Origin of the sequence: Pseudomonas sp. NFIX10 (assembly GCF_900111955.1) — a bacterium.
Taxonomy (GTDB): Bacteria; Pseudomonadota; Gammaproteobacteria; order Pseudomonadales; family Pseudomonadaceae; genus Aquipseudomonas; species Aquipseudomonas fluorescens_AA.
In genome coordinates, this window is the sequence record NZ_FOKH01000015.1 from 1 (window position 1) to 57,671 (window position 57,671).

General features: G+C 60.9%; 47 protein-coding genes and 1 pseudogene (1 of these 48 running past the window's edge). 25 read left to right on the plus strand and 23 right to left on the minus strand.

Annotation, left to right across the window (positions count from 1 at the left end; genetic code table 11):
• Positions 1-353: 353 nt before the first annotated feature.
• On the minus strand, positions 354-770 hold the full coding sequence (locus tag BM321_RS15260; RefSeq protein ID WP_092443039.1) for a DUF3010 family protein: 417 nt from the start codon (positions 768-770) through the stop codon (positions 354-356).
• Positions 771-802: 32 nt separating this feature from the next.
• Positions 803-1,204, minus strand: a complete 402-nt coding sequence (locus BM321_RS15265; protein ID WP_092333355.1) for a lysozyme inhibitor LprI family protein — start codon at positions 1,202-1,204, stop codon at positions 803-805.
• 235 nt (positions 1,205-1,439) lie between these two features.
• Here BM321_RS15265 and BM321_RS15275 point away from each other — a divergent pair, with 235 nt between their 5' ends.
• The 10 genes from BM321_RS15275 (at position 1,440) to BM321_RS15320 (ending at position 17,951) form a co-directional block, all read left to right on the plus strand.
• Positions 1,440-2,417: a dipeptidase gene (locus tag BM321_RS15275; protein ID WP_030139307.1), complete on the plus strand. Its 978-nt coding sequence runs from the start codon at positions 1,440-1,442 to the stop codon at positions 2,415-2,417.
• Between the two features lie 79 nt (positions 2,418-2,496).
• On the plus strand, positions 2,497-3,027 hold the full coding sequence (locus BM321_RS15280; protein ID WP_030139308.1) for a DUF5943 domain-containing protein: 531 nt from the start codon (positions 2,497-2,499) through the stop codon (positions 3,025-3,027).
• A gap of 15 nt (positions 3,028-3,042) precedes the next feature.
• Complete coding sequence (dgcA, locus tag BM321_RS15285; protein ID WP_045157161.1) at positions 3,043-5,103, plus strand: dimethylglycine demethylation protein DgcA; 2,061 nt, start codon at positions 3,043-3,045, stop codon at positions 5,101-5,103.
• A 169-nt stretch (positions 5,104-5,272) separates the two neighbouring features.
• On the plus strand, positions 5,273-7,222 hold the full coding sequence (dgcB, locus tag BM321_RS15290; RefSeq protein ID WP_092443041.1) for a dimethylglycine demethylation protein DgcB: 1,950 nt from the start codon (positions 5,273-5,275) through the stop codon (positions 7,220-7,222).
• Entirely contained in the window at positions 7,222-8,442 is a 1,221-nt protein-coding gene (locus tag BM321_RS15295; protein ID WP_092443043.1) for an electron transfer flavoprotein subunit alpha, read from the plus strand. The genes dgcB and BM321_RS15295 overlap by 1 nt, the downstream gene beginning before the upstream one ends.
• Before the next feature lie 13 nt (positions 8,443-8,455).
• On the plus strand, positions 8,456-9,226 hold the full coding sequence (locus BM321_RS15300; protein ID WP_092443046.1) for an electron transfer flavoprotein subunit beta: 771 nt from the start codon (positions 8,456-8,458) through the stop codon (positions 9,224-9,226).
• A gap of 317 nt (positions 9,227-9,543) precedes the next feature.
• Positions 9,544-10,110, plus strand: a complete 567-nt coding sequence (locus BM321_RS15305; RefSeq protein WP_092443049.1) for a GNAT family N-acetyltransferase — start codon at positions 9,544-9,546, stop codon at positions 10,108-10,110.
• Between the two features lie 1,126 nt (positions 10,111-11,236).
• A complete protein-coding gene (locus tag BM321_RS15310; RefSeq protein ID WP_092443051.1) occupies positions 11,237-14,689 on the plus strand; it encodes a GMC oxidoreductase in 3,453 nt (1,150 codons plus the stop codon).
• Between the two features lie 121 nt (positions 14,690-14,810).
• Complete coding sequence (locus BM321_RS15315) at positions 14,811-16,679, plus strand: c-type cytochrome (RefSeq protein WP_092443053.1); 1,869 nt, start codon at positions 14,811-14,813, stop codon at positions 16,677-16,679.
• A 27-nt stretch (positions 16,680-16,706) separates the two neighbouring features.
• Positions 16,707-17,951, plus strand: coding sequence for a metallophosphoesterase family protein (locus tag BM321_RS15320; protein ID WP_092443055.1), 1,245 nt, complete (start codon positions 16,707-16,709; stop codon positions 17,949-17,951).
• A 133-nt stretch (positions 17,952-18,084) separates the two neighbouring features.
• On the opposite strand, the gene gbcA is transcribed toward BM321_RS15320, so the two are convergent.
• Positions 18,085-19,377, minus strand: a complete 1,293-nt coding sequence (gene gbcA, locus BM321_RS15325) for a glycine-betaine demethylase subunit GbcA (RefSeq protein ID WP_092333342.1) — start codon at positions 19,375-19,377, stop codon at positions 18,085-18,087.
• 284 nt (positions 19,378-19,661) lie between these two features.
• Here gbcA and gbcB point away from each other — a divergent pair, with 284 nt between their 5' ends.
• On the plus strand, positions 19,662-20,762 hold the full coding sequence (gene gbcB / locus BM321_RS15335; RefSeq protein ID WP_092443057.1) for a glycine-betaine demethylase subunit GbcB: 1,101 nt from the start codon (positions 19,662-19,664) through the stop codon (positions 20,760-20,762).
• A 166-nt stretch (positions 20,763-20,928) separates the two neighbouring features.
• On the opposite strand, the gene BM321_RS15340 is transcribed toward gbcB, so the two are convergent.
• The gene (locus tag BM321_RS15340) at positions 20,929-21,969 is read right to left on the minus strand and encodes a threonine aldolase family protein (RefSeq protein WP_092443060.1); all 1,041 of its coding nucleotides are present in this window, start codon (positions 21,967-21,969) and stop codon (positions 20,929-20,931) included.
• 195 nt (positions 21,970-22,164) lie between these two features.
• Here BM321_RS15340 and BM321_RS15345 point away from each other — a divergent pair, with 195 nt between their 5' ends.
• The 8 genes from BM321_RS15345 (at position 22,165) to fdhA (ending at position 32,404) form a co-directional block, all read left to right on the plus strand.
• Positions 22,165-22,869 (plus strand): TraX family protein, encoded by a 705-nt coding sequence (locus BM321_RS15345; RefSeq protein WP_092443062.1) that lies wholly within the window; start codon positions 22,165-22,167, stop codon positions 22,867-22,869.
• Between the two features lie 300 nt (positions 22,870-23,169).
• A complete protein-coding gene (gene glyA / locus BM321_RS15355) occupies positions 23,170-24,423 on the plus strand; it encodes a serine hydroxymethyltransferase (RefSeq protein WP_003206308.1) in 1,254 nt (417 codons plus the stop codon).
• A gap of 21 nt (positions 24,424-24,444) precedes the next feature.
• Positions 24,445-25,695, plus strand: coding sequence for a sarcosine oxidase subunit beta (locus BM321_RS15360; protein ID WP_003206307.1), 1,251 nt, complete (start codon positions 24,445-24,447; stop codon positions 25,693-25,695).
• A gap of 155 nt (positions 25,696-25,850) precedes the next feature.
• On the plus strand, positions 25,851-26,180 hold the full coding sequence (locus BM321_RS15365; RefSeq protein WP_014340581.1) for a sarcosine oxidase subunit delta: 330 nt from the start codon (positions 25,851-25,853) through the stop codon (positions 26,178-26,180).
• A complete protein-coding gene (locus BM321_RS15370; RefSeq protein ID WP_092443064.1) occupies positions 26,177-29,194 on the plus strand; it encodes a sarcosine oxidase subunit alpha in 3,018 nt (1,005 codons plus the stop codon). Before BM321_RS15365 ends, BM321_RS15370 begins: the two co-directional genes overlap by 4 nt.
• Before the next feature lie 135 nt (positions 29,195-29,329).
• A complete protein-coding gene (locus BM321_RS15375) occupies positions 29,330-29,962 on the plus strand; it encodes a sarcosine oxidase subunit gamma (protein ID WP_072405821.1) in 633 nt (210 codons plus the stop codon).
• 159 nt (positions 29,963-30,121) lie between these two features.
• The gene (purU, locus tag BM321_RS15380) at positions 30,122-30,979 is read left to right on the plus strand and encodes a formyltetrahydrofolate deformylase (RefSeq protein WP_092333332.1); all 858 of its coding nucleotides are present in this window, start codon (positions 30,122-30,124) and stop codon (positions 30,977-30,979) included.
• A gap of 225 nt (positions 30,980-31,204) precedes the next feature.
• Entirely contained in the window at positions 31,205-32,404 is a 1,200-nt protein-coding gene (fdhA, locus tag BM321_RS15385) for a formaldehyde dehydrogenase, glutathione-independent (RefSeq protein ID WP_092443066.1), read from the plus strand.
• Positions 32,405-32,472: 68 nt separating this feature from the next.
• Here fdhA and BM321_RS30530 read toward each other — a convergent pair whose 3' ends face one another.
• The 8 genes and pseudogenes from BM321_RS30530 to BM321_RS15420 all read right to left on the minus strand — a co-directional run bounded on the left by BM321_RS30530 (position 32,473) and on the right by BM321_RS15420 (position 38,521).
• Positions 32,473-33,453, minus strand: coding sequence for an RHS repeat-associated core domain-containing protein (locus tag BM321_RS30530; RefSeq protein ID WP_092443068.1), 981 nt, complete (start codon positions 33,451-33,453; stop codon positions 32,473-32,475).
• 19 nt (positions 33,454-33,472) lie between these two features.
• Positions 33,473-34,522, minus strand: coding sequence for an RHS repeat-associated core domain-containing protein (locus BM321_RS15395; protein WP_092443070.1), 1,050 nt, complete (start codon positions 34,520-34,522; stop codon positions 33,473-33,475).
• 169 nt (positions 34,523-34,691) lie between these two features.
• Positions 34,692-35,684, minus strand: coding sequence for an RHS repeat-associated core domain-containing protein (locus BM321_RS15400; protein ID WP_092443072.1), 993 nt, complete (start codon positions 35,682-35,684; stop codon positions 34,692-34,694).
• A 29-nt stretch (positions 35,685-35,713) separates the two neighbouring features.
• Positions 35,714-36,529, minus strand: a complete 816-nt coding sequence (locus tag BM321_RS29895; protein WP_139230494.1) for a hypothetical protein — start codon at positions 36,527-36,529, stop codon at positions 35,714-35,716.
• 80 nt (positions 36,530-36,609) lie between these two features.
• Positions 36,610-36,822, minus strand: a complete 213-nt coding sequence (locus tag BM321_RS15405; RefSeq protein ID WP_092443075.1) for a cold-shock protein — start codon at positions 36,820-36,822, stop codon at positions 36,610-36,612.
• A 179-nt stretch (positions 36,823-37,001) separates the two neighbouring features.
• Positions 37,002-37,196 (minus strand): annotated as a pseudogene (locus BM321_RS15410) (hypothetical protein); the annotation flags it as partial.
• Between the two features lie 236 nt (positions 37,197-37,432).
• On the minus strand, positions 37,433-38,008 hold the full coding sequence (locus tag BM321_RS15415) for a hypothetical protein (RefSeq protein ID WP_092443079.1): 576 nt from the start codon (positions 38,006-38,008) through the stop codon (positions 37,433-37,435).
• A gap of 105 nt (positions 38,009-38,113) precedes the next feature.
• Positions 38,114-38,521 (minus strand): DUF3757 domain-containing protein, encoded by a 408-nt coding sequence (locus BM321_RS15420; RefSeq protein ID WP_092443081.1) that lies wholly within the window; start codon positions 38,519-38,521, stop codon positions 38,114-38,116.
• A gap of 310 nt (positions 38,522-38,831) precedes the next feature.
• Here BM321_RS15420 and BM321_RS15425 point away from each other — a divergent pair, with 310 nt between their 5' ends.
• The gene (locus tag BM321_RS15425) at positions 38,832-39,401 is read left to right on the plus strand and encodes a DUF2780 domain-containing protein (protein ID WP_092443083.1); all 570 of its coding nucleotides are present in this window, start codon (positions 38,832-38,834) and stop codon (positions 39,399-39,401) included.
• 86 nt (positions 39,402-39,487) lie between these two features.
• On the opposite strand, the gene BM321_RS30935 is transcribed toward BM321_RS15425, so the two are convergent.
• On the minus strand, positions 39,488-40,528 hold the full coding sequence (locus BM321_RS30935) for an RHS repeat-associated core domain-containing protein (RefSeq protein WP_256573436.1): 1,041 nt from the start codon (positions 40,526-40,528) through the stop codon (positions 39,488-39,490).
• Positions 40,529-40,608: 80 nt separating this feature from the next.
• Positions 40,609-41,502: an acyltransferase gene (locus tag BM321_RS15435; protein ID WP_092443085.1), complete on the minus strand. Its 894-nt coding sequence runs from the start codon at positions 41,500-41,502 to the stop codon at positions 40,609-40,611.
• A gap of 344 nt (positions 41,503-41,846) precedes the next feature.
• Between BM321_RS15435 and BM321_RS15440 the strand changes: the two genes are divergently transcribed.
• From BM321_RS15440 to creD, 4 genes are all read left to right on the plus strand, one after another.
• Positions 41,847-42,353 carry a retropepsin-like aspartic peptidase RloA2 gene (locus tag BM321_RS15440; RefSeq protein ID WP_072405814.1) on the plus strand — a complete coding sequence of 169 codons (507 nt, stop codon included), beginning with the start codon at positions 41,847-41,849 and terminating at the stop codon, positions 42,351-42,353.
• 69 nt (positions 42,354-42,422) lie between these two features.
• Positions 42,423-43,103, plus strand: coding sequence for a two-component system response regulator CreB (gene creB, locus BM321_RS15445; RefSeq protein ID WP_092443088.1), 681 nt, complete (start codon positions 42,423-42,425; stop codon positions 43,101-43,103).
• Positions 43,103-44,521 carry a two-component system sensor histidine kinase CreC gene (gene creC / locus BM321_RS15450; RefSeq protein ID WP_092443090.1) on the plus strand — a complete coding sequence of 473 codons (1,419 nt, stop codon included), beginning with the start codon at positions 43,103-43,105 and terminating at the stop codon, positions 44,519-44,521. Before creB ends, creC begins: the two co-directional genes overlap by 1 nt.
• 219 nt (positions 44,522-44,740) lie before the next feature.
• Complete coding sequence (creD, locus tag BM321_RS15455; RefSeq protein ID WP_092443092.1) at positions 44,741-46,114, plus strand: cell envelope integrity protein CreD; 1,374 nt, start codon at positions 44,741-44,743, stop codon at positions 46,112-46,114.
• A gap of 197 nt (positions 46,115-46,311) precedes the next feature.
• Here creD and BM321_RS15465 read toward each other — a convergent pair whose 3' ends face one another.
• The 8 genes from BM321_RS15465 to BM321_RS15500 all read right to left on the minus strand — a co-directional run bounded on the left by BM321_RS15465 (position 46,312) and on the right by BM321_RS15500 (position 55,703).
• On the minus strand, positions 46,312-46,941 hold the full coding sequence (locus tag BM321_RS15465; RefSeq protein WP_092443094.1) for a glutathione S-transferase: 630 nt from the start codon (positions 46,939-46,941) through the stop codon (positions 46,312-46,314).
• A 194-nt stretch (positions 46,942-47,135) separates the two neighbouring features.
• A complete protein-coding gene (locus tag BM321_RS15470; protein ID WP_072405808.1) occupies positions 47,136-47,315 on the minus strand; it encodes a hypothetical protein in 180 nt (59 codons plus the stop codon).
• A complete protein-coding gene (locus BM321_RS15475; RefSeq protein ID WP_092443096.1) occupies positions 47,312-48,442 on the minus strand; it encodes a PepSY-associated TM helix domain-containing protein in 1,131 nt (376 codons plus the stop codon). Before BM321_RS15475 ends, BM321_RS15470 begins: the two co-directional genes overlap by 4 nt.
• Before the next feature lie 218 nt (positions 48,443-48,660).
• The gene (locus tag BM321_RS15480) at positions 48,661-51,099 is read right to left on the minus strand and encodes a TonB-dependent siderophore receptor (RefSeq protein WP_092443098.1); all 2,439 of its coding nucleotides are present in this window, start codon (positions 51,097-51,099) and stop codon (positions 48,661-48,663) included.
• Between the two features lie 245 nt (positions 51,100-51,344).
• Entirely contained in the window at positions 51,345-52,319 is a 975-nt protein-coding gene (locus BM321_RS15485; RefSeq protein ID WP_092443100.1) for a FecR domain-containing protein, read from the minus strand.
• Positions 52,316-52,840 carry an RNA polymerase sigma factor gene (locus BM321_RS15490; RefSeq protein ID WP_092443103.1) on the minus strand — a complete coding sequence of 175 codons (525 nt, stop codon included), beginning with the start codon at positions 52,838-52,840 and terminating at the stop codon, positions 52,316-52,318. The genes BM321_RS15485 and BM321_RS15490 overlap by 4 nt, the downstream gene beginning before the upstream one ends.
• Before the next feature lie 224 nt (positions 52,841-53,064).
• The gene (locus BM321_RS15495) at positions 53,065-53,772 is read right to left on the minus strand and encodes a 3'-5' exonuclease (protein WP_092443105.1); all 708 of its coding nucleotides are present in this window, start codon (positions 53,770-53,772) and stop codon (positions 53,065-53,067) included.
• Positions 53,769-55,703 carry a putative nucleotidyltransferase substrate binding domain-containing protein gene (locus BM321_RS15500; RefSeq protein WP_305882070.1) on the minus strand — a complete coding sequence of 645 codons (1,935 nt, stop codon included), beginning with the start codon at positions 55,701-55,703 and terminating at the stop codon, positions 53,769-53,771. Before BM321_RS15500 ends, BM321_RS15495 begins: the two co-directional genes overlap by 4 nt.
• 259 nt (positions 55,704-55,962) lie before the next feature.
• On the opposite strand from BM321_RS15500, the gene BM321_RS15505 reads away from it, so the two are divergent.
• Positions 55,963-56,409, plus strand: coding sequence for a response regulator (locus tag BM321_RS15505; protein ID WP_092443109.1), 447 nt, complete (start codon positions 55,963-55,965; stop codon positions 56,407-56,409).
• A 181-nt stretch (positions 56,410-56,590) separates the two neighbouring features.
• Here BM321_RS15505 and BM321_RS15510 read toward each other — a convergent pair whose 3' ends face one another.
• A protein-coding gene (locus BM321_RS15510) for a malate synthase G (protein WP_092443111.1) crosses the window boundary here: on the minus strand, positions 56,591-57,671 show its end. The gene runs 1,097 nt beyond the window's last position; 1,081 of the gene's 2,178 nt are visible here — the last part of the coding sequence; the start codon falls outside the window, past its right edge; the stop codon is at positions 56,591-56,593.

The window sequence follows — 57,671 nt, forward strand, 5'->3', positions numbered from 1 at the left end:
GACCCAATGCTCACGGCTTCCCACGTCAATACCGGCACAGTGATGATGGATAATCTCAAAACGCTTTTGGTTCTTGCGCGCCATGACAATTCCTCGCAGGATTGAATGACGCGCGCGGGGTACACGGTGGCGAAAGGATTCACTCTCTTATACGAGGTCACGGCCTGGCCGTGCCATCAACGACTCCACGCCGATACCGTGCAGGCCACTCTCCCTCTCGGGTGCTGTCACACCAGTGCTGGTTACGGCCTTTGCCCCGCGCGCGTTCTTCAACTGTAGAGGGATCCCTGTTTGCTGCGCGACAGCGCAGCGTCGAAGACGCGGCGGGATCTCCCTCGCCACAGGGAACGGCTTTATTTTTTCATCAGCGCCGAGCACGCCGCCTTGTACGCCTCGTGCTGATACTTGTTCAGCGTCGCCGGCAAGGCGAAGTCGTATTTCTTGTGCTGTGCGTTGAGGGTCTGCGGTGACAGCAGTGTCACCTCGCAGCCTTCCAGCAACTGGAAAACCCCTTCAATCTTGAACGTGGTCGGTCCGCCGGCGAACTCGCCTTTCTTGCTGCGCTTCTTGATGGCGATGCGTTCGATGCCATTCTCGACCACGAACGCCCGTACCTGGGCGGCAAACGCCTTGACGTTGGCGGCTTCGTCATCGTCGTCCAGGGCGATTTTCTTGGTATTGAGGGCGATGTGGGTCAGCGTCTGCTGATCCAGCGAGGCAACGGCGATGATCGCTTCGCTGCCTTTGATTTCGATACCGCAGGTTTTCATGGGGATCTCTTTGCTCGAGGGGGGCGTGCAGCTTACTCCTGCCCAATCGACTCCAAAAACTCCGACCGATCATCGCTCACCTGGGCCATGCAGTCGTTTTCGGCGATTTTGTAGGCTTCGCTGCCGGGTTTGGCCGGGAAGGCGGCGATGGCGCAATCGGCGTCGCGTTGTTTGAGCCACAGTTGTTGGGCGGCCTTGACCTTGGCGGTGATGTCGTTGAGCTGGGCCTTGTCGCTGGCGTAGCGGGTTTGCAGGCGCTCAAAGAGGCTCTGCAGGTTTTCGTTGAGCAATTGTTCGGCGGCGGTCTTGCCATAGGCCGAGCAGGCCAGGGTCTGGACGTCGTTTTCAACTTCGTCGCAGGGGTTGGGCTCGGTGTCTTCGGTTGCGTGTGCCAGGGTGCTGATCAGTGCCAAAGCCAGGAAGATTGATTTCATCGCGTTGCCGCTCAAGTCCAGTGAAAACCAGTGATGCGACGGATTCTGGCGCAACCGTCGGGTAAAGAACAGACGGGCAGGGCGGGCCTGTCGTAGCCCATTGTCGTGGATTGACGCTTTCGGCAATTCCCCTGTCGTTTTTGCACCGGGTCGCGACGGCCCTCAGGCATATGCTGGCCCCAAAGCGCCGGCACACGATTCGGCGCATGAATCGCTGACAAAAGGGGACTGCCTGATGAGCCCAGCCGAATTGCACGCCGACAGCATCGTTATCGACGGGCTGATCATTGCCAAGTGGAACCGCGACCTGTTCGAAGACATGCGCAAGGGCGGCCTGACCGCAGCCAACTGCACCGTGTCGGTGTGGGAAGGTTTCCAGGCCACCATCAACAACATCGTCGCCAGCCAGAAGCTGATCCGCGAGAACAGCGACCTGGTGATTCCGGTGAAAACCACCGCCGACATCCGTCGCGCCAAGGAACAGGGCAAGACCGGCATCATCTTCGGCTTCCAGAACGCCCACGCCTTCGAAGACCAGCTCGGCTACGTCGAGATCTTCAAGCAACTGGGCGTCGGTGTGGTGCAGATGTGCTACAACACCCAGAACCTGGTCGGCACCGGTTGCTACGAGCGCGACGGCGGCCTGTCGGGCTTCGGTCGCGAGATCGTCGCCGAGATGAACCGCGTCGGCATCATGTGCGACCTGTCCCACGTCGGTTCCAAGACCTCCGAAGAAGTCATCCTCGAATCGAAGAAGCCGGTGTGCTACTCCCACTGCCTGCCGTCCGGCCTGAAAGAACACCCGCGCAACAAATCCGATGAAGAGCTGAAGTTCATCGCCGACCACGGCGGTTTCGTCGGCGTGACCATGTTCGCGCCGTTCCTGGCCAAGGGCATCGATTCGACCATCGACGACTACGCCGAAGCCATTGAATACACCATGAACATCGTTGGCGAGGACGCCATCGGCATCGGTACCGACTTCACCCAGGGCCACGGCCAGGATTTCTTCGAAATGCTGACCCACGACAAGGGCTATGCCCGTCGTCTGACCAGCTTCGGCAAGATCATCAACCCCCTGGGCATCCGCACCGTGGGCGAGTTCCCGAACCTCACCGAGACGCTGCTCAAGCGCGGCCATCCTGAGCGGGTGGTGCGCAAGATCATGGGCGAGAACTGGGTCAACGTGCTGAAAGACGTCTGGGGCGAATAACCGCCGCCGCATCGCTAATCCTCTACCTGCGGCCCTCCGCGCCGCAGGCAATACCACGAATTTCCGGAGTCAAGTTTTCATGGCCAAGATCGCCCCGCAACTGCCTATCGAAGTCGACAGCGAAACCGGTGTCTGGACGTCCGACGCCCTGCCGATGCTGTACGTACCGCGTCACTTCTTCGTCAACAACCACATGGGCATCGAAGAAGTGCTGGGCGCCGACGCCTACGCCGAGATTCTCTACAAGGCCGGCTACAAATCCGCCTGGCACTGGTGTGAAAAAGAAGCCGAATGCCACGGCCTGGAAGGCGTCGCGGTGTTCGAACACTACATGAAGCGCCTGTCCCAGCGTGGCTGGGGCCTGTTCAAGATCCAGGACATCGACCTGGATAAAGGCACCGCCAGCGTCAAGCTCGAACACTCGGCGTTCGTCTATGTGTACGGCAAGGTCGGGCGCAAGGTCGACTACATGTTCACCGGCTGGTTCGCCGGCGCCATGGACCAGATCCTCGCCGCTCGTGGCAGTTCGATCCGCACCGTGGCCGAGCAGGTCTATGGCGGTTCCGAAGAAGGCCACGACGACGGCCTGTTCATCGTCAAGCCGTTGTAAGTCGAGGATCGCGCCATGGCTTTTGAAGCAATGTTCCAGCCGATCCAGATCGGTAAACTGACCATCCGCAACCGCGTGCTCAGCACCGCGCACGCCGAGGTCTACGCCACCGACGGCGGCATGACCACCGACCGGTACGTGAAGTATTACGAAGAAAAGGCCAAGGGCGGCATCGGCCTGGCGATCTGTGGTGGCTCGTCGGTGGTTGCCATCGACAGCCCGCAGGAATGGTGGAGCTCGGTGAACCTGTCCACCGACCGCATCATCCCGCACTTCCAGAACCTGGCCGACGCCATGCACAAGCATGGCGCCAAGATCATGATCCAGATTACCCACATGGGCCGTCGCTCGCGTTGGGACGGTTTCAACTGGCCGACCCTGATGTCGCCGTCCGGCGTGCGTGAGCCGGTGCACCGTGCCACGTGCAAGACCATCGAGCCGGAAGAAATCTGGCGGGTGATCGGCAACTACGCCCAGGCGGCACGGCGTGCCAAGGCCGGTGGCCTGGACGGCGTCGAGCTGTCCGCCGTGCACCAGCACATGATCGACCAGTTCTGGAGCCCGAGGGTCAACAAGCGTACCGACGAATGGGGCGGCAGCTTCGAAGGCCGCATGAAGTTCGGCCTGGAAGTGCTGAAGGCCGTGCGCGCCGAAGTGGGCGACGATTTCTGCGTGGGCATGCGCCTGTGCGGCGACGAGTTCCACCCGGACGGCTTGTCCCACGAGGACATGAAGCAGATCGCCAAGTACTACGACGACACCGGCATGCTGGATTTCATCGGCGTGGTGGGCTCGGGTTGCGACACCCACAACACCCTGGCCAACGTCATTCCGAACATGAGTTATCCACCGGAGCCGTTCCTGCACCTGGCCGCCGGTATCAAGGAAGTGGTCAAGGTTCCGGTGCTGCACGCGCAGAACATCAAGGACCCGAACCAGGCCACGCGGATCCTGGAAGGCGGTTACGTCGACATGGTCGGCATGACCCGTGCCCACATCGCCGACCCGCACCTGATCGCCAAGATCAAGATGGGCCAGATCGACCAGATCAAGCAGTGCGTGGGCGCCAACTACTGCATCGACCGCCAGTACCAGGGGCTGGACGTGCTGTGCATCCAGAACGCCGCGACCTCCCGTGAATACATGGGCGTGCCGCACATCATCGAGAAGTCCACCGGGCCCAAACGCAAGGTGGTGGTCGTCGGTGCCGGCCCGGCCGGGATGGAAGCGGCGCGTGTCGCTGCCGAGCGTGGGCACGACGTGACCCTGTTCGAGAAGAAAGAATTCATCGGCGGGCAGATCACCACCGCCTCGAAAGCCCCGCAACGGGACCAGATCGCCGGCATCACCCGCTGGTTCCAGCTAGAGCTGGCACGCTTGAAAGTCGATCTGCGCCTGGGCGTGGCGGCAGATGCGGCGACCATCATGGACCTGCGTCCGGACGTGGTGGTGCTGGCCGTCGGCGGGCATCCGAACCTGGAACAGAACGAACACTGGGGCGCCGCCGAAGGGCTGGTGGTCAGCAGCTGGGACGTGCTCGACGGCAAGGTCGCGCCGGGCAAGAACGTGCTGGTCTACGACACCATTTGCGAGTTCACCGGCATGTCGGTGGCCGACTTCCTCGCCGACAAAGGCAGCCAGGTCGAGATCGTCACCGACGACATCAAGCCGGGCGTGGCCATTGGCGGGACTTCGTTCCCCACGTACTACCGCAGCATGTACCCCAAGGAAGTGATCATGACCGGGGACATGATGCTGGAGAAGGTCTACCGCGAAGGCGACAAGCTGGTGGCGGTGCTGGAGAACGAATACACCGGTGCCAAGGAAGAACGCGTGGTGGACCAGGTGGTGGTGGAAAACGGCGTGCGGCCGGACGAAGAAATCTACTACGCGCTCAAGGAAGGTTCGCGCAACAAGGGCCAGATCGACGTCGAAGCCTTGTTCGCGATCAAGCCCCAGCCGTGCCTGGAGCAGAGCGGCGATGGCTACCTGCTGTTCCGCATCGGTGACTGCGTGGCCCAGCGGAACACCCACGCGGCCATCTACGACGCCCTGCGGTTGTGCAAGGATTTCTAACGGCTTGTGGATAACCCTGTAGGAGCGAGCTTGCTCGCGATAGCGGTGGATCAGTCGACATTATGTTGGATCTGAGTCCGTCTTCGCGAGCAAGCCCGCTCCCACAGGGATCGAGCAAGACATCCAGGTTTCTGTGCCTGCAAGACCTGAGGTCTTTGGGAGCTTCACCATGCTGAACACCCTTCTTCCAATCCTGCTGTTCGCAGCCCTGGGCCTCGCGGTCCTCGGCGCCTTGCGGCGGGTGAACATGTGGCGCCGGGGACGACCGGCCAAGGTCGACCTGATCGGCGGTCTCTTTGCCATGCCCAAGCGCTACATGGTGGATTTGCACCACGTAGTGGCGCGGGACAAATACATCGCCAACACCCACGTGGCCACGGCCGGTGGTGCGGTGGCGTCGGTGGTGCTGGCGATCCTGGTCCACGGGTTCGGCCTGCATAACCGTTTCCTCGGCTATGCGTTGCTGTTGATGTCGGCCGTGATGTTCGTCGGTGCGATCTTCGTCTACCTGCGTCGGCGCAATCCGCCCGCCCGTTTGTCCAAGGGCCCCTGGATGCGCCTGCCGAAAAGCCTGCTGGCGTTTTCGGCGTCGTTCTTCCTGGTGACCCTGCCGGTGGCCGGCATCCTGCCGGAGAACTTCGGCGGTTGGCTGGTGGCGGCGGTCCTGGGTGTCGGTGTGCTGTGGGGCGTGTCGGAATTGTTCTTCGGCATGACCTGGGGCGGGCCGATGAAGCACGCCTTCGCCGGTGCCCTGCACCTGGCCTGGCATCGCCGTGCCGAGCGCTTTGGCGGCGGCCGTTCCACCGGTCTCAAGCCGCTGGACCTGAACGACCCCGCCGCGCCACTGGGTGTGGAAAAACCCAAGGACTTCACCTGGAACCAACTGCTGGGCTTCGACGCCTGCGTGCAGTGCGGCAAGTGCGAGGCTGCCTGCCCGGCGTTCGCGGCCGGCCAGCCGCTGAACCCGAAAAAACTCATCCAGGACATGGTCGTCGGCCTGGCCGGCGGCACCGATGCGAAATTCGCTGGCAGCCCATACCCGGGCAAACCTGTGGGCGAGCATGCTGGCAATCCCCATCAGCCGATCGTCAATGGCCTGGTAGACGCCGAGACCCTGTGGTCCTGCACCACCTGCCGGGCCTGCGTCGAGGAGTGCCCGATGATGATCGAGCACGTCGATGCCATCGTCGACATGCGTCGCCACCTGACCCTGGAAAAAGGCGCCACGCCGAACAAAGGTGCCGAGGTCCTGGAAAACCTCATCGCCACCGACAACCCTGGTGGCTTTGCCCCGGGCGGGCGGATGAACTGGGCGGCGGACCTGAACCTGGACCTGCTCAGCGAGAAGAAATCCACCGACGTGCTGTTCTGGGTCGGCGACGGTGCCTTCGACATGCGCAACCAGCGCACCCTGCGCGCCTTCGTCAAAGTGCTGAAGGCGGCGAAAATCGACTTTGCCGTGCTCGGCCTCGAGGAACGCGACAGTGGCGACGTGGCCCGGCGCCTGGGTGATGAAGCGACGTTCCAGCTGTTGGCCAAACGCAACATCCAGACCCTGGCCAAATACAGCTTCAACCGCATCGTCACCTGCGACCCCCACAGCTTCCACGTGCTGAAAAACGAATACGGCGCCTTCGATGGCAACTACCGTGTGCAGCACCACAGCACCTACCTGGCGGAAATCATCGACGCCGGCGCCCTGAACCTCGGCCAGCACAAGGGCGACAGCGTGACCTATCACGATCCGTGCTACCTGGGCCGCTACAACGGCGAATACGAGGCGCCGCGCCAGGTGCTGCGTGCGCTGGGTATCGAGGTCAAGGAGATGCAGCGTTCCGGTTTCCGCTCGCGTTGCTGCGGCGGCGGTGGCGGTGCGCCGATCACCGACATCCCAGGCAAGCAGCGGATTCCTGACATGCGCATGGACGACATTCGCGAAACCGGCGCTGAGTTGGTGGCGGTGGGTTGTCCACAGTGCACCGCGATGCTCGAAGGCGTGGTCGAACCGCGGCCAATGATCAAGGACATTGCCGAACTGGTGGCTGACGCGCTGCTGGAAGACGCAGCTCCGAGCAAGCCCGTGGCCCCAGCCAAACGTGAACCTGCGGAGGTGCATTAATGAGCGACATCATCCGCCGCGACCCTCGCGCCGAGTGGATCGCCCGCAACCGCCTGCACCCGCTGCACGCGGCCATGCAACCGGTGCAGCACAGCTGGATGGGGCCCAACGGGGTCATCCGCAAGAACGTCCATGGCATCGGTTTCATTGGCCCCAACGGCATCAAGCGTATCGACCGCAGCGGCGCCCAGCAGGGTGGCGCGACCAAGCGTACCGCCGCGGCCGAAGTGCAATTGCCGCTGCATCAAGTAGCGCAACCGGCGTTCTACATCAGCGTGGTGCCGGACATGGTCGGTGGTCGCCTCAGCAGCCACGACCGCGATCTGCTGGGCCTGGCCCATCAGCTTGCGGGGGCGGACGGCGCGGTGCTGGCCGTGGTCTTCGGCGAGCACAAGGAAAACGCCTTCGCCACGGCCGGTGTCGACCGCTTGCTGGTACTGGAAGGTGAGGCCTTCAGCGGTTATGCACCGGAACAACGGGTGCAGGGGCTGCGGGCTGTGGATAACCAATTCAACCCACGCCATTGGCTGCTGCCCGACAGCCGCACCGGTGGCGGTGAACTGGGCCGGCGTTTTGCCGCAGCCCTGGGCGAGCGTCCGGCCACGCGGGTCTGGCAGGTCAAGGGCGAGGAGTGCATTGGCCGCGCCGGTGCGGGCCTGCAAGACTTGGCCCGGCCGTTGGCACGCTTGATCCTGGCCGCGGCCGAATGCGCCGAACCGGTCAGCGAAACCCGCCACGAAGCCTTGCCGGTGGAGTTATCCACAAGCGTGGCCCGCAGCTTGTCGCGTATCGAAGATCTGGGTGCGGTGGCGGTGGACCCGGGCGCGATCCCGATGGCCGAGGCCGAATTCATTTTCTCTGGCGGCAACGGGGTCAAGGACTGGGCGCTGTTCCACCAGACCGCCGCGGCCCTGGGCGCCACCGAAGGCGCTTCGCGGGTGGCAGTGGACGACGGTTTCATGGCCCGCGATCGCCAGGTCGGCGCGTCGGGGACCTGGGTCACGGCACGGGTCTACGTGGCCGTGGGGATTTCCGGGGCGATCCAGCATCTGCAGGGCATTGGCGCCTGCGACAAGGTGGTGGCGATCAACCTCGACCCGGGCTGCGACATGATCAAACGGGCAGACCTGTCGGTGATCGGTGACAGCGCGGCGATTCTCCAGGCCTTGATCGCGGCGGTAGAGGCTTACCGCAACGAAGCCAAGCGCGATGCGGCTTAAGAAGGATAAGTTGATGAGTACCCAAGTGATCAGCCTCGTGTCCATCGGCGCCCACCCCACTTCCGGTCGGCCCCGGCGCGCCGAACAGGATGCCCGGGCCGTGGAACTGGGCCTGCAACTGGCCGGCAACGACCTGCAAGTGCTGCATGCCGGTGACGTGGCCGAACCGGCCCTGCGCGCCTACCTGGGCATGGGCCTGGATGAACTCCACGTCCTGGAAAATCCCGACGGGGCCGACGCCCTGCCGGCCCTGACCGACTATCTGCGTGACGCTGGTGCCCAAGTGGTGCTCACCGGCAGCCAGGCGGAAACCGGTGAAGGCTCGGGCATGCTTCCCTTTCTACTGGCGGAAAACCTCGGTTGGCCGTTGGTGGTGGGACTGGCCCAGGTCGAGTCCATCGACGGCGGCGTGGCGCTGGTGCTGCAAGCCTTGCCCCGCGGCCAACGACGCCGTCTCAAAGTGCGCCTGCCATTCCTGGCCACTGTGGATAACGCCGCGCCAAAACCTCGGCAAAGCGCCTACGGCCCGGCGCGGCGTGGGGCATTGCATGCCGAGGAAGTCGAAGTGATCGACGACACCTTGCTGGCGGTGGCGACCCTGCAACCGGCCAAGCCACGCCCCAAGCGCTTGAAAGTGATCAAGGCCAAGAGCGGCGCCGACCGCATGAAAGCCGCCACGGCCAAGGCCAGCGGCGGAGGCGGGCAAGTGCTCAAGGGCGTGAGCCCGGAGGCGGGGGCCGAGGCCATTCTCAAGTTGTTGATTGAGGAAGGGGTTGTTCGCTAAACCCAGGAATGCCTGAATCCCTTTGTGGGAGCGAGCTTGCTCGCGATGGCGGTATGTCAGGCTGCATCTTCTTTGCTGACACGCCGCTATCGCGAGCAAGCTCGCTCCCACAGGGGGGATGTGTTTGCCCATCCTTGCTGTGTGTGCCTCTGTGGATAACCTGCTTGGCCCCGCCGTAAACCAGGCCATCCAGGCCTGCGCTCAAAACACCCGCCTGACCTGTGCAACATCCGGTCATAAACCGCTGGCCTGGCGGGTTGCCGCGTCTCAAGCCTGTGGGTGAAAAAGGTCGTTTCATCGCCAATGGAGTCCTATCAATGGAAGTAGAAATTCGTCCGGCCTTGCCCACGGATACGCGGGAGATCGCTCGTTTGTTCCGGATCTCCTCGGAGGGGGCGTCGGATTACATCTGGAGCCAGCTGGCGGAGCCAGGCCAGGATCTGCTTGACGTGGGCGCTGCGCGTTATGCCCGGGAAGGTGTCGATTTTTCCTACCAGAACTGCCTTGTCGCCCAGGCCAACGGACAGGTCATCGGCATGATGCACGCTTATGTCACGCGTCATGATCCACAGGCGGCCCCAGTCACAGACCCGATCCTGGCGCCCTACGCCGACATGGAAGTGCCCGAGACCCTCTATATCTCAAGCTTGGCCCTGCATGAAGGCTGGCGTAACAAGGGGCTGGGCGTTCGCTTCCTCGACCTGGCGCAACAGCGTGCCGATCAACTGGCACTCAAGGGCCTGAGCCTGATCGACTACGCTGCGAATACCGGCGCCCGGCGTTTTTATGAGCGCCATGGCTTTGGCATCGTCAAAACCTGTCAGGTCGTCCCGCATCCGTTGATTCAAGTAACGGGCGCGGCCTACCTCATGCATCGGCCTTAGCCGGCACAGCGGCAACCCTGGCGCGGGGCACAGGTTGGCCCAAATCCCTGTGGGAGCGAGCTTGCTCGCGAAAGCGGTATTTCAGGCTACATGTTCGTCGCTGACACACCGCATTCGCGAGCAAGCTCGCTCCCACAGGGCATGTGTTTACCCACAATCCTTGTGCATCCGCCTGTGGATAACCTGTTCGCCCCTCGCTGCACCCCATGCAAATCGGGCCCTGCCAGCCTGCGATCAAAAAGTAGTCAGCCTAACCCACGGTTTTTATTGGATTTTTGTTGTGAATAACGACTCCTCTCAGGCGAAACTTGCCCCCAATCTCTGTTGGCGCTTCTGTGGATAAGATGTTCGCTCAACGCTGCAAGCCATACAGGCCGGGGGGTTCATTGTTTTGATCAAAAAACGATCGATTGGCGATTTTTATCAGGAAAACCTCCGGAAAACCGCGATTTACAAGCCGCTCAGAGGGTTTTCCACAGAATCGTCAAAATTACCCCCAAACGCTGTTGGCGCTTCTGTGGATAAGATGTTTGCTCACCGCCACAGCCCATGCTTAGCGGGGCTTACGGGGATTTGGTCAAAAAACAACCGATAGGCCAGTAAAACCGTCATTTTCCATAAATCACGGTTTTTATTCACTTTGCCACGGAGAAAATGGCCCACCTACGCACACTTGTCCCCATTTGCTGTGGGTGGCCATGTGGATAACTTGTTCGCCAAACGCTGCAGGCCACGGCCCGCATAGCGCAAATTGCGATAGATCAAATTTCATACAGTTCTAAGGCCCGACCTTGACGCAGGTCTGTCGGCTGTCTTCACTTCCATGGCACAAGGACATCGCACTTTATCCACATCAGGTTCAGGGAGAACACATGATGGATAGCAAGCACCCCCGCTCGCACCCGCTCCCCCTGTTGACCTGCGTCCCGGCACCGCCTGCTTCGCTGCATAAACGCATCCACCGTCGCGCCGCCAATCAGCGTGCACGTCTATAGCGTCCGGTTTTTCCCCCTGTAGCACCGTTGACTGCCGCTGGCCCTTGCACGGGACAGTGGCCAGGCGTTCGTGCGCCTGTCGATTTGCAGGCAACCGCAGAGTTGCCCCTTCTGTCTGAGAGGACTTGAACATGACACGGATCTCAACCCCCATCAGTGATATCCAGGAGCACTACGACGTGATCGTCATCGGTTCCGGCTACGGTGGCGGCATTGCTGCCTCGCGTCTGTCCCGGGCCGGACGCAAGGTGTGTCTGCTGGAGCGTGGCCGGGAGATCCAGCCCGGCGAATACCCCAACACCCTGCTCGCGGCCACCGAGGAACTGCAGGTCCATGACCCCGATGGCCACATCGGCTCGCGCACCGGACTGTTCGACCTGCACGTCAACGCCCAGCAGAACGTGGTGGTCGGCTGCGGCCTGGGCGGCACGTCGCTGATCAATGCCAACGTTGCGCTGGCGCCTGAGCCTGGCGTATTCGACGACCCGCGCTGGCCCCTGGCGGTACGGGAGCACCGCGACACGCTGCTCAAGGACGGCTACGCCCGGGCCCGGGAGATGCTCAAGCCCAACCCTTACCCGGCTTCAGAACCGAACCTGCCCAAGCTCGATGCCCACAAGAAGTCAGCCGATTACCTCAAGCAAGGCGCGCATTTCTACAAGCCGCCGATCAATGTGACCTTCGACAAGCTGCCCAACAACCTCAACCACGTCGGCGTCGAACAGTTGCCCTGCAATGGCTGTGGCGATTGCGTCTCGGGCTGTAACAACAAGGCCAAGAACACCACGCTGATGAATTACCTGCCGGATGCCTGGAACCACGGCGCGGAGATTTTCTGCCAGGCCGAGGTGCGGCACCTGGAGCGCGACGGCGACGGCTGGATCGTGCACTTCCAATACCTGGACAGCGGCCGCGAGCTGTTCTCGGCGCCCACGTTGTTCGTGCGGGCCGATGTCGTGGTGGTGTCCGCCGGCACCCTGGGCTCCACCGAAATCATGTTGCGCTCGCGGGACAAGGGCCTGGCCATGTCCGGCCAACTGGGCGAGCACATGAGTGGCAACGGCGACATCCTCGGCTTCGGCCACAACTGCGACCAGGTCATCAACGGCGTCGGTTTCGGTGCCCATCCGGCCAAGGAACTGGAGCCGGTGGGGCCGTGCATCACCTCAGTCATCGACATGCGCACCGAAGGCGACTGGCGCAGCCGCATGGTCATCGAGGAAGGTTCGATTCCCGGCGCCCTCGGCCGGGCCATGGTGCCGAGCATGGCGGCGTTTGCCGAAATGATCGGTGTGCCCACCGACACCGGTTTCGGTGCCAGCCTCAAGTACAAGGGCCGGGAGACCGAGAGCTTCCTGCGCGGGCCGTATTACGGCGCGCTGCACAACATGCAGACCTACTTGATCATGAGCCATGACAACGCCAAGGGCCGCATGCTGCTCGACAACAAGGACCAGTTGCGCATCGACTGGCCCGGCGTCGGCGATCAGGAGAACGTCACCCTCGGCAACGAGCGGCTGCACCAGAGCACCAAGGCCCTGGGCGGGATCTGGGTCGAGAACCCGATCTGGACCAAGCTGCTCAAGCACAGCATCGTTTCGGTCCACCCCCTGGGCGGTTGCGTGATGGGCGAGGACGCCACGCAAGGGGTGGTCAACCACAAGGGCCAGGTGTTCAGTGGCGCCAGCGGCACCGATGTCTACCCGGGCCTGTACGTGACTGACGGTGCGGTGATCCCCACGTCCCTGGCGGTCAATCCGCTGCTGACCATCTCGGCGGTAAGTGAGCGCAACATGGGGCTGCTGGCGGCCGACCGTGGCTGGATCATCGACTACACGCTGCCCTCGGCCCCGCGCAAAGCGGTGGCGCCACCGACCCTCGGCGTGCAATTCACCGAAACCATGAAGGGCTACTTCTCCACGGCCTTCACCCAGGCCCAGGGCACCGATCTGAGCCTGTACGCAGCGGCGGCCAAGCGCGGCAAGGCCGACAACTCGCCCATCGAGTTCACCCTGACCATCACCGCCGCCGACCTCAACCGTCTGATCAAGGAGCCGGAACACGCCGCAACCCTGGTGGGCACCCTCAATGCGCCGCTGCTCTCACCGCAACCGCTGGTGGCCAGCAATGGGGTGTTCAACCTGTTCGAGCAGTACCAGGAACAGGTTGGTGTACGGCACATGAACTACGACATGAAGCTGACCGCCGAGGACGGCAGCGACTACTACTTCAGTGCCTTCAAGACCGTGCCCGAGGACAACGGCGTGCTGAACATCTGGCACGACACCAGCACCCTCTATGTCACGCTTTATCGCGGGCCGGACAAGACCGGCGCAGTGATTGGCTGCGGCGTGATGCACATCCTGCCGGCCGACTTCGCCAAGCAGATGACCACCATGAAAGTGCTCAACGCACGCAACGAGCGTGAGCGCGTGGAGGCATTGGCGCGATTCGGCAAGTTCTTTGCCGGGATCCTGTGGGAGAGCTACGGCGGTGTCTTCGCCGGCGATGTCTATTTCAACCCGGACGCGCCGCCCCGGTTGAAACGGCCATTGGATGCGCCGGCGCCGGTCGTGCATTTCTTCCAGACCGAAGACAACGTCGAGCTGCGCCTGACCCGGTACGAGGCCGGCACCAAAGGCCCGGTGATGTTGGTCCATGGCTTGGGCGTGGGCTCGAACATCTTCTCCACCGACACCATCCACACCAACTTGCTGGAGTATCTGTGCAAGCACGAATACGACGTCTGGCTCCTGGACTTGCGGGTGAGTATCCTGCTGCCGGCCAGCAAGCACGAATGGAACGGCGACCAGGTGGCCCAGTACGATTTCAAGGCCGCCATCGAGCAGATCCAGCAAGCGACCCTGGCTCGTGACGTGCAGTGCGTGGTGCATTGCTACGGCGCGACGACGTTCTTCATGTCGATGCTGGCGGGGCTGCAGGGCGTGCGCTCGGTGGTCTGCTCGCAGATCGCCGCCGACACGGTGGTCGCCACCGCCACCGGTCTGAAGGCCGGTCTGCACTTGCCGGGGATGCTCGATGCCATCGGCATCAAGTCCCTCACGGCCTACGCCGACACCAAGGAAAGCTGGTTCAACAAACTCTACGACAAGGCCCTCAACGGCTATGCCCGGATCGAGGCCCAGGGCTATTGCACCAACCCGGTCTGCCATCGCATCACGTTCATGTATGCATCGCTGTACCGCCACGACACCCTCAACGAAACCCTGCACGACAACCTGCATGAGTTGTTCGGCGAGTCGAACATCCAGACCTTCGAGCACCTGGCGCTGATCGTGCGCAAGGGGCACCTGGTGGACTTCAAGGGCAACGACGTCTACATGCCGCATTTCGATCGGTTGAAGTTGCCGATCTGCTTCATCAGCGGTGCCGACAACCAATGCTACCTGCCGCAAAGCACCCTCAAGACCTACGAGCGACTGTGCGAGATGCATGGCCCGCAGTTGTTCAGCCGCCACGAAGTGCCGGGGTACGGTCACATCGACTGCATGTTCGGCAAGGATGCGGTGGTGGATGTGTATCCGATCATTCTCGGGCACTTGGAGAAGACTGCCCTCGGTTAGCTGATCGTTCCCACGCTCCGCGTGGGAATGCCGCCATGGACGCTCTGCGTCCGCTGTTGTGACGCAGAGCGTCACGGGATGCATGCCCACGCAGAGCGTGGGAACGAGCTGGGGAAATGCCATGAACACTTACATCCGCTGGTTCCAACGCATCATCTGGGTCGGGATCGTCATGAACATGGTGTTCGCGATTCCGGCACTGTTCGCGCCGGCGTTGCTGACGTCCATGATCGGCCTGCCACCGGTATTGTCCGATCCCTGGCTGGAGAACGCCGGCATGTTGCTGGTGGGAATCAGCTTGTTCTACATGCCCTCGGGGTTCAACGCGCCGCGTTTCGTGGTGCATTCGTGGTTGTGCGTACTGTCGCGGCTAGTGGCGGTGGTGTTCTGGATCTACCTGATCAACACCAATGACCAGGGCCAATTGTTTGTGCCGATGTTGATGGGCGACCTGAGCATGTTCCTGATCCTGGGCGTGCTGCTGTACCTGGGCAGCCCGGTGGCCAATCGTCCGCTGGCCTTGCTCTGTGCCGGTTGGCGGGAGTGGCGCGCCGGCTGGGCGCTGCGCTGGCAGAGCCACGGGTTCAAGGTTGGCATGTTGGTGGTGGTCGTGCTGCTGGGGTTCATTGGCTACCAGACCTGGTACCAAATGATCCGGGAAGTGCCGCAACCGGACTTCGCCTCCGACGAAGACCATTACAAATACGCCGCCATCGGCCTGGGCATCGAGGCGCGGATTCCCTACTACCTGTTCGCCGTGCTGCCGCAAATGTGCCCGGAAAAACTGCCCAAGCCCGGCGGCTACGAAGTGTTCGGTTTTCTCTATGAAAACGGCAAAGACCTGCCCATCGGCATGGCCAAGCGGCAACTCGGTTACCCCACCGTCGAGCCCAATTGCGCCCTGTGTCACACCGGCTCCTATCGGGCCAATGCCACTGACGTGGCAGTGCCGGTCGCCGCCGCGCCAGCCAATACCCTGCAACTGCAGGCTTTCCAGTGGTTTGCCTACGATTGCGCCAGCGACCCGAAATTCACCCCCGAGGCGGTGATGGCGGCGATCAATGGCAAGTTCCAGTTGGGTTTTTTCGAAAAACTGTACAACCGTTACTTGATCATCCCGATGGCCAAGAGTGCGCTGCTCAAACAGAAACAGGCCTACGCCTGGCAGACGCTGCGCCCGGCCCAGGGGCCTGGGCGGACCGACACCTTCAACCCGACCAAAATGGTGGTGTTCGGCTTCCCGGATGACTCCACCATCGGCACCGTGGATCTGCCACAGGTCTGGAACCAGAAACCCCGGGAGTCCATGTACTTGCATTGGGACGGCAATAACAACCAGATCCACGAGCGTAACTACGCAGCGGCCATGGCCGTGGGCGCGACGCCGGAATCGGTGCTGCCACCGAGTTTCAACCGGGTGACCAACTGGCTGCTGGGGCACAAGGCACCGGCCTGGCCATTCGCCCTGGACCCGGCGAAAGTCGCCCAGGGCAAACCGATCTGGGAGAAAAACTGCGCCGGCTGCCATGATTTCGGCCGCACCGACACCGGCCAGGTCACCACCCACATCGACCAGTTGGGCACCGATCCCCACCGGCTCAATTCCTTTACCACCGGCCTGGTGACGGCGTTCCACGGCTTCAAGACACCGCCGTTCGACTTCAACGCCTACCGCAAGACCCAGAGCTACAGCAACACCCCCACCGACGGCATCTGGCTGCGGGCGCCGTACCTGCACAACGGTTCGGTGCCGACCCTGTGGGATTTGCTGCAAGCGCCGGAACAGCGTCCGCAGGTGTTCTACACCGGCTCTGACATTTACGACCAGGAGAAGGTCGGCTTCGTCACCCGTGGCGCACAGATGAAAGCATCGGCGGATTTCAAATACGACACCCGCCTGGAAGGCAACCACAACGGCGGCCACCTGTATGGCACGCAGCTGTCGGACGTCGACAAACGGGCCCTGATCGAATTCATGAAGACCCTGTAGCCCAGGGCATTGCGAAGGAGCGTCCACATGTCATTACTGCACCATTGGGAACATGAGTTCGACAAGGTCAAGGTCCGCCTGCACGGGTTGGTCACGCGGCTGGAGATGTCCTGGAAGAAACTCGTCAACGACCTGGAGCCCGAGGAGTTCCAGGCCATCGTCAAACTGTTGCAGCGCGGGCACGACCAGGCGCGGCACGTCATCGAGCATGGCGACCTCCCGGATGACGAGCCGGCGGTACCCTGGGAGCTGGCCCACGGCCTGTCGATCCTGAAGATCGGCAACCCCACGCCGTTGCCGCAAAGCGAAGACGAACTGCCGACCCGGGTGCTCAAGGACGGCACCTTGCTCGGCTGCCGCAAATGGGAGCTGCTGGACCTGCTGTGGAGCGAGGCGCTGCTCAAGTGGATCGAGAACCTGCGCCACCATGCACCGTTCGCCACCACCCCGGCCCTGGTAAAAATGGACAGCGACGTGATACTGGCCATCGCTGGCGATTGGGGCACAGGGCCCTTCGACAGCCATGCACCGGCGGTGGCCGTGGCCAACCAGATGCAACTGGCCCAGGCCGATTTCACCATCCACCTGGGGGATGTGTATTACGCCGGTACCCATTCCCAGGAAGACGTCGACATGGTCGGTTGGCCCCAGGGCAAGCACGGCTCGTTCACCCTCAACTCCAACCACGAGATGTACAGCGGCGCCCACGGTTACTTCAAGGAACTGGCCAAGCGTTTTCCGGTGCAACAGGGCACCAGCTACTTTGCCTTGTACAACGACGACTGGCTGGTGGTTGGCCTGGACAGCGCCTACGCCTCGGACGCGATGAACCTGTACATGGACGGCACCCTCAACGCCCAGCAGATCGAGTGGATGAAAAGCCTGCCCAAGCGCAAGAAACTGATGGTGCTCAGCCATCACCAGGGCTTCGATATCTCCGGGCATCACAAGACTGCGCTTTATCAGCCGGTGTGCGATGCCTTGGGGCGTGAGCCGGATTATTGGTACTGGGGCCATTTGCACAACGGTATCTGCTACGCCACCCAGGGCGGGCTGCACGCGCGCTGCGCCGGGCACGGGGCGATTCCCTACGGCACCACCAGCGAACTGAACGGGCATGCCCGGGTGCTGTGGTCGGAGACTCAATTGGCGGGGGACGAGGTGTATCCGGAGCGGGTGTTGAACGGGTATGTGAAGGTGCGGTTGGTGGGGGAGAGCATCGAAGAGACGTTTTATGGGGAGGATGGCAGTGTGCGGTGGTCTTCTCACTGACGATCGTTCCCACGCTCTGCGTGGGAACGCCAGCCCGGGACGCTCTGCGTCCCTTCCAGAGCCGAACGCGGAGCGTCCGTTGAGGCATTCCCACGCAGAGCGTGGGAACGATCAGCAACCGAAGCGCCTGGTTTTAGCCCTGGACCGGAACGCCCTTGAGGTACGGCGCTGGCTCGGCTCCGAGGTTGTTGAGCATGCGCTCGCTGTACCAGTCCACGAAGTTCACCACGCCGAACTCATAGGTCTTGGAGTACGGGCCAGGCTGGTAGGCGGTGGAGTTGATGCCGCGCTGGTTCTCTTCGGCCAGGCGACGGTCCTGGTCGTTGGTGGCGTCCCAGACCTGGCGCATGCGCGCGACGTCGTAGTCCACGCCTTCGACCGCGTCCTTGTGCACCAGCCACTTGGTGGTGACCATGGTTTCCTGGGCGCTGATCGGCCACACGGTGAACACGATGATGTGGTCGCCCATGCAGTGGTTCCACGAGTGCGGCAGGTGCAGGATGCGCATCGAGCCCAGGTCCGGGTTCTTGATGCGGCCCATCAGCTTGGCGCAGCCTTGCTTGCCATCCATGGTCATCGACACGGTGCCCTTGAGCAGTGGCATGCGCACGATGCGGTTGCGCAGGCCGAAACTGGCGTGGGCGTAAGGGATCTTCTCGGCCTCCCAGGCGGCGGCGGAGGCGGCCACGTGGTCCTTGAACGCCTGGTCGGCCCGCGGGTCGGTGACGTCGTCCCATTCCAGCAGGGTCTTGAGCAATTCCGGGTGCGAACCGCCGCAGTGGTAGCACTCGCGGTTGTTTTCCAGCACCAGCTTCCAGTTGGCCTTTTCCATCAAGGTGGTTTGCACCGCCACCTTGGTGTTTTCCATGTCGTACGGTTCCATGTAATGGTTTAGCGTCGACAGGAAATCATCGATGGCCGGCGGATTCTCGGCCAGGCTGATGAAGATGTAGCCGCCCGCGGTCTTCACGTTCACAGGCTTGAGGCCGTACTGCTTCATGTCGAAGTCGGCGCCCATCTCGGTGCCGGCGAACAGCAGGCGACCGTCCAGCTCGTAGGTCCACTGGTGGTAGTGGCAGACCAGTTTGGCGACTTTGCCCTTTTCGCTGGTGCACAGCCGCGAACCGCGGTGGCGGCAGACGTTATGGAAGGCATGCACCACGCCCTCGGCACCGCGAATCACGATGATGGGGTTCTTGCCGATTTGCAGGGTCAGGTAGTTGCCCTTGGCCGGGATCTCGCAGGTCATGCCGGCGATCAACCATTCCTTGTGGAAGATTTCCTGCATGTCGATATCGAACAGGCGCTCATCGCTGTAGAACGGTTGCGGCAGCGAGAAGGTGCGCTCGCGCTCTTGCAGCATTTGCGCGGTGGCCTTGCGTGCGGGTTCCAGCGGATCGCCCAGGCTCAGGGTAGTGGTGTCCATCGTTTTATCCTCGTGGCCCTCTAAGCGGAGCCGGTGAAAATGACTAATCGGTTGTGCTACGCAAGGTAGAAAACTTTGTTTATCTGTTGGGGCGAGTGTGGGGCCGCGCAGGGGCCGAACCTTATCCATGGGCGACATGGCCCAATCTGTTCCCGACGCGCAAGCCCCGGTAGTTAAGGGCTGGTCGCGATAAGTATGTGAATGTCGCAGATAGGTAAATGGTCACCCAGGCGCCTGCGCACAATCGCCATCATGAAGGCCGACAGTCGGCCGTGGAGATCAGCATGTCCAATAACTTCCTGAACCCGGTCACCACCCAGACCTGGGCCAATGGCCGACATATCGTACGTTGCGTCAAAGTCATCCAGGAAACCTGGGATGTGCGCACCTTCTGCTTCATGGCCGATCAGCCGATCATGTTCTTTTTCAAGCCGGGGCAATTCGTCACCCTGGAGCTGGAAATCGAAGGCCAGCCGATCATGCGTTCCTACACCATCTCCAGTTCGCCGTCGGTGCCCTACAGCTTCTCGGTCACCATCAAGCGCGTGCCGGGGGGCAAGGTGTCCAACTGGCTGCACGATACGTTGCATGAAGGCCAGGAGCTGGCGGTGCACGGGCCGGTGGGGTTGTTCAACGCCATCGATTTCCCGAGCCCGAAAGTCCTGTACCTGAGCGGTGGCGTGGGAATCACGCCGTGCATGTCCATGGCCCGCTGGTTCTATGACACCAACGCCAATGTCGACATGACCTTCATCCACAGCGCCCGGTCGCCCAAGGACATCATCTACCACCGCGAGCTGGAACACATGGCGTCGCGGATCGATAACTTCAGCCTGCACCTGATCTGTGAAAAACATGGCCTGGGCGAGCCTTGGGCCGGGTATCGCGGTTACCTGAACCACAAGATGCTGGAATTGATGGTGCCCGACTTCCTCGAGCGCGAAGTGTTCTGTTGCGGCCCGACCCCGTACATGACCGCAGTCAAGCGCCTGCTGGAAGCCGCTGGCTACGACATGAAGCGTTACCACGAAGAATCCTTCGGCGCCACGCCACCGGAAGCCCGCGCCGACGCCGTGGAACAGGCCGAACAGGCGGCCGACGCGCCGGAAGTCGATGCGGCGGACCTGCACATGGTGGAATTCACTTCCTCTGGCAAGAGCATCCGCGTGGGCCCGGGCGAAACCGTCCACGCCGCCGCCGCCAAGCTCGGCATGATGATCCCCAAGGCCTGCGGCATGGGCATCTGCGGCACCTGCAAAGTGTTGAAGCTGGGCGGGGAGGTGGAGATGGATCACAACGGCGGGATCACCGAAGACGACGAGGCCGAGGGCTACATCCTGTCGTGCTGCAGCGTGCCGAAGGGGGATGTGCGGATCGATTTCTGATCTGCCCCATCCAAGTAGCGGTGAGCACCTCCTGTGGGAGCAAAGCTTGCTCGCGATGCCGACGACTCGATCCAAAGGAAATTGCGTCGCTTTCATCGCGGGCAAGCCTTGCTCCCACAGTAAGCCTCTTTCACCACAGCGGGCATGACAGGCCGGGGCGGCTTTCCTAGCCGGCCATCACTTCCCGAATATCCCCCGCCAATTCCCGCACTCGCGCTTCCTCGGTGTCCCACGAGCACATGAAGCGTGCGCCGCCCTTGCCGATGAAGGTGTAGAAGCGCCAGCCCCTGGCGGTCAGCGCGGCGATGGCCGGTTCCGACAGTTGCAGGAAAACGCCGTTGGCCTGGACCGGGAACATCAGTTCCACGCCGGGAATGTCGTTGACCAGCTCTGCCAGCAATTGGGCGCAGTGGTTGGCGTGGCGGGCGTGTTTGAGCCAGGCGTCGTTTTGCAGCAGGCCGACCCAGGGCGCGGACAGGAAGCGCATTTTCGAGGCCAGTTGCCCGGCCTGTTTGCAGCGGTAGTCGAAATCCACGGCCAGGTCATGGTTGAAGAACAGAATCGCTTCCCCTACCGCCATGCCGTTTTTGGTGCCGCCGAAGCACAACACGTCCACGCCGACCTTCCAGGTCAGGTCCGCCGGGGAGCAGCCGAGGAAGGCGCAGGCGTTGGAAAAGCGCGCGCCGTCCATGTGCAGGTTCAGCCCCAGTTCCTTGCAGGTGACGCTGATGGCGCGGATTTCATCCGGCGTGTAGACGCTGCCGACTTCCGTGGCTTGGGTCAGGGTGACGACCCGAGGCTTGGGGTAGTGGATGTCCTGGCGCTTGAGGGCGATCTCGCGGATCGCCTCGGGGGTCAGCTTGCCGTTTTCGGTTCGTGCCAGCAGCAGCTTGGAGCCGTTGGAGAAGAACTCCGGTGCGCCGCATTCGTCAGTTTCGACGTGGGCGGTTTCCGAGCAGATCACGCTGTGATAACTCTGGCACAACGAGGACAGGGCCAGGGAGTTGGCCGCCGTGCCGTTGAACGCGAAGAACACTTCGCAGTCGGTTTCGAACAAGGCCCGGAAATCGTCCGCCGCGCGGTGGGTCCACTCATCGTCGCCGTAGGCACGTTGGTGACCCTGGTTGGCTTCTTCCATGGCGGCCCAGGCTTCGGGGCAAATGCCGGAATAGTTGTCGCTGGCAAACTGTTGACTCTTGTCGGTCATGGCCTTGCTCCTGAATAGAGAGTCCTGGATAAAGAGATCCCTGGCGGAATGCCCGGGTGGGGGCGTTCCCTGGTCCGGCGTGTTTGGGTCCACAGCGCCGTGGTCGATACTGGTGCGCACTTTACCCAAGATTAGTGGGGGAACACACCGGATGTTTCTGTCGGAAAGTATCAATCTCATCGCGCGGCTTTATACATGAACCGGCGTGACGGGGCCCTGGACCTGCTCAAGTGGTTGGCTCTTTTGTCGATGGTCCTCGATCATCTGCGATATGTCGGTTTTTCCGTCGATTGGCTCTATGTGCCGGGACGCCTGGCATTCCCGTGGTTCTGCCTGGCGATGGCGGCGAATCTGGCGCGCGGGGGTGCCAGCACCGCTCCATGGCGGTACCTGGGCTGGCTGCTGCTATTCAGTGCCGTCAGCGAAATTCCCTACCGCTTGTTCATTCCTGAGCCCACCACCCTGAATGTGATGCCAACCCTGGTGCTGGGGTTGTTGGTGGCGCGCTGCTGGCAAACGCCCACCTTGGAGGCGCGATGCCTGGCGGTGATGGCGGTGCTGTTGGCGGCGCTGTTTTCGTCGCAGTTGATGTTCGGTTTCTTTGGTGTGCTGCTGCCGCTGGCGTTGTTGCTGGTATTCAAGCATCCCTTGTACATGGGTTTGTTGCCGGGGCTGGTCTGCGTGGCGGCCAACCAGTGGCGGGTGTTGTATGGCGCGGCGTGGTTGGGCGATGGGGTGGCGTTGTGGGGGCTGGTGGCTTGCCTGATCGCGCCATGGCTTGGGCAGGTGCTTTTGCGACACGCTGGTCGTTTTCATCCACCGGCGATGCGGCGCTGGGCGTATGGCCTGTATCCGGCGCATTTCCTGGTTTTGCTCGCGGTTCGCCAGGTCGCTGCTTAACCCTGCGGGAACTGTATTTTGGGAACAGGCCTGTGGGAGCAAGGCTTGCCCGCGATGAAAGCGCCGCGGTCTCCCATGGATCGCGGCGCCTGGATCGCGAGCAAGCTTTGCTCCCACAGTGCTATCGCGCAGGCCTTGCTCTCCGACTCTTTGATCCCATGTCGTAAACGCACCTTTGCGTGGCGTCCATAGGCATTTGACATGCCTGCGCCAGCCATACCATCGCATCCAAAGGGCACGACCGAATGGTCCGTGCCTCACCGAGACGAAAGGCGCACCGCCGCCGCTGGGAGAGACGCGATGTTCAGCAAACAAGACCAAATTCAAGGCTACGATGATGCGCTGCTGGCGGCGATGAACGCCGAAGAGCAACGCCAGGAAGATCACATCGAGCTGATCGCGTCGGAGAACTACACCAGCAAGCGCGTGATGGAGGCCCAGGGCAGCGGCCTGACCAACAAGTACGCCGAAGGCTATCCGGGCAAGCGCTACTACGGTGGCTGCGAGCACGTCGACAAAGTCGAAGCCTTGGCCATCGAACGCGCCAAGCAGTTGTTCGGTGCCGATTACGCCAACGTCCAGCCGCATTCCGGGTCTTCGGCCAACAGCGCGGTGTACCTGGCCCTGCTGCAAGCCGGCGACACCATCCTGGGCATGAGCCTGGCCCATGGCGGTCACCTGACCCACGGTGCCAAGGTGTCGTCCTCGGGCAAGCTCTACAACGCGGTGCAATACGGCATCGACACCACCACCGGCCTGATCGACTACGACGAAGTCGAGCGCCTGGCGGTGGAGCACAAGCCGAAAATGATCGTGGCCGGTTTCTCCGCTTACTCCAAGACCCTGGATTTCCCGCGTTTCCGTCAGATCGCCGACAAGGTCGGTGCCCTGCTGTTCGTCGACATGGCCCATGTGGCAGGCCTGGTTGCCGCCGGTCTGTACCCGAACCCGCTGCCGTACGCCGACGTGGTCACCACCACCACCCACAAGACCCTGCGCGGTCCGCGTGGTGGCCTGATCCTGGCCAAGGCCAACGAAGAAATCGAGAAGAAGCTCAACGCCGCGGTATTCCCCGGCGCCCAGGGCGGCCCGCTGATGCACGTGATCGCCGGCAAGGCGGTGTGCTTCAAGGAAGCGGCGGAGCCTGGCTTCAAGGCTTATCAGCAGCAAGTGATCGACAACGCCCAGGCCATGGCTGGCGTGTTCATCAAGCGCGGCTACGATGTAGTGTCCGGTGGTACCGATAACCACCTGTTCCTGGTCAGCCTGATCCGTCAGGGCCTGACCGGCAAGGATGCCGATGCTGCCCTGGGCCGCGCCCACATCACCGTCAACAAGAACGCTGTGCCGAACGACCCGCAATCGCCATTCGTGACGTCGGGCCTGCGCATTGGCACCCCGGCGGTGACCACCCGTGGCTTCAAGGTTACCCAGTGCGTCACGCTGGCCGGCTGGATCTGCGACATTCTCGACAACCTCGGCGATGCCGATGTCGAGGCCAATGTCGCACAGCAAGTGGCGGCCCTGTGCGCGGACTTCCCGGTTTATCGCTGAGTCGGTTTTGGAGTAATGACTATGCAACGCTATTCGGGCTTCGGCCTCTTCAAACACTCACTCAGCCATCACGAAAACTGGCAGCGGATGTGGCGCACGCCGACCCCGAAAAAGGTCTACGACGTGGTCATCGTCGGCGGTGGCGGGCATGGTCTGGCGACCGCCTACTACCTGGCCAAGGAACACGGCATCACCAACGTGGCGGTGGTCGAGAAGGGCTGGCTGGGCGGCGGTAACACCGCGCGCAACACCACCATCGTGCGCTCCAACTATTTGTGGGACGAATCGGCCCACCTGTACGAACATGCGATGAAACTCTGGGAAGGCCTGTCCCAGGACCTGAACTACAACGTGATGTTCTCCCAGCGTGGCGTCTACAACCTGTGCCACACCCTGCAGGACATCCGCGATTCCGAGCGTCGCGTCAGCGCCAACCGCCTCAACGGCGTGGATGGCGAGCTGCTCAACGCCAAGCAAGTGGCCGACGAGATCCCGTACCTGGATTGCTCGAAAAACACCCGCTACCCGGTGATGGGCGCCACCGTCCAGCGTCGCGGCGGCGTGGCCCGTCACGATGCCGTGGCCTGGGGCTTTGCCCGGGCGGCGGACGCGTTGGGCGTGGACCTGATCCAGCAGACCGAAGTGATCGGTTTCCGCAAGGAAAACGGCGTGTGCATCGGCGTGGAAACCAACAAGGGCTTCATCGGCGCCAAGCGCGTCGGCGTGGTGACCGCCGGTAACTCCGGGCACATGGCCAAGCTCGCCGGCTTCCGCCTGCCGATCGAATCCCACCCGCTGCAAGCGCTGGTGTCCGAGCCGATCAAGCCGATCATCGACAGCGTGATCATGTCCAACGCCGTGCACGGCTACATCAGCCAGTCCGACAAGGGCGACCTGGTGATCGGTGCCGGTATTGACGGCTACAACGGCTATGGCCAGCGTGGTTCGTACCCGGTGATCGAACACACCATCCAGGCCATCGTCGAAATGTTCCCGGTGCTCTCGCGAGTGCGCATGAACCGCCAGTGGGGCGGCATCGTCGACACCACGCCGGACGCCTGCCCGATCATCTCCAAGACCCCGGTGCCGAACATGTTCTTCAACTGCGGTTGGGGCACCGGCGGCTTCAAGGCCACCCCGGGCTCGGGCAACGTCTTCGCTGCAAGCCTGGCCAAGGGTGAAATGCACCCGCTGGCCGCGCCGTTTTCCATCGACCGTTTCCACAACGGCGCACTGATCGACGAACACGGCGCTGCTGCCGTCGCCCACTAACAGGAAGCACCGTGAAAACTACTGCGCTCGGCAATACTGCGTTAAAAACAGGCTGGAAATGCTCACTTAGAACACTAAGCTCCGCTTTCCAGCCTGTTTTTGCCTTGTCTTGCCTTCGCTCGCTACGTTTTCACGGCGCTTGAGGAGAAATCCCTATGTTGCACATCTTCTGTCCTCACTGCGGCGAACTGCGCTCCGAAGAGGAATTCCACGCATCCGGCCAGGCGCATATTCCGCGTCCGCTGGATCCGAACGCCTGCACCGACGAGGAGTGGGGCGACTACATGTTCTTCCGTGACAACCCACGCGGGTTGCACCATGAACTGTGGGACCACGTCGCCGGTTGCCGCCAGTACTTCAACGTGACCCGTGACACCGTGACCTACGAGATTCTCGAAACCTACAAGATCGGCCAAAAGCCGCAGTTCACCGACAAGGCTGACAGTCCGAAAGCGGCTGCACAGGCTCTGGGAGAGAAGGTATGAGCCAGATCAATCGCCTGTCCAACGGCGGACGGATCGACCGCAACAAAGTGCTGAGCTTCACCTTCAACGGCCAGACCTACAAAGGTTTCGAGGGCGACTCCCTGGCCGCTGCGCTGCTGGCCAACGGTGTCGACATCATTGGCCGCAGCTTCAAGTATTCCCGCCCGCGCGGCATCTTCGCCGCCGGTGCCGAAGAGCCGAACGCGGTGCTGCAGATCGGGGCCACCGAAGCCACGCAGATCCCGAACGTGCGCGCCACTCAACAGGCGCTGTATCAAGGTTTGGTCGCCACCAGCACCAACGGCTGGCCGAACGTGAACAACGACATGATGGGCATTCTCGGCAAGGTCGGCGGCAAGCTGATGCCGCCGGGCTTCTACTACAAAACCTTCATGTATCCGCAATCGTTCTGGATGACCTACGAGAAGTACATCCGCAAGGCCGCCGGCCTGGGTCGCTCGCCGACCGAGAACGATCCGGACACCTACGACTACATGAACCGTCACTGCGACGTGTTGGTCGTCGGTGCCGGCCCTGCTGGTTTGGCCGCCGCACTGGCCGCGGCCCGCAGCGGTGCGCGCGTCATCCTGGCCGATGAACAGGAAGAGTTCGGTGGCAGCCTGCTCGACTCCCGCGAGAGCCTGGATGGCAAGCCGGCGACCGAATGGGTAGCCTCTGTTGTCGCGGAACTCAAGTCGATGCCCGACGTGGTGCTGCTGCCGCGCGCCACGGTGAACGGTTACCACGACCATAACTTCCTGACCATCCACGAGCGTCTCACCGACCACCTCGGTGACCGCGCACCGATCGGCCAGGTCCGCCAGCGCATCAACCGCGTTCGCGCCAAGCGCGTGGTGCTGGCGACCGGCGCCTGCGAGCGCCCGCTGGTCTACGGCAACAACGACGTGCCGGGCAACATGCTGGCCGGTGCGGTGTCCACCTACGTGCGTCGCTACGGCGTGGCACCGGGCAAGAAACTGGTGCTGAGCACCAACAACGACCACGCCTATCGCGTCGCCCTGGACTGGTTCGACGCCGGTCTGCAAGTGGTGGCCGTGGCCGATGCGCGCAGCAACCCACGTGGCGCGCTGGTGGAAGAAGCCCGCGCCAAGGGCATCCGTATCCTCACCGGCAGTGCCGTGGTCGAGGCCCGTGGCAGCAAGCGCGTCACCGGGGCACGTGTTGCCGCGATCGACGTCCGCGCCCATAAAGTCACCAGCCCTGGCGAATGGCTGGACTGCGACCTGGTGGCCAGCTCCGGCGGCTACAGCCCGGTGGTCCACCTGGCTTCGCACCTGGGCGGCAAGCCGATCTGGCGTGAAGACATCCTCGGTTTCGTACCGGGCGAAGCACCGCAAAAACGTGTATGCGTCGGCGGTGTGAACGGTGTCTACAGCCTCGGCGACAGCTTGGCCGACGGTTTTGAAGGCGGCGTGCGCGCGGCCAGCGAAGCCGGCTTCAAAGCGGTGGAGGGCGTGTTGCCCAAAGCCCTGAGCCGCCATGAAGAGCCGACCCTGGCGCTGTTCCAGGTGCCGCACGAAAAATCCACCGCACGGGCGCCGAAGCAATTCGTCGACCTGCAGAACGACGTCACTGCCGCCGCCATCGAACTCGCCACCCGCGAAGGCTTCGAGTCGGTGGAACACGTCAAGCGCTACACCGCACTGGGCTTCGGTACCGACCAGGGCAAACTGGGCAACGTCAACGGCCTGGCCATCGCGGCCCGTTCGCTGAACGTGAGCATCCCGCAGATGGGCACCACCATGTTCCGTCCGAACTACACGCCGGTGACCTTCGGCGCGGTGGCTGGCCGGCACTGTGGGCACATCTTCGAGCCGGTGCGTTTCACCGCACTGCATGCCTGGCATGTGAAAAACGGTGCCGAGTTCGAAGACGTCGGCCAATGGAAACGCCCTTGGTACTTCCCGAAGAACGGCGAAGACATGCACGCCGCGGTCAAGCGCGAATGCAAGGCGGTGCGTGACAGCGTCGGCCTGCTGGACGCCTCGACCCTGGGCAAGATCGACATCCAGGGCCCGGATGCCCGCGAGTTCCTCAACCGCGTCTACACCAACGCCTGGACCAAGCTCGACGTGGGCAAGGCCCGCTACGGCCTGATGTGCAAGGAAGACGGCATGGTCTTCGACGACGGCGTGACGGCCTGTCTGGCGGACAACCACTTCCTGATGACCACTACCACGGGCGGCGCGGCACGCGTGCTGCAATGGTTGGAGATCTATCACCAGACCGAATGGCCGGACCTGAAGGTGTACTTCACCTCGGTCACCGACCACTGGGCGACCATGACCCTGTCGGGCCCCAACAGCCGCAAGCTGCTGAGCGAAGTCACCGACATCGACCTGGACAAGGACGCGTTCCCGTTCATGACCTGGAAGGAAGGCCTGGTGGGCGGCGTGCCGGCACGGGTGTTCCGGATCTCGTTCACCGGTGAACTGTCGTACGAAATCAACGTACAGGCCGACTACGCCATGGGCGTGCTCGAGCAGATCGTCGAGGCCGGGAAGAAATACAACCTGACCCCGTATGGCACCGAGACCATGCACGTATTGCGGGCCGAGAAGGGCTTCATCATCGTCGGTCAGGACACCGACGGCTCGATGACGCCGGACGACCTGAACATGGGCTGGTGCGTAGGCCGGACCAAACCGTTCTCGTGGATCGGCTGGCGTGGCATGAATCGCGAAGATTGCGTGCGTGAAGACCGCAAGCAACTGGTGGGGCTCAAGCCGATCGACCCGAATGTCTGGCTGCCGGAAGGCGCGCAACTGGTGTTCAACACCAAGCAGGCGATCCCGATGACCATGGTCGGTCACGTGACCTCCAGCTACGCCCACAACTCCCTGGGTTATTCGTTTGCGATGGGTGTGGTCAAGGGCGGCCTGAAGCGGATGGGCGAGCGAGTGTTCGCGCCATTGGCCGATGGCAGCGTGATCGAGGCAGAGATCGTTTCTTCGGTGTTCTTCGATCCGAAGGGGGATCGGCAGAATATTTGATACCTGATCGTTCCCACGCTCTGCGTGGGAATGCATCCCGGGACGCTCCGCGTCCCAAAAGCGGACGCAGAGCGTCCATGGCGGCATTCCCACGCAGAGCGTGGGAACGATCAATCTACGAGACAGGTGCTCCACATGACCGCAGTCAACGTGTACCAACAACGCCCAACCACCGGGGCCAAGGCCGAGTCGTCGCTGCACCATGCCGACCTCGCCAGCCTGGTGGGCAAGGGGCGCAAGAACGCCGGTGTGACCGTGCGCGAGAAAAAACTCCTGGGCCACCTGACCCTCCGTGGCGATGGCCACGACCCGGCGTTCGCCGCAGGCGTGCACAAGGCCCTGGGCCTGGAATTGCCAGGCGCCCTGGCCGTCATCGTCAAGGGTGAAACCAGCCTGCAATGGCTCGGCCCGGATGAATGGCTGCTGGTGGTGCCTACCGGCGAAGAATTCGCCGCCGAGCAGAAACTGCGTGAAGCCCTGGGCGACCTGCACATCCAGATCGTCAACGTCAGCGGCGGCCAGCAGATCCTCGAGCTGTCCGGCCCGAACGTGCGCGACGTGCTGATGAAATCCACCAGCTACGATGTACACCCAAGCAACTTCCCGGTGGGCAAGGCCGTGGGTACGGTGTTCGCCAAGTCGCAACTGGTGATCCGCCACACGGGCGAAGACACCTGGGAACTGGTGATCCGCCGCAGCTTCTCCGATTACTGGTGGCTGTGGTTGCAGGATGCCGCGGCTGAGTATGGGTTGAGCGTGCAGGCCTGATTGATGGCCTTGGAATGCTTTTGTGGCGAGGGAGCTTGCTCCCGCTGGGTTGCGAAGCAGCCCCCAATATCAGGCGACTGCTGCGCAGTCGAGCGGGAGCAAGCTCCCTCGCCACAGGGTTCTTTGTCGCCCAGTAAATTTTGAACAGGAGTCACCGCAATGAGCCGCGCCCCGGATACATGGATCTTGACTGCCGACTGCCCCAGCGTGCTCGGCACCGTGGACGCGGTGACCCGCTTTCTGTTCGAGCAGGGTTGCTATGTCACCGAACACCATTCCTTTGATGACCGGCTCTCGGCGCGTTTCTTCATTCGCGTGGAGTTTCGCCAGCCCGACGGTTTTGACGAGCAGGACTTTCGCGCCGGCCTGGCCGAGCGTGCGCAAGCCTTCGGCATGGTCTTCGAACTGACGCCGCCCAACTACCGGCCCAAAGTGGTGATCATGGTCTCCAAGGCCGATCACTGCCTCAATGATTTGCTCTACCGCCAGCGCATCGGCCAGTTGTCCATGGACGTGGTGGCCGTGGTGTCCAACCACCCCGACCTCAAGCCGCTGGCCGACTGGCACCAGATTCCCTACTACCATTTCCCCCTGGACCCGAACGACAAGCCGGCCCAGGAGCGACAGGTGTGGCAGGTGATCGAAGATACCGGGGCCGAGCTGGTGATCCTTGCCCGCTACATGCAAGTGCTATCGCCGGAGTTGTGCCGCAAGCTCGACGGCAAGGCGATCAACATCCACCACTCGCTGCTGCCGGGCTTCAAGGGCGCCAAGCCGTATCACCAGGCTTACAACAAGGGCGTGAAACTGGTGGGCGCGACGGCGCATTACATCAACAACGACCTGGACGAAGGCCCGATCATCGCCCAGGGCGTGGAAGTGGTGGACCACAGCCACTATCCCGAGGATTTGATTGCCAAGGGACGGGACATCGAAGGGCTGACCCTGGCCCGGGCCGTGGGGTATCACATCGAAAGAAGGGTGTTTTTGAACGCCAATCGCACGGTCGTTCTTTAGATTTTTGGGGCCGCTTCGCAGCCCATTCGCGAGCAAGCTCGCTCCCACAGGATTTGTATCGGTATGCAGATCCCAAGTGCACTAAAAACACAATGTGGGAGCGAGCTTGCTCGCGATGAGGCCCTTGAGACAACAAAGAAACAAGACACAAGCACTAACCCGAGCAATCAACGCGCTGCCTGCCTGGGCAACGCAGTTCCACAAAAACAACAGCGAGGTGAAAGCATGTCTGGTAATCGTGGTGTCGTGTATCTCGGCCAAGGTAAGGTCGAAGTACAGAAAATCGACTATCCAAAAATGCAGGACCCGCGCGGCAGGAAGATTGAGCACGGTGTCATCCTGCGCGTGGTCTCCACCAACATCTGCGGCTCCGACCAACACATGGTCCGCGGTCGTACCACTGCCCAGACCGGTCTGGTCCTGGGTCACGAGATCACCGGTGAAGTGATCGAAAAGGGCAGCGATGTCGAGAACCTGAAAATCGGTGATCTGGTGTCGGTGCCGTTCAACGTAGCTTGCGGGCGCTGCCGTTCCTGCAAGGAGCAACACACGGGCGTCTGCCTGAGCGTCAACCCGGCCCGTGCCGGCGGTGCCTACGGTTATGTGGACATGGGCGACTGGACCGGCGGCCAAGCCGAATACGTACTGGTGCCGTACGCCGATTTCAACCTGCTGAAACTGCCGGACCGCGACAAGGCCATGGAGAAGATCCGTGACCTGACCTGCCTGTCCGACATCCTGCCGACCGGCTACCACGGCGCCGTCACTGCTGGGGTTGGCCCTGGCAGCACCGTCTACATCGCGGGTGCCGGTCCGGTTGGCCTGGCGGCTGCCGCTTCCGCTCGCCTGTTGGGCGCGGCGGTGGTGATCATCGGCGACGTCAACCCGGTCCGCCTGGCTCACGCCAAGGCCCAGGGTTTCGAAATTGCCGACCTGTCCACCGATACACCGTTGCACGAACAGATCGCTGCGCTGCTGGGCGAGCCTGAAGTCGACTGTGCTGTCGATGCGGTAGGCTTCGAAGCCCGCGGCCATGGCCATGACGGCGTCAAGCACGAAGCCCCGGCCACCGTACTCAACTCGTTGATGGGTGTGGTCCGCGTCGCTGGCAAGATCGGCATCCCCGGTCTCTACGTCACCGAAGATCCGGGCGCAGTCGATGCGGCGGCAAAAATGGGCAGCCTGAGCATCCGCTTCGGCCTGGGCTGGGCCAAATCCCACAGCTTCCACACCGGCCAGACCCCGGTGATGAAGTACAACCGCCAGCTGATGCAGGCGATCATGTGGGACCGTATCAACATCGCTGAAATCGTTGGTGTACAGGTGATCAGCCTGGATGATGCACCGAAGGGGTATGGCGAGTTCGATGCGGGTGTGCCGAAGAAGTTTGTGATTGATCCGCATAAGTTGTTTAGTGCGGCTTGAGAACGTTTTAATAAAATTGGGCGACAGCAGTCGCCCTTTTTTATGGGCAGGTTAATAGCTTGGCGGGTTCAGGTTGGCCTGCGTATGGTTGTTTGTGGAGTGATTAATGGAAGCTGTTTTAATCGCTTTTCCGTTTCAGGTAACAGTTCTGTTAAAGTATCGATCAATTCTACCGTTAGCTCCTTCTGGTATTGATTTGGTTTTTCGGAACTTGCAATCTTACGGATAAATGTTCGTTGGAATTCTATTGAACCCTTGGTCGCTTTTTCGCGGGCAAGAATTTCCATCTTTTTCGCTGAAACAATAGCTAATTTTCTTTGTTCGATATTCTGATGGGTGTTGAGGTTTAATGGGTTGTGACGTGCCTGGAGGTGAGTCTGAAAGATAGGTGTCTTTTTTAATGTGTCTTCGGATTTTTTATAGTTGCCAATTAAGTTGCCTCTTGTAGCAGCTTGACTTGATCGCTTGTTTGTCTTGAAAAAAGACCTCCAGAACTTCAACTTGAAAATAGCAGGAAAACGAAAGTGCCCGGTTGGGTCGCTGTTGTTTATCGGATCTCCTTTGCAATACGCATATGCATTTAATCCCCCCTTACCGAATGGACTCAAACTGTCGGGACTGCTGAACCGCATCAACACCGGGATGAACGCCCTGTATCCCTTACCCAATAGATAATGCCCTGTCACCGGATCCGGTCGTTCGCCGTTGAAGCCGAGCAGACTGAATAGCCCACTTTCGAACGAGCAATGGCCGTACGGTGAGTAGGCGAAGGGGTGGTGTTTTGCTGCATGGACTGTGTGAGATACCGATCGTTTTTGGTCGGTAGCGAGCAAAGTGGTTACGGTCGTATTGCCATGGTGTTGTTGCGCCAGGAGTCGATCGTCCTGTTGGAAAATACAACGTTGCGTCGCCCCTTGGATTTCGGTTGTTAGCCGATCATTCTGATAAAAATGCTGGATGCTGGCTTGCGTTATAGGCGTGCAATCAACCAGGCGATCCAACGGGTCGTAGTGGTAGCGGCAGAGTAGGTCTTTCTGGCTCGGTGACATAAAGTCGGCCTCTGAAGGGTTATTTTCGAATTGCTGCACCGGTCTTGAGTTGGGATGCATCATGAGCACCGCTGCCAAAGACGCCCCCTATGTTAAAGACCAGACCAACTACGCTATCTGGGCCTCCGTTTCTGATAAGTTTCTTCCCCCACATAAGGGCAGCCTCAGCGTGAGCGCCGGAATTACTGAGCTGCCCTGTATTCACCGAATGTGCGAAGCGTGCATACAGTTGTGCATCAGTCTTGGAAAGTTTGTTATCTCCATGACTTGCTAGGTTTTCATTTACTGCTTTGAGCCTCCTGATGAAAGGATCACGGGCATCTTTGGGTACTGAGGAGGCGAGAAGTTCTCTAGCGGCTACCGTTTTGACCGGTTTTTCTGTGTTGCGTGTGAGCGATTGTTGTATCAGTTGGATAATCTCTTCGAAAAAGCTCGGCTGGACGGCAGTGTTAGCATGTCCGCTTGCGATTTTGGCAGGGGCAGCATTTGTTACTGTTTTGATCAATGAATTGGTATTATCGACGTAGCCCAGAATTTTCCCAAACCATGCGCCTATGTGACCCGTTGGGTCACTGCGATTAATCGGATCGCCGAGACAGTAAGCATAGGCATTTATCCCGCCCTTGCTAAACGGGCTGAAACTATCTGGATTGTTGAACCGCATCAGAACTGGATTGAACGCTCGATAGCCATTTCCCAACAAATAATGTCCAGTCCCTAGGGCTGGTCGTTCGCCGTTGAAGCCGAGCAGAATGAGTAGACCGCCTTTCGGGGAACGATGACCGTAAGGTGTGTAGGCAATGGCATCGAGAGCGTGCAACACCGTGCGTTGCTGGTCGGTGGCAAGCAAAGTGGCTTCGACGACACCAGACTGGCGCTGCTGTTGCGCCAGAAGTTGATCGTCTTGCTGGAAAATTGACCGACATACCGAGCCTTGAATTTCGCTGGTCAGACGCTCTTTGAGGTAAAAGTGCTGGGTGTGGGCCTTGGTCAAGGAGGTACTGCCGACCAGGCGATCCAGCGGGTCGTAGTGGTAGCGGCAGAGTAAGGTGTGCTGCGTAGTCGACATCGGCAGGCTCTTTCAAAAGTGCGGCGGGTTACCATCGTTATTCTCTTCGAATCGGCGGAGGCCAACCTTCAGCGAGAAGTATTAGGAATAGCATGCTTTGTTCCTTGCGTTTGATGTTCGCTCTCAACACGGCCAGTGATATGTCGTATTTACCGTGTTCGAAGATGTATTAACTTGATTCCCTAATATTTGCCGCTGTTTGGGGCAAATCATCTGTGCTCGACAAAACGGTGCTTGATTTTGTAACAGTATCAATCGGCAAAATGGCTTTAGGCAGAATTTTAGACACGGGTGTGTCGGTTGGAACGGAAAGACCCAGAATATTCCTAACGTTAGTCTTCACGGTTTTCGCCAGGGTTCCGGCTTGGTAGGCGGCACGCACCGCCAGTGCACCGCGGACGGAGGCTCCAATGACCAACGCTGTAGTGCCAAACGCCGATACAAGGGGGCCGAACTTGTTACCCGTGAGCTGTAGGGCTGCCCCCACGACGCTACTGGCCGAGCCCCCCAGACTGACGCGGGTAGCCCACAGAGAAGCGCCGGACACTTTGGGGCCGAAAATCATGCCGGCAGGAACAATCGAATGCAGGGCGATGGTCAACGCTCGTTGGATAGGCGCGAGCGGTATTCCAAACTCACCTGTCGGGTCCACTCGATTGATAGGATCACCCGCGCAATAGCCATAGGCGTTCAAGCCGCCTTTGCCAAAGGGGCTCAGTTTGTCTGGACTATTGAATCGCATCAGCACGGGGTTGAACGCCCGATACCCGTTGCCCAATAAATAATGCCCGGTTACCAGGTCCGGCCTCTCGCCGCTGAAGCCGAGCATGCTAAGTAGACCGTTTTCCGGGGGGCGATGACCGTAAGATGTATAGGCGAAGGCATGAGACTGCGCGGCAGCGAGTGCGTGCAACACTGTGCGTTGCTGGTCGGTGGCGAGCAAAGTGGTTTCGACGGCACCGGACGGGCGCTGTTGTTGCGCGAGGAGATAATCGTCTTGCTGGAAAATCGACCGTTGTACCGAGTCTTGGATTTCGCTGGTCAGACGCTCTTTGAGATAGAAGCGTTGGATGCGGGCCTGGGCCAATGGTGTGCAATCGGCAAGGCGATCCAGTGGGTCGTAGCGATAACGACAAAGTATGCTGTTTGGCCTCGCCGACATGGTTTCCCTCTCAGATGACCAGCGGTTCCTTATTCAATCGACCACAGGTCGTGCCGGATTTTTGTCATGGCACCTGCTTCTGCGGGACATGCCCAAACCTCAACGTCGTCCACATGGAGAAAAGTTGGTTGGGGCTGAGACGAGGAGAACAGTCGAAACTCGACATGAACGAGCGTTGGAGTGACTCCTTCCGGTGCAGCAAATGTGTAAGCTTTTGTTATCCACTCAGGATTTACGCTAAACCAACTGAAATTATATTCAGGGATACCGCACGAGACGCTGCACCGTATGCTTGTCCTGCAAGAGTACCTAACGACAATCGGCGTGCCAGGTTTTATTGCGATTTGTTGGAACAGCCTTGAACGCTCGCTGAAATGGGCTTGACCATCAACAATGTTTATCTCCCCGTCATAGTCCCACCCTTCAAGTCCATTATCGAAGCCACCATTCTGCAGCAATTGCACGGGTTGGCATTCGGCTTCTTCAAAGTAGAACTCAACATCATCGACATCATAAGCGCCTTGTGATGTGAAGATCAGGTCGACGGAGTTGCCGCTGTCAACCGTGAAATCAACTTCATACGGTCCCGCCCGATTGATACTGCAATAGACACCTCCAGCCGATAACCTGACCCCGCCGACGCCATAGTATGAAGAGACATTAAAGAGTAATTTGACCGTTCCTGGTGCATTCAAACTCACGGTCTGTGACAGGTTGCCATTAGGCGCGAACCGTGCACGGCCACCTGCCCAAGTAACCTGCCTGGCGCTCCAGCCCTCAAGGCCATTATCGAAGGTGCCGTTGATGATTAGGTTTTGGTGGTTTTTATGCGCCTGCTTAGTCATGAGTTCACTCCTTGATCCACCAAGGCGCCCGAGTGCTATCGGCGTAATTGGTAGTTCACTATATAAGTTCGTGGATGACTCTATTCCGGCGTCACTCTTGTGGCTTGCATGCCTTTTGCTCCTTTTTCGATTTCAAAAGAAACGGTTTGCCTTTCCTTCAGCGTTTTATATCCCTCGCCGGATATTGCGGAATAGTGCACGAACAATTCCTCGCCACCTTTGCCACATGTGATGAAGCCATAGCCCTTTGCATCATTAAACCATTTAACGGTTCCCATAATTCGGTCGCTCATTTTTATTGTCTCTGCTTGCCCGAATTTATAAAGGCCGATTGTCCATGGCCTTGTTTTCGTTGACACGGTTCGAGCTTAAAGTCGGGCCGGACAGCTGCCTACTGTCAGAGTTGACAGTAGGCAATACCGAGAGGAAATAACCGGTGGCAGGTGATATTCAGATGACTGTCACGTGGCGGTCATGCCAGGGCTTGCGCCTGTAAGCGGCGGCCGATCACGTCCAGTACATCGCAACCGTCGCGCAAGGGAATCGCCAGAAGCAGGGCGAAGTCGTGGAGGACGACGGCGTCGGAACTGTTCTCCTCGCGGAAGGCGATGTTTTCCAATAGTTGGGTGGCGGCGCGGATGCGGTAGGCGGCGGTTTCGTAGAGGATCCAAATGCCAGTCAGTTAAGCCCCAAACCCGTGGGAGCAAAGCTTGCTCGCGATTGGGATGAGCCAGTCGACAACGCTATTGACGGGTCTGCCGCCAGCGCGAGCAAGCTTTGCTCCCACAGGTTTTGTGTCGTTTGATCCTTAACTGACTGGCATTAGGCAGCAGCCCCCTGCTTTTCAGATACCAGCGGCGAGCGCTTCGCACTCGAGCGGGAGCAAGCTCCCTCGCCACCCGGTTATGGGTGTGCAGTTGCGGCCCCGACCCGGTCGCAGAATTCAGGATAGAAACCCCGGGCGCTGGGGCCTTGGCAATAGTCTTGCGCCTGGGTCAAGGCGGCGCCGCTGAAGTTCAGGCCACGGGGCATGCTGGCGAAGGTGACGTAGCCACCTTGTTGCAGTTTGATGGCGTCGAAGCCCTGCATGTCGTAGACCAGTTCCACGTCATCATCAGCCAGCAGTCGCGCCTTGACCGTCACTTGCGTGTATTGCTTGCCCCCCGGCGCGCCATTGAGCGCCGCCAGGCCGTGGCCGACCACGCGCAGCATGTGCGGGACCCAGGGCTCGCAGTCATCCGCGCAAGTGCTTGGACGGTAGAGCACGGTCAGCGTCTGCTGATCGCGGCTCACCTCGATCAGGGCCGGGTCGGAGCGTTTGATGCGATGCTCGATGGTCAGCCAGGTCTTCTGCGCGTCACTGATGTCGTCGGCAAGCTCTGGATTCAGCGGACCCCGCTGGCATTCGGTGACACCAAAGGCAATGAGCATGCCCGCCAGGATGACCGCGAGGGTCGCTCCGCCAATTTTTACATTCATAGGCAAACTCTGCAGGAGGAAGCCGCACTGTACGGTAACCGTGCAGCCAATGGCAGGACGTTCTAGAGGCGCAACGCTGGGACACCTGATCCGGGTGATCGACCGTCAAAAGCTGACGCGAAAGTCATCGGCACTGATTAACCTGCATGTTTTTATGTCCGGGCTTTCGCAACGATTATCCGCCCACGGCAGCAGGGTCCGCTCTTGGACTTGGAGGTATTCGAGGGTCAGATTGATAGCACCGTACTTGCAAGTAATGGTTGCCCTCGTCGGGGTCTGGTTATCTACGTCCGGTTCATGGATCGCGAACTCGGCGCCGTTGAATTGCTCCAGCGCAGAGTTGGCCACTTCCACAATGCTGTGGTTCTCCCATTCGTGATCATCCTGAACGTCTATCGATCCGATGTCCCTATGAATTTGTGTGATGCCAGGACAGGTTATCTCACCGGCATGGACATGACCGATGATCAGCAAGAGCATTCCGGCGCCGCTGACAGTCAGTATGTTTCGCATTTGCCAGCCTCCGTTTTCTCGTGTCGGCGACATTGTTTGCGGCTATATGTGGCGGGGACTACTGTCAAGGCTGACAGTTGTTTATGTTGATTTGGAATTAGTTGATTCTGATCTGTTGTCGTTTGGCGATAAGAAACTCAAAACTTTCTGAAAAGCGGAAGTGACTGAAGGATTAGCAGATTCAGGCAAAGGAAGCGGATTCAGATGCAAATCCTAGAGGAGGAACAATCCTCGCCCAACCCAGTCCAACGCTCGTTTTTGCGCCGCCCCCTCACGGGCGTTTTTTTTCAGAGTTCAGAGGATGTTCGGGATGAAGGTTTCACGCGGTTTTGCCCTGTCTTGCCTGCTGTCGCTGGCTGCCAGCCCGGCCTTCGCGCAGTTCAGCCTCAGCGATGCGGCCAATGTGGTGTCGGCGATGCAGGGCAACTCAGGTGAGGAAGAGGGCGTCGTAGCCGCCGCGCCGAAAGCTGCCGGCCTGCTCAACACCCTGGGGTCGGAACTCAAGATCACGCCGGAACAGGCCGTCGGTGGCGCCGGTGCGATGCTGGGGCTGGCGAAGAATCGGCTCAGCGAACCGCAGTTTTCCGAGTTGAGCAAAAGCGTGCCGGGGCTGGATCAAATTGCCGGCAACAGCGCCATTGGTGGGCTAAATGGCCTGGGTGGGTTGTTGGGTGGTGGATCGGATAAAAATGCTTTGCTCGATGGTTTGCTGGGTAATGTCAAGGACATTAATGATCTGAACAATACCTTCAGTGCGCTGGGTATGGACAGTGGGATGATTGGGCAGTTTGCTCCGGTGATTCTTCAATATCTTGGGCATCAGGGAGTGGGTGGTTCGTTGTTGCAGAATTTGGGCGGTATCTGGGGCGCCGATATTTGACCAATCGCGCCCGTGGGCATTGTTAAGTTCGAAGCTTTTGAGACTGGCTTCGATCTACTGTTTACATAAACGTTGCCTCTTCGAAATCATGATGATGGCTTACGAATTGTTTGATTTGGTTGCGCGAGATCTAAATATGCCAGTTGCTTCTGCCATAGATCATTCTTAGTGTTCTGTGAGGCTAGGGTCGCGACAGGGCGTCGCGGGATGGGGGGAGCAAAACGACTCCTGGCTGGCGAGGGAGGCTGCTGAGCTTTTTTTGACAATAGCTTTTGGTGGTTGTCCTTCAGCGTTTGATTGAGCATCTTCAGCTTTGCAATTTCATCTGCCTGGTCGGCGATTTTTCCTTCGTAACTTATATACTCAACCAGATGTTTGGTCTTTGTGGCTTCCAGCTCTGATGCTGTTTGCGTTAGTTTGACTTTCATCTCTTCTAGTTCTGATGTTTTTAACACCAGTTCGCTTTCTATTCTTTCTAGCTTCAATCCTTTCTGAGTCGCATTTCTTTGAGCTAGCTGAGCCTCATATTTGTAATGAGTTTTTGACGACTTGAAGAGGTTTCGCCAAAGCGAACGGATTCCCTTGAAAAATGAAAAGTGTCCTGTTGGATCCGTTTGATTCGTCGGCTCTCCATTGCAATACACATAGGCATTTACTCCTCCTTCCCCAAACGGACTCCAACTATCCGGACTATTAAACCGCATCAACACCGTATTGAACGCCCGATACCCATTCCCCAACAAATAATGCCCCGTCACTGGATCCGGCCGTTCCCCATTGAACCCGAGCAAACTGAGCAAGCCGTTTTCCGCCGGGCGATGGCCGTAGGGCGTGTAGGCGAGGGGATGGCGGCAGGTGGCGTCGAGGGCGTTCAGGACTGAGCGTTGGTGATCGGTCGCCAGCAGGGTGATGTCGGCCTTCAAATCCTCGCGCCGAATTTGCGCCAACAGTTGGTCGTCATGCTGGAAGACGCTGCGTTGCACCGCCCCCTGTATCTCGGTCGCCAGCCGGCTTTTGCAATAAAAGCGCTGGATGCCGGCCTCAGCGGATGGCGCGCAATCGATCAGGCGATCCAGCGGGTCGTAGCGATAGCGGCACAACACGGTTTCATGAGGGGCAGCAGGCATACGCCGGGCTCCGTGCAAGGTCCAAAAATCAGGACCTTCAGCATCGTAGATTCCCCCGCCGCTGCCTACTATCAGAACAGTTAGGAACCCTGCCCTTCGCGACGCAACGCCTCGATGCGTTGGTCCTTTTCAGTCCATAGCTGATTCACCCAATCCTGCACGTGCTGGCGAAACACCGGGTCGTTTTCGTAGTCGCCCTGCCACAATGCCGGGTCCAGCTCGCGGGTCTGGATGTCGATGATGACCCTGGGCACCGCGCCGCTGATCAAGTCCCAGAACCCGGGAATCTTCTCTTGCGGGTACACCACCGTCACGTCCAGTACCGCATCCAGTTGTTCACCCATGGCCGCCAGCACGAACGCCACGCCACCGGCCTTGGGCTTGAGCAGGTGGGTGAAGGGCGATTGCTGTTGTCGGCTTTTGGCGGTGGTGAAGCGGGTGCCTTCGAGGTAGTTGACCACGGTGACCGGTTGACGCTTGAACAGCTCGCAGGCGGCCTTGGTGATTTCCAGGTCCTTGCCGGCCAGCTCCGGGTTCTTGGCCAGGAACGCCTTGGTGTAGCGTTTCATGAAAGGGTAATCCAAGGCCCACCAGGCCAGCCCCAGGAACGGTACCCAGATCAGTTCCTTCTTGAGGAAGAACTTGAAGAACGGCGTGCGCCGGTTGAGGGTCTGGACGAGGGCGGGGATGTCGACCCAGGACTGGTGATTGCTGATCACCAGGTAAGAGGTATCGCTGCGCAGGTCCGCACCGCCGCGAATGTCCCAGCGGGTAGGGATGCACAGGGCAAAGACCAGTTTGTCGATCTCGGCCCAGGTCTCGGCGATCCACATCACCGCCCACGAGGCGTAGTCGCGAAAGCGCCCGGGCAGGACCAGTTTGAGCAGGGCGAACACCATCAGCGGCCCGAACAGCACCAGGGTGTTGAGCAACAGCAGCAGGGTGACGAAACAGCCGGTGAGCAGGCGGCGCATAGATGACTCTTGCAAACGTGTGGGCGGGCCATGATAAGCAAGCTTCGGGCGGTAGGCCAAATCGGTATGGACGAATGTTTCACCTTTTGATCGGTATGCTGGGTTTGCTTCTGTGGCGAGGGAGTTTGCTCCCGCTGGGCTGCGTCGTAGGAGCTGCCGAAGGCTGCGATCTTTTGATCTTTCGCTTTGGACTCCAATTGATCGGGACAAGATCGCAGCCTCGTTGCACTCGACAGCTCCTACACTGCCGAGCGAGCGCTATCTTTGGCCACAGGTGCGTGAACCAACCGAACGAATCCCCCCGTCACGGTCTAAAAGCCCACCCATACAGGAAGCCCAATTGCATGAAATCCCTTCTCGCCCTGCTTACCCTGGTGGCCCTCCCAGTGCTGGCCGCCGAGCCGACCCTGTACGGGCGCTACGAATACATTGCGCTGCCGGAAATCGGCGGTGAAGTGCTCAAGGCCAAGATGGACACCGGTGCGTTGACTGCCTCGTTGTCGGCCAAGGACATCGAGACCTTCACCCGTGACGGCGATGACTGGGTGCGCTTTCGCCTGGCGACCAAGGATGCGAGCAACAAGATCTATGAACACAAGGTCGCGCGCATCAGCAAGATCAAGACCCGCTCCGAAGAAGATGAAGACGACGACGAAAAGATCGCCCCCAGCAAGCGCCCGGTGGTGGAGCTGGAAATGTGCCTGGGCAACGTCAAGCGCACCGTGGAAGTCAACCTGACCGACCGCAGCAGTTTCAACTACCCGTTGCTGATCGGCGCCAAGGCGTTGCGTGAGTTCGGCGCGGCGGTGAACCCCGCCCGGCGTTATACGGCGGATAAACCCGACTGCTGATTTCCCCGATTGACGTGCTGCGAGGCTTGGGGCACCGTTCCGGCAACTTTACAGCCGGGCTCGTAAGCCATGCCTCATATCCTGATTGTCGAAGACGAAGCCGCCATCGCCGATACGCTGGTGTTTGCCCTACAGAGCGAAGGTTTCGACACCACGTGGCTGAGCCTAGGCGCGGCGGCCCTCGAGCATCAGAAAAGTACCCCGGTGGACCTGATCATCCTCGATGTCGGCCTGCCGGATATCAGCGGCTTCGAAACGTGCAAGCAACTCAGGCGCTTCAGCGACGTCCCGGTCATTTTTCTCACCGCGCGCAATGCTGAAATCGACCGCGTTGTCGGCCTGGAAATCGGTGCCGACGATTACGTGGTCAAACCCTTCAGCCCCCGCGAGGTGGCGGCCAGGGTCCGGGCGATTCTCAAGCGCGTGGCGCCGCGTCCAGCGGTGGAGCCGGGCATGGGACTGTTTCAGGTCGATGCCGACCGTGTGCAGATCCACTATCGCGGCAAACCGCTGAACCTCACCCGCCACGAATTCCGCCTGCTCAATTGTCTGCTGGAGCAACCCGAGCGGGTCTTCAGTCGCGAACAATTGCTCGATGCCTTGGGCGTTGCCAGCGATGCCGGCTACGAGCGCAGCATCGACAGCCACATCAAGAGCGTGCGCGCCAAGTTGCGCCTGGTCCGGGCCGAGGCCGAACCGATCCAGACACATCGAGGCCTGGGCTACAGCTACAGCCCGGGGCACAGCTGATGTCGCTGGGGATCCGGATTTTCCTGGTGTATGTGCTGTTTATCGCCCTGACCGGCTATTTCGTGCTCAACACGGTCATGGAGGAAATCCGCCCCGGCGTGCGCCAGTCCACCGAAGAAACCCTGGTGGACACCGCCAACCTGATGGCCGAGATCCTGCGGGACGATTTCAAGGCCGGCACCCTCAACCAGAATCGCTGGCCGCAATTGCTCAAGGCCTACGGCGAGCGCCAGCCGGCGGCGACGATCTGGGGCCTGCCGAAGAATCAGGTCAGCCATCGCATCTACGTCACGGATGCCAACGGCATCGTGGTGCTCGACTCCAGTGGCGTGGCGGTAGGGCAGGATTATTCGCGCTGGAACGACGTCTACCTGACCCTGCGCGGCCACTACGGCGCCCGCTCGAGCCGTAGCGATCCGGACGATCCGGCGTCTTCGGTGATGCACGTCGGCGCGCCGATCCGCGACAACGGCCGGATCATCGGCGTTGTCACCGTCGCCAAGCCCAACAGTTCCTTGCAGCCTTATGTCGACCGCACCGAGCGGCGCCTCTTGGCCTACGGTGCCGGCTTGGTCGCCCTGGGCTTGTTGCTGGGCGGCTTGCTGTCGTGGTGGCTCAGCGCGGCATTGCGGCGTTTGACGAGCTATGCACAGGCGGTCAGCCAGGGGCGTCGGGTGGAAGTGCCGCATTATCGTGGCGGCGAGTTTGAGCAATTGGCGGGGGCCGTGGAACACATGCGCACTCAACTCGAAGGCAAGGCGTACGTCGAGCGTTACGTGCACACGCTCACCCACGAACTCAAGAGCCCGCTGGCGGCGATTCGTGGCGCCGCCGAACTGCTGCAAAGCGACATGCCCGCCGCCCAGCACCAGCGCTTCGTCAGTAACATCGACAATGAAAGTGCGCGCATGCAGCAGTTGATCGAACGCTTGCTCAACCTGGCCCAGATCGAGCAGCGCCAGGGGTTGGAAGAAGAAGTCTCGGTACCGCTGGCGACGTTGATGGACGAGTTGCTGGAAGCGCGCGGCGGCTGGATCGAAAGTCGCCAGTTGAAGGTCGAACGGCACATCGCTGCCGACCTGACGTTGACGGGAGAGCCGTTCCTGTTGCGCCAGGCCTTGGGCAATTTGCTGGAAAACGCCCTGGACTTCACTCCCGTCAACGGCCTGCTGCGGGTCAGCGCCGAGCGCCGTGGGGACTGCGTCGAGATCCGCCTGTTCAATCAGGCCGCGCCGATCCCCGACTACGCGCTGCCCCGCCTGAGCGAACGCTTCTACTCCCTGCCGCGCCCGGACAGCGGCCGCAAGAGCACCGGCCTGGGGCTCAACTTCGTGGAGGAGGTGGTGCAGTTGCATGGGGGGCAGTTCAGTATTGGCAATGTCGAGGGTGGGGTGGAGGTGGTTTTGCGGCTGCCCTGAACCCGCAGTTGCTATCTGACTAAACACCCATTCCTGTGGGAGCGAGCTTGCTCGCGATAGCGGGTACCAGTCGGCATAGCTGGCGCTGACCCACCGCCATCGCGAGCAAGCTCGCTCCCACAAAGGTTCCTGGTTCTCCACACAATCTCCACATTCCCCCCACAAACCCCTCACACAACCACTCCAGACTCTCCCTCATTCAAACAGGGAGAGCCCCACATGAACCGCAGCCTCGCCATTAAACTGGGCATGATCGCCCTCTTGATTCTCTTGCTGATGATTCCACTGTTGATGATCAATGGCCTCATCGATGAGCGCCAGGAATTGCGCGACGGTGTGCTGCAGGACATCGCCCGCAGCTCCAGCTACAGCCAGCAATTGATCGGGCCGATGATCGTGGTGCCATTTCGCAAGAGCGTGAAGGTCTGGAACACCAACGAGAAGACCGGCGTGCGTTTCCTGGAAACCGTCGAGCGAACGGGCGAGTTGTATTTTTTGCCGGAGCAATTCGAGCTCGACGGCCAGGTGCGTACCGAAACCCGTGCCCGGGGTATCTACGAAGCGCGGATGTTCCACGCCGATAACCGGATCGATGGCCGCTTCAAGGTGCCTGAGCGCTATGGCGTCGCCGCCAAGGACTTTGCCGACTACCGCTTCGACGAACCGTACTTGAGCGTTGGCATCAGCGATATTCGTGGCATCGAGAACGCGCTGACCCTGACACTGAACCAGCAGACCGTCGACTTCCTGCCCGGTTCGCGGCTTGGCTGGCTGGGGCAGGGTGTGCATGTGCCGCTGCCGATGATCACCGCCCAGGGCGGTCCCGAGCTGACCTTCGGTTTTGACCTGCGCCTACAAGGCACTGGCGAGTTCCAGATTCTGCCGGTGGGCAAATCCACCAAAGTGCACTTGTCGGCGGACTGGCCGCACCCGAGCTTCATTGGCAACTATCTGCCCAGCAATCGCGAGATCAATGAGCAGGGCTTCAGTGCCGACTGGCAGACGTCGTTTTTCTCCACCAACCTGCTGGAAACATTACAAGCCTGCGAGCCGAGCGATAGCTGTGAAGCGTTCCGCAGCCGGGCCTTCGGTGTGAGCTTCATCGACCCGGTGGACCAGTACCTCAAGAGCGACCGGGCGATCAAATATGCGCTGCTGTTCATTGCCCTGACCTTCGCCGGCTTCTTTCTCTTCGAAGTGCTCAAGAGCCTGGCCGTCCACCCGGTCCAGTACGCCTTGGTGGGCGTGGCGCTGGCGTTCTTCTACCTGCTGTTGTTGTCGCTGTCGGAACACATCGGCTTCACCCTGGCATACCTGGTGTCGGCCAGTGCCTGTGTCGTGCTGATCGGGTTTTATGTCTGCCATGTGTTGCGCAGTGTGAGCCACGGCCTGGGGTTTTCGGTTGGGCTGGCGGGGTTGTACGGTTTGCTCTACGGCCTGTTGAGCGCGGAGGACTATGCACTGCTGATGGGGTCGCTGCTGCTGTTCGGCCTGCTGGGCGTGTTCATGGTGCTGACCCGCAAGCTGGACTGGTACAGGGTGGGGTCGAAGCCGGCCGCTGCGATGAGTTTTGAACTGGGAGAGGTGAAATGAGCCGGTCGTTGGGGTTGCGTGAGGATCAGCGGGAGGGGGCGATGTTGGTGGCGCTGATTGCCGGATTGTTTCCGCTGGACCGCAGTGGCCCTATCGCGAGCAAGCTCGCTCCCACAGGAGATGCCGGTCGTCCAGGCAAAGCAACCCAATGTGGGAGCGAGCTTGCTCGCGATGGGGCCGGTGCAGCCAGCGCAGAACTAGACTTTGGGCACTGTTTCAATCATTGAAGGCCGCAAGCTCACCTCGGCAAACCAAGCCGCCAATTGCGGGTTGGCCTTGCGCCATTCCAGGTCGGGATGGCGCAGGTCCAGGTAGCCCAGGGCGCAGGCCACGCTGATGGAGGCCACGTCGAAATGGCTGGCCAGTTCGGCGATCGCCTCGGCTTCGAGCAGGCCCAGGGCCCGGCGAATCTTGTCCCGTTGCGCATCGAGCCACTCGTTCCAGTGTTTTTCCACAGGACGTAGCGCGGTTTCGTAGCGGATCATCACCGCCGCATCCATGACTCCATCGGCCAGGGAGGCCAGGGTCAGGCGCCGCCAGCGGGCCGCGCCGTCCCGGGGAATCAGCGGGTTGCCGACATGCTGGTGGTCGAGGTAATCGAGAATGACCCGGCTGTCATGGATCACGCTCCCGTTGGCCAGGCGCAGCGCCGGGATCTTGCTCAACGGGTTGTCTTCGATCAGCGCGCGGTCCGGCTTGACCGGTGTGAGTTGGCTGAGCTGCAACGCCACGCGGTCTTGCTGGCCGGTTTCGTGCAGCAGCACCAGGACCTTGCGAACGAAGGGCGAAGCGGGGTTGTGGAACAGCGTCATGCTGGGGGTGGACATGCGGGTATCCTCGATAAACGGCCAGGGGCTTAGCCTAGACAGTTCCGGGACGGCTGGCGAGCAGCGGATAGCCTGACTCGATTCCCATGTGGGAGCGAGCTCGCTCGCGAAAGCGGTACGTCAGACAAGTCACTGAAATTGGCACTCCGTCTTCACGAGCAAGCCCGATCCCACAGGTTTCATGCCTGGCCGGGTTATCCGCGCTTGAGCAATCCCCAGACTCCCAGTACCGTTGGAATCCCCAGGCCGACCCAGGCCACTGCATCCCACGCTCCATCGCCCAGCAACGCTGAAAACAACCCCGCCGCGCTCAGTGCGCCAATCACCACGGGAATACCAAACACTTTCCAGAAACTCGATTGCCGTGGCCTCACGAGGCGACCTCCGTGCCGACCGTTGCACGCTTGGCCGCTTTACGCCGCACCAGCCACAGGTAAACGCCACTGCCGAGGACGATGATAGTGAGCACGTCAAGGGTGGCCCAGAAGATCTGCATCGGCCGGCCACCGTAGTCGCCGAAGTGCAACGGTAGAGACAGGCTCATGACGTCCATGTACCACGGCCGCTCGGCCACAGCGGTGACCTCCAGAGTGCTGGCATCGATCAATACCGGCGTCAGCAAATGCGAGGTCAGGTGGGTGCTGCCTTTCATGAACACGCCGTAGTGGTGTTGGCTGGAAAACAACGTGCCGGGGAAGGCGATGAAGCTGGGCTCCATGCCCGGCGCGACCTCCTTGGCGATGTCGAGCAAGCGGGTAGCCGGGGCCAATTGCGTCAGCGGCGGGGCGTTGCGATAGGGTTCGACCATGGCGCTGAGGCTGTCGTTGCGCCAGGCGGCGATGATCAGGTCGGCGCACGCGGCAATCACGCCGGTGACGCCCACGGTGAGCGCCCAGACCAGCGTCACCACACCGATCAGGTTATGCAGGTCGAGCCAGCGCAGGCGCGTGGATTTGTCCTGGCGCACCGTGGCGAACTTCAACCGGCGCATGAACGGCAGGTACAGGACCACCCCGGAAACGATGGCAATCACGAACAGCAACCCCATGAACGCCAGCAGCAACTTGCCCGGTAGCCCGGCGAACATGTCCACGTGCAGGCGCAGCATGACCATCATGAAACCGCCATTGGCCGAGGGCCTTTCCAGCGCCTCGCCGGTGCGCGCGTCGAGCATGAAGGTATGGGAGGAATTGGGCTCGGTGTCCGCTGTCGGCGCCATGATGGTGAAGATGCCGTTGGGCTCGTCTTCGTCCCAGCCAAAATACTGGACCACTTCACCCGGACGATGGGCCTTGGCCTTTTCCACCAACTGCTGAAGGTCCAGGTGTGGCGTGTCGGCAGGCATCTGCCGGAACTCGGGAGCGTCGCCCAGCAAGTGTTCGATTTCGTGGTGGAAGATCAACGGCAGCCCGGTGATCGCCAGCATCAGCAGGAACACCGTGCAGATCAGGCTGGTCCAGGTGTGGACGAAGGACCAGCGGCGGATGGTTTTGCTTTTCATGAGCGATCCGAATGCAAGAGGGCCTCGATGCCTGAGCCCCGTCAGTCAAGCCGCGAAACCTGTGGGAGCGAGCTTGCTCGCGAAAGCGGTGTGACAGACAACATCAATGTCGACTGTTATGCCGTCTTCGCGAGCAAGCTCGCTCCCACAGGGATTTCATTTGACTGACAGGTCTCGGGTACAGGTGCCCTCAAAAAGGTTTTGCAAATGCTAACCGTTTACCATTTGTAATTCACGCTGGCGACGACGTTGCGTTGGTCGCCGTAATAGCAGTAGAAGCCATCGCAAGTGGACAGGTAGTCCTTGTTGAAGATGTTCTTCGCGTCCACCGCCACCGTGACGCCTTTAAGGGTCTTGTTCAAACGCCCGAGGTCGTAATGGGCCGAGGCGTCGTATACGGTGTAGGAGCCGACATGACCCCAGTCGGTGTTGGTGGTGTTGCCGTAGGTGTCGCCGACATACCGCACACCGGCGCCGACACCGAAGCCATCCAGCGGGCCGTTGTGCCAGGTGTAGTCCGCCCAGGCGGTGGCCTGGTTGCGCGGCACCTGGGCCATGCGCTTGCCTTTTTCCGCTGCGGTACCCTTGGTGATTTCACTGTCGTTGTAGGTGTAGGAACCGATGAGCTTCAGGTTGTCGGTCACATCGCCCGAGGCTTCCAGTTCCAGGCCGCGCACCTGGACTTCACCCACTTGGCGGGTGACGTTGTTTTCGGTCACGGAGTTGTTTTTCTGGGTCAGGTCGAATACCGCGGCGGTCAGCAAGGTCTTGGTGCCCGGCGGTTGATATTTGATGCCGGCTTCGTACTGTTCGCCTTCTGTCGGCTTGAATGCTTCGGTGCTGTTGACGGTTGAACCGGCCGCCGCCTGGAACGACTGGGCGAAGGAAATGTAGGGCGTCACACCGTTATCGAAGACGTAGCTCAGCGCCGCATTGCCGCTGAATTTCTTGTCGCGCTGGGTGTTGGTGACGTTGTTCTGGTTGTGGAATTCGGTGCCGGTGTGAATCCAGTCTTCACGGCCGCCGAGGGTCAGGCGCCAGTTGTCCAGGGCGATCTGGTCCTGGACATACAGGCCGGTCTGGTTGGTCTTCTGGTTGTAGTCGTACATGGTGAAGTACTGGACGTTGGAGAAGTCTTGTCCGTAGATCGGGTTGTGGATGTTGCTGGTCGGCACGCCGGTCGAGCCCCACAGCCAACGGGAATTGCTGTTGGAGCGCTGGTGATCCAGGCCCAGCAGCAGGGTGTGACTGAGGGCGCCGGTCTGGAAGTCGGCCTGGAAGTTGTTGTCCACGGCGAACTGACTGATGTCTTCGTCAATGACACTGGCGCTGCGCTTGATGGTGCCATCGGCGCTGACTGCTTCGTCAGGCCCCGCCGGCCAGAATTGCCCGCCAGCGGAGATGCCCTGGGTTTGCAGGTCGCTCTTGGTGTAGCGCAGGTTCTGGCGGAACTGCCAGGTGTCGTTCAGACGGTGTTCGAACGCATAGCCGAGGGCGTAGTAGGTACGGTCGTAGAATTCCCAATCCGGATCGCCGAGGTTCTTGTGGTGGGAAATCTTGCCCGCCGGCGAAGACAGCTTGGTGCCTTGCAACGGCAGGAATTGCCCGGTGATGCCGGTGTCGTCGCGGGTGTACTGGGACAGGAAGGTCAGGCGCGTGTCGTCGTTGATGTTCCAGGTCAGGCTCGGCGCGAGGTTGTAGCGCTTGTCCGGGATGTGGTCGACCTGGGAGTTGCTGTCGCGCACAGTGCCGCTGAGCCGATAGAGGACCTGGCCTTCGTCATCGACCTTACCGGTGCTGTCGAAGTTGATCTGCTTATGTTCGTAGCTACCGGCCTGCAGCTCGACTTCATGGCTGCTTTCGGCTTGCGGGCGACGGCTGACCATGTCCAGCATGCCGCCGGGTGGCGTCTGGCCGTAGACCGACGAGGCCGGGCCGCGCAGCACGGCGATGCGCTCCAGGTTCCAGGGCTCGATTTTTGGCGTGATGTAGTTGCCCTTGGGCAACGGCAGGCCATCGAGGAACTGGGTCGGCACGAAGCCGCGAACCAGCAGCCAGTCGTTGCGCGAATCCGAGCCGTAGCCGCTGCTCTGCACGCCGGCGGTGTAGCGCAGGGCGTCATTGAGGTTGAGGACAGAACGGTCCTCCATCTGTTGGCGGGTGACCACGGAGACGGAGCGCGGCAGTTCGACGATCGGCGTGTCGGTCTTGGTGCCGGCGGCGGTGCGGGTGGCGACGTAGCCCTCGGTCGGGCCCCACGCGGTTTCGCTGAGACCGGCACCGATCACGCTGGTTTCCGGCAAGGCCATGACACCTTCAGGTACGGCCACCAGGCTGTAGGTGCCAGCGCTGCTTTGTTCCAGTTGCAGGCCGGTGCCGCGCAGGGCCTCGCGCAATGCGCCGGTGGCGTCGAACTGGCCCTGGACCGGGGCCGAGTTCTTGCCCGAGGCCAGGGACGGATTCAGGCTCAGCGCGAGGCCGGCCTGGCTGGCGATCTGGTTCAGGGTGCTGGACAGGGGCGCGGCGGGCAGGTTGTAGGTGCGCACGCTCGTGGCTTGTTCGGCGGCCAGCAGCGGGGCGCTGGTCAACGGGACGGCGAAGGCAATGGCAACGGCCAACAGGCTGGGGCGCAACAGGGTGTCTAGCGGGCGGGACATACGGCGGCTCCTGAATGGAAATATTTCTCAATTGCCTGGGTGCCGGATGAAAATCGAAAAGTGATAGGGCTGGATGAAAATAATTTAGATTCGTTTTGCAGGTTGCTGGCTTTGTGTCAGTGATGGCCTCATCGCGAGCAAGCTCGCTCCCACATTGACCGGGTCGCCCGCAATATTGTGTGCGCCGCCATTCCCCTGTGGGAGCGGGCTTGCCCGCGAAGGCGGCCTGCCTGACACAACATCCCTCAGGGCTTGGCCCCGCTCCTCGGTTCCACGACCACCCACCACTTCGTGTGATATCCGACCTGCACCGGCAAGGTCGGCAACAGGGCGGCCAGGGCCAGGTCGGTGTCGTGCAGCGGGAAACTGCCGGTGATGCGCAGATCGGCCACTCGTGGCTCGACACCGAGGTAGCCGCGCCGGTAACGCCCCAACTCATGGACCAGGTCTTCAAGGCGGGCGTTGTCCACCACCAGCATGCCGCGGGTCCAGGCATCGGCACCGGGGTTCAGGGCAACGGTCGGTCCGAGGCCGTCGCGGCGCATCAGCACTTGCTGGCCTTCGCGCAGGATCTGTTCGCTGTCCGTGGCCTGGGGATGCGCCGCCACGGCGGATTTCAACACGCTCAGGCGCGTGCCTTCGTCTTCACGCTTGACCAGGAATCGTGTGCCCAACGCGCGCAGGCGGCCTTCGCGGGTCTCGACAATGAACGGGCGCGGGTCGTCGTGGCCGGTTTCCACCAGGATTTCGCCTTCCTGCAGAACGATACGGCGCTGCTTGTCATCGAAACGCACGTCCAGCGCACTGTGGGTGTTGAGGTTGATCACCGTGCCGTCGGCCAGGCGCAGGGTGCGTTGCTCGCCTGTCGCGGTGCGCTGATCGGCCAGCCAGTAATCCAGTGGCAGGTAACGTTCACTGGCAAACAACGCCAGGCCGATGACCGCGACAACGCTGGCCAGGCCGCTGCCGAGCTTGCGTATCCGCCGGCGAATGCTCACCCGCGATTGCAGCAGCGCCGCCCGTGCCGGCCCGTTGGCCACGCTGAAGCGCTGGTCGAGCATGCCCAATTGCCGCCAGGCCCGGGCGTGTTCTTCATCGGCGGCGTGCCAGCGGGCGAACGCTTCATGCTCCTGGGGGCTGCTCGCGTCCAACGATAACTGCCAGGCAATGGCGGCATCCAGCACGCTGGCCGAGACCGGCTTGGCATGGGCCTGGCTCATGTCGGTTCACCGTACAGGGCGATGTAGCATTGCCGGATGCCCTGGGCCAGGTACTGCCGTACCCGCGGCACCGAAACCCCCAGGCGCTCGGCGATTTCGGCGTGGCCGAGGCCGTCGAGGCGGTTATAGAGGAAGGCTGCGCGGGCCTTGCTCGACAGTTTGCCGAGCAGGCGATCGATGGCCTTGAGGTCTTCCAGGATGATTTGCTGTTCTTCCACCGAAGGCTGCTCGGCCTCGGGGATCAGCATCAGTTCGGTGAGGTAAGCCTGCTCCAATGCCGCTCGACGGAAATAATCGAACAACAGGCCCTTGGCGATGGCCACCAGAAACGCCCGGGGTTCGCGGGGCGCCTTCAGGTCCTCGCGTCCCAGCAAGCGCACAAAAGTGTCCTGGCTCAGGTCTTCCGCCCGGTGCGCACACGCCACGTTGCGCCGCAGCCATGCCAATAGCCAAGCGCGATGGTCACGGTACAACGCACCAACCAAATCACTGTGAGACCGGACACTAGGAACTGACGACACGGAGCATCACCGATGTTTTAAGTAACGAGAATTGTTCGCGATTGTGGCAGAGGCGGGGGCGGGAAAGCAATTGGCGCTGGTCGGGCGGTGTAGGTCAGGAAATTGAGGCCGGGTCTGTGTGGGAGCGAGCTTGCTCGCGATAGCGGCAGGTCAGTCAACATCAATGCCGACGGACAGTGCGCCATCGCGAGCAAGCTCGCTCCCACAGGTAGTGTGTTCATCTTTTAAAGCGAAGGCGCCTGCTGCCGCCGTTTCCACTGGCCCAGGCGCTGTTGCAGGTCAAGCGGGCTGTGGATCTGTTGCTGGCGGGCGCGGCTGAACAGGATCAGCGCCAGCTCCGCTGTGGCCAGGGCGTCGGCGCTGGCGTTGTGGCGGTCGAAGACTTGCAGCTTGAACCAGTCGATCCACTCGTCCAGGCCGGACTTGCGTAGATTGGCTTGTGGACAAAGCATCGGGGCCAAGTCCGCCACGTCGAGGAACGGATGCTGCAGGCGATAGCCCAGGTGGTCTTTCAAGGCGCGCCCGAGCATGTGGGAATCGAACGGCGCGTGAAAGGCCAGCAGCGGGCTATCGCCCACGAACGCCATGAACGCCAGCAGCGCCTCGGCCGGGGCGCTGCCGGCGGCGATGGCACTGGGCGCCAGGCCATGGATCAACACACTGGGCCCGAGCTTTTGCTGATCGCACTGCAAAGTACGTTCGAATTGCTGGCTGAAGTCGATGGCACCGTCTTCGATGACCACCGCGCCGATGGACAGCACCTGGTCCTTGTTCAGGTTCAACCCGGTGGTTTCCAGGTCCAGGACGACCCAGCGTTGCTCCCGCAGGTCGCCTTCGCCCAGTGGCGAGGGTGCGGGCAGGCGCTCCAGGCGCCGCTGCAGCGCGTCGGGCAATGTCGGCTGGGCCGGGCGCAGCCAGGAAAACAGGTTCACAACTGGTACCTCAGCGTCAGGCTGCTTTGCAGGCGTTGGGCCTGGCGCAGGGATTCGCGCAGGATGCGTCGGTCCAGATGGTTGAGGCTGTCGGGGTCGACGCGGTTGGAATAGGGCAGGTTCTCGCGGGTTTGCCGTTGGTGTTGCTGCATACGGGTCTGCTGGATGAAGTGATAGGCCTCTTCATAGGCCGCGCCATCGAGCGGTTCGATGACTTCCTTGACGACCAGTTGTCGCAGGCGTTCCAGGGTATTGTTGGCTTCGATGCCGTTGGCCAGGGCCAGCAGGCGGGCGCCGTCGACGAAGGGCGTCAGGCCCTGCACTTTCAAGTCCAGGGTCGCCTTTTCGCCATTCTTGCGGCTCAGCACGAAGTCCCTGAAGCGTCCCACCGGCGGGCGATGACGCAGCGCGTTCTCGGCCATCATGCGCTGGAACAGGCGATTGTCGGCCACTTGACCCAGGATCTGCTGGCGCAACTGCTCGCAACCTTGCTCATCGCCCCAGACCACCCGCAGGTCGAAATAGATGCTCGAGCCCAGCAGGTTTTCCGGCGTCGCTTCGCGAATGAATGACGCGAAGCGCCGGGCCCATTCGGCGCGGGACAGGCACAGCTCGGGATTGCCGGCCATGATGTTGCCCTTGCACAAGGTGAAGCCGCACTGAGCCAGGCTCTGGTTGATTTGTTGGGCGATGGGCAGCAGCAGGCCGCGGATTTGCGCGGCATGGGCGGCATCCCGGGCTTCGAACAACATGCCGTTGTCCTGGTCGGTGTGCAGGGTTTGCTCGCGCCGGCCTTCACTGCCGAAACACAGCCAACTGAACGGCACACCTGGGTCGCCTTTGTCGGCCAGGGTCAGTTCGATGACGCGGCACACCGTGTGGTCGTTGAGCAGGGTGATGATGTGGGTGATCTGGGTCGACGACGCGCCGTGGGCCAGCATGCGCTCCACCAGTTGGCCGATCTCGCCGCGCAGGGCCACGAGGTTTTCCACCCTGGGGGCGTTGCGGATGGTCCGGGCCAGGTGCACCAGGTCGACGCGCTGCAAGGAAAACAGATCGCGCTCCGAGACCACGCCACACAGGCGCTGGTCCTTGACCAGGCAGACGTGGGCGATGTGACGCTCGGTCATGGCGATGGCCGCGTCGAAGGCGCTGTGGTCCGGCGAAAGGAAGAAGGGTGCCTGGGTCATGTGTCCTACGATGGCTTGGGAAAAGTCCCCGGAACCATCGGCCACCACCTGGCGCAGGTCGCGCAAAGTGAAAATTCCCACCGGCGCTTTTTGCTCATTGACCACCACGATGCTGCCGACCTGCTGCTCGTGCATCAGTTTCACGGCTTCGCGCAACGGCGTGTGCGGGCTGCAACTGACTGGATGGCGCATCGCCAGTTCACCCAGCCGCGTATTGAGGGAGTACTGGGTGCCCAGGGCTTGCGCGGATTTCTGCTGGACCTGTTGGTTGACCTGGTCGAGCAGGCTGCTGACGCCGCGCAGGGCGAAATCGCGAAACGGGGCGGACAGGGCGAAAAGCTTGATGAAGGCCAGTTTGTTCAGTTGCAGGCAGAACGTGTCTTCGCCGGCCCGGTGCTCGGTGCGCGTGGCCCGCTCGCCCAGCAGCGCGGCAAGGGGGAAACATTCGCCGGTGGTGATCTCGAAGGTGGTCTCGGTGCCACCCTTGGCCGAATGCGGGCGTTCGCCCACCACTCGGCCCTGCTTGACGATGTAAAAGTGCTCCACCGGGCCGTCAGCCGGCTTGATGATGGTGTCGCCCGGGGCGTAGAAACGCAGCAGGCATTGTTCCACCAGATAGGCCAGGTGGGCATTTTCCATCTGGTTGAACGGCGGAAAGCGCTGGAGAAATTGCAGCGTCCCCTGGATGTTTTGCAACACCGCGGTTTTCCCTGCCTGGATGAAGGCGTCCGCTTTTTTCATAGCCATTACGCAGTCTTATTCGAATTGTTGTGGTCGGATCTGTTCTCCATGGTCGGCCCCTCAGCGCGGGGTGCCCATTGGACGTAAGTCTAGGTCGCGGCCTAAGGGTCGGACTCACGGAAAAGTCTTACGTCAGGCGTCAGAAAAATCTTCATTGAATGTTCTTGGAAAAAAATCCGACGAAGTGCACATTGAAGCGCCGCAGAACGATGTCTGACCACTGTGCCAGGGGATCGATTTAAAGAACGTAGAGAGCACCATGCCTGACCACGATATTTTGAGTGACGACGAGCGCGAGGCGCTGAGTGCCGTCATGTTGGAACCTGACCTGCCACCGCAGCGTGTCTTGATCGTTGATGACGATAAGGACGCTCGTGAGCTGTTGTCGGAGATCCTGGCCTTGGACGGGATCCACTGCATGACCGCCGCCAGCGGCGAAACGGCGCTCAAGATGCTGGAAACCAAGCCGTCGATCGGCCTGTTGATCACCGACCTGCGCATGGGCAATGTCGATGGCCTGGAACTGGTCCGCCTGGTGCGCGAGTCCGAGCGGGCAGCGCTGCCGATCATCATCGTGTCGGGCGATGCCGACGTGAAGGACGCCATCGAAGCGATGCACTTGAGCGTGGTGGACTTTCTGCTCAAGCCGATCGATACCGACAAGCTGCTGGGGTTGGTCAAGCATGAGTTGGGGATGGATCTTTAAGACCGTGCGCCGAGGACCGGTGTCATTCGAATGTGGGAGCGAGCTTGCTCGCGATGGCGGCCTGACATTCAACATCGCCATTGACTGCCACACCGCTATCGCGAGCAAGCTCGCTCCCACTGGGGCATAAAAAAGCCCTGATCTTTCGATCAGGGCTTTTTTCGTTGTCACGGCTGCTCAATCACAACCCATTGGCTGCCTTGAACTCGCGACGGCGACGGTGCAGCACCGGCTCGGTGTAGCCGTTAGGTTGCTTCGTGCCTTCGATCACCAGTTCGATCGCCGCCTGGAAGGCGATGTTGCGGTCGAAGTCTGGCGCCAGCGGCCGGTACAGCGGGTCGTTGGCGTTCTGGCGGTCGACCACCGACGCCATGCGCTTGAGGCTTTCCATCACCTGGTCTTGCGTGACGATGCCGTGGCGCAGCCAGTTGGCGATGTGCTGGCTGGAGATACGCAGCGTCGCACGGTCTTCCATCAGGCCGATGTCGTTGATGTCCGGTACCTTGGAGCAGCCGACGCCCTGGTCGATCCAGCGCACCACGTAGCCGAGGATGCCCTGGGCATTGTTGTCCAGTTCGTTCTTGATCTGCTCCGGCGTCCAGTTCGGGTTGACGGCCAGCGGGATGGTCAGGATGTCATCCACCGAAGCGCGAGCGCGCTTGGCCAGCTCGGCCTGGCGAGCGAACACGTCGACCTTGTGGTAATGCAGCGCGTGCAGGGCGGCGGCGGTCGGCGAGGGAACCCACGCGGTGTTGGCGCCGGCCAGCGGATGAGCGATTTTCTGTTCGAGCATCGCGGCCATCAGGTCCGGCATCGCCCACATGCCCTTGCCGATTTGCGCGCGCCCTTGCAGGCCGGTGCTCAAGCCGATATCGACGTTCCAGTTTTCATAGGCGCCGATCCACTTCTCGGCTTTCATGTCGGCCTTGCGCACCATCGGGCCGGCTTCCATGGAGGTGTGGATTTCATCGCCGGTACGGTCGAGGAAGCCGGTGTTGATGAACACCACGCGTTCGCTGGCGGCCTTGATGCAGGCCTTGAGGTTGACCGTGGTACGGCGCTCCTCGTCCATGATCCCGACCTTGAGGGTGTTGCGCGGCAGGTTCAGCACGTCTTCGACGCGACCGAACAGCTCGTTGGTGAACGCGGCTTCTTCCGGGCCGTGCATCTTCGGCTTGACGATGTACACCGAGCCGGTGCGGCTGTTGCGGCGCGAGGTGTTGCCGTTGAGGCTGTGGATCGCCGCCAGGCTGGTGACCAGG

Coding starts and splice junctions, on each gene's coding strand:
- BM321_RS15260 (WP_092443039.1), bottom strand. CDS start 770: ATGAAAACCTGCGGTATCGAAATCAAAGGCAGCGAAGCGATCATCGCC.
- BM321_RS15265 (WP_092333355.1), bottom strand. CDS start 1,204: ATGAAATCAATCTTCCTGGCTTTGGCACTGATCAGCACCCTGGCACAC.
- BM321_RS15275 (WP_030139307.1), top strand. CDS start 1,440: ATGAGCCCAGCCGAATTGCACGCCGACAGCATCGTTATCGACGGGCTG.
- BM321_RS15280 (WP_030139308.1), top strand. CDS start 2,497: ATGGCCAAGATCGCCCCGCAACTGCCTATCGAAGTCGACAGCGAAACC.
- dgcA (WP_045157161.1), top strand. CDS start 3,043: ATGGCTTTTGAAGCAATGTTCCAGCCGATCCAGATCGGTAAACTGACC.
- dgcB (WP_092443041.1), top strand. CDS start 5,273: ATGCTGAACACCCTTCTTCCAATCCTGCTGTTCGCAGCCCTGGGCCTC.
- BM321_RS15295 (WP_092443043.1), top strand. CDS start 7,222: ATGAGCGACATCATCCGCCGCGACCCTCGCGCCGAGTGGATCGCCCGC.
- BM321_RS15300 (WP_092443046.1), top strand. CDS start 8,456: ATGAGTACCCAAGTGATCAGCCTCGTGTCCATCGGCGCCCACCCCACT.
- BM321_RS15305 (WP_092443049.1), top strand. CDS start 9,544: ATGGAAGTAGAAATTCGTCCGGCCTTGCCCACGGATACGCGGGAGATC.
- BM321_RS15310 (WP_092443051.1), top strand. CDS start 11,237: ATGACACGGATCTCAACCCCCATCAGTGATATCCAGGAGCACTACGAC.
- BM321_RS15315 (WP_092443053.1), top strand. CDS start 14,811: ATGAACACTTACATCCGCTGGTTCCAACGCATCATCTGGGTCGGGATC.
- BM321_RS15320 (WP_092443055.1), top strand. CDS start 16,707: ATGTCATTACTGCACCATTGGGAACATGAGTTCGACAAGGTCAAGGTC.
- gbcA (WP_092333342.1), bottom strand. CDS start 19,377: ATGGACACCACTACCCTGAGCCTGGGCGATCCGCTGGAACCCGCACGC.
- gbcB (WP_092443057.1), top strand. CDS start 19,662: ATGTCCAATAACTTCCTGAACCCGGTCACCACCCAGACCTGGGCCAAT.
- BM321_RS15340 (WP_092443060.1), bottom strand. CDS start 21,969: ATGACCGACAAGAGTCAACAGTTTGCCAGCGACAACTATTCCGGCATT.
- BM321_RS15345 (WP_092443062.1), top strand. CDS start 22,165: ATGAACCGGCGTGACGGGGCCCTGGACCTGCTCAAGTGGTTGGCTCTT.
- glyA (WP_003206308.1), top strand. CDS start 23,170: ATGTTCAGCAAACAAGACCAAATTCAAGGCTACGATGATGCGCTGCTG.
- BM321_RS15360 (WP_003206307.1), top strand. CDS start 24,445: ATGCAACGCTATTCGGGCTTCGGCCTCTTCAAACACTCACTCAGCCAT.
- BM321_RS15365 (WP_014340581.1), top strand. CDS start 25,851: ATGTTGCACATCTTCTGTCCTCACTGCGGCGAACTGCGCTCCGAAGAG.
- BM321_RS15370 (WP_092443064.1), top strand. CDS start 26,177: ATGAGCCAGATCAATCGCCTGTCCAACGGCGGACGGATCGACCGCAAC.
- BM321_RS15375 (WP_072405821.1), top strand. CDS start 29,330: ATGACCGCAGTCAACGTGTACCAACAACGCCCAACCACCGGGGCCAAG.
- purU (WP_092333332.1), top strand. CDS start 30,122: ATGAGCCGCGCCCCGGATACATGGATCTTGACTGCCGACTGCCCCAGC.
- fdhA (WP_092443066.1), top strand. CDS start 31,205: ATGTCTGGTAATCGTGGTGTCGTGTATCTCGGCCAAGGTAAGGTCGAA.
- BM321_RS30530 (WP_092443068.1), bottom strand. CDS start 33,453: ATGTCACCGAGCCAGAAAGACCTACTCTGCCGCTACCACTACGACCCG.
- BM321_RS15395 (WP_092443070.1), bottom strand. CDS start 34,522: ATGTCGACTACGCAGCACACCTTACTCTGCCGCTACCACTACGACCCG.
- BM321_RS15400 (WP_092443072.1), bottom strand. CDS start 35,684: ATGTCGGCGAGGCCAAACAGCATACTTTGTCGTTATCGCTACGACCCA.
- BM321_RS29895 (WP_139230494.1), bottom strand. CDS start 36,529: ATGACTAAGCAGGCGCATAAAAACCACCAAAACCTAATCATCAACGGC.
- BM321_RS15405 (WP_092443075.1), bottom strand. CDS start 36,822: ATGAGCGACCGAATTATGGGAACCGTTAAATGGTTTAATGATGCAAAG.
- BM321_RS15415 (WP_092443079.1), bottom strand. CDS start 38,008: ATGAATGTAAAAATTGGCGGAGCGACCCTCGCGGTCATCCTGGCGGGC.
- BM321_RS15420 (WP_092443081.1), bottom strand. CDS start 38,521: ATGCGAAACATACTGACTGTCAGCGGCGCCGGAATGCTCTTGCTGATC.
- BM321_RS15425 (WP_092443083.1), top strand. CDS start 38,832: ATGAAGGTTTCACGCGGTTTTGCCCTGTCTTGCCTGCTGTCGCTGGCT.
- BM321_RS30935 (WP_256573436.1), bottom strand. CDS start 40,528: ATGCCTGCTGCCCCTCATGAAACCGTGTTGTGCCGCTATCGCTACGAC.
- BM321_RS15435 (WP_092443085.1), bottom strand. CDS start 41,502: ATGCGCCGCCTGCTCACCGGCTGTTTCGTCACCCTGCTGCTGTTGCTC.
- BM321_RS15440 (WP_072405814.1), top strand. CDS start 41,847: ATGAAATCCCTTCTCGCCCTGCTTACCCTGGTGGCCCTCCCAGTGCTG.
- creB (WP_092443088.1), top strand. CDS start 42,423: ATGCCTCATATCCTGATTGTCGAAGACGAAGCCGCCATCGCCGATACG.
- creC (WP_092443090.1), top strand. CDS start 43,103: ATGTCGCTGGGGATCCGGATTTTCCTGGTGTATGTGCTGTTTATCGCC.
- creD (WP_092443092.1), top strand. CDS start 44,741: ATGAACCGCAGCCTCGCCATTAAACTGGGCATGATCGCCCTCTTGATT.
- BM321_RS15465 (WP_092443094.1), bottom strand. CDS start 46,941: ATGTCCACCCCCAGCATGACGCTGTTCCACAACCCCGCTTCGCCCTTC.
- BM321_RS15475 (WP_092443096.1), bottom strand. CDS start 48,442: ATGAAAAGCAAAACCATCCGCCGCTGGTCCTTCGTCCACACCTGGACC.
- BM321_RS15480 (WP_092443098.1), bottom strand. CDS start 51,099: ATGTCCCGCCCGCTAGACACCCTGTTGCGCCCCAGCCTGTTGGCCGTT.
- BM321_RS15485 (WP_092443100.1), bottom strand. CDS start 52,319: ATGAGCCAGGCCCATGCCAAGCCGGTCTCGGCCAGCGTGCTGGATGCC.
- BM321_RS15500 (WP_305882070.1), bottom strand. CDS start 55,703: ATGAAAAAAGCGGACGCCTTCATCCAGGCAGGGAAAACCGCGGTGTTG.
- BM321_RS15505 (WP_092443109.1), top strand. CDS start 55,963: ATGCCTGACCACGATATTTTGAGTGACGACGAGCGCGAGGCGCTGAGT.